This window comes from Blautia sp. BCRC 81119, assembly GCF_003184505.1.
Lineage (GTDB): Bacteria > Bacillota > Clostridia > Lachnospirales > Lachnospiraceae > Blautia_A > Blautia_A fusiformis.
The window spans coordinates 1-54632 of sequence record NZ_QJHD01000025.1 but is presented as its reverse complement, the minus strand read 5'-3'; the positions used below and the strand labels follow the sequence as shown (position 1 = coordinate 54632).

The 54632-nt window shown below is 46.6% G+C and carries 70 protein-coding genes and 1 tRNA gene; 55 read left to right on the top strand and 16 right to left on the bottom strand.

What is annotated here, in order from left to right; translation table 11 throughout:
* Nucleotides 1–453: 453 nt before the first annotated feature.
* From DMI82_RS14670 to DMI82_RS14650, 5 genes are all read left to right on the top strand, one after another.
* Nucleotides 454–1143, top strand: coding sequence for a C40 family peptidase (locus DMI82_RS14670; protein ID WP_110103708.1), 690 nt, complete (start codon nt 454–456; stop codon nt 1141–1143).
* 206 nt (nt 1144–1349) lie between these two features.
* The gene (locus DMI82_RS14665; protein WP_110103707.1) at nt 1350–2663 is read left to right on the top strand and encodes a M28 family metallopeptidase; all 1314 of its coding nucleotides are present in this window, start codon (nt 1350–1352) and stop codon (nt 2661–2663) included.
* Between the two features lie 420 nt (nt 2664–3083).
* A complete protein-coding gene (locus DMI82_RS14660; protein ID WP_015525379.1) occupies nt 3084–3845 on the top strand; it encodes a DeoR/GlpR family DNA-binding transcription regulator in 762 nt (253 codons plus the stop codon).
* 28 nt (nt 3846–3873) lie between these two features.
* Entirely contained in the window at nt 3874–4620 is a 747-nt protein-coding gene (locus tag DMI82_RS14655; protein ID WP_015525380.1) for a copper homeostasis protein CutC, read from the top strand.
* Nucleotides 4620–7103, top strand: a complete 2484-nt coding sequence (locus DMI82_RS14650; protein WP_110103706.1) for a transglutaminase domain-containing protein — start codon at nt 4620–4622, stop codon at nt 7101–7103. The genes DMI82_RS14655 and DMI82_RS14650 overlap by 1 nt, the downstream gene beginning before the upstream one ends.
* 185 nt (nt 7104–7288) lie before the next feature.
* Here the strand turns inward: DMI82_RS14650 and DMI82_RS14645 are convergent, their stop codons facing one another.
* Together DMI82_RS14645 and DMI82_RS14640 are read right to left on the bottom strand one after the other, a co-directional pair.
* Nucleotides 7289–8305 (bottom strand): LacI family DNA-binding transcriptional regulator, encoded by a 1017-nt coding sequence (locus DMI82_RS14645; protein ID WP_015525383.1) that lies wholly within the window; start codon nt 8303–8305, stop codon nt 7289–7291.
* Between the two features lie 3 nt (nt 8306–8308).
* Nucleotides 8309–9373 (bottom strand): LacI family DNA-binding transcriptional regulator, encoded by a 1065-nt coding sequence (locus DMI82_RS14640; protein WP_110103705.1) that lies wholly within the window; start codon nt 9371–9373, stop codon nt 8309–8311.
* Nucleotides 9374–9616: 243 nt separating this feature from the next.
* On the opposite strand from DMI82_RS14640, the gene DMI82_RS14635 reads away from it, so the two are divergent.
* From DMI82_RS14635 to nagB, 6 genes are all read left to right on the top strand, one after another.
* A complete protein-coding gene (locus tag DMI82_RS14635; RefSeq protein ID WP_255493919.1) occupies nt 9617–10981 on the top strand; it encodes an alpha-L-fucosidase in 1365 nt (454 codons plus the stop codon).
* Between the two features lie 64 nt (nt 10982–11045).
* The gene (locus DMI82_RS14630) at nt 11046–12401 is read left to right on the top strand and encodes an ABC transporter substrate-binding protein (RefSeq protein WP_059086268.1); all 1356 of its coding nucleotides are present in this window, start codon (nt 11046–11048) and stop codon (nt 12399–12401) included.
* A 90-nt stretch (nt 12402–12491) separates the two neighbouring features.
* Nucleotides 12492–13412: a carbohydrate ABC transporter permease gene (locus DMI82_RS14625; RefSeq protein WP_044962507.1), complete on the top strand. Its 921-nt coding sequence runs from the start codon at nt 12492–12494 to the stop codon at nt 13410–13412.
* A gap of 20 nt (nt 13413–13432) precedes the next feature.
* A complete protein-coding gene (locus DMI82_RS14620; RefSeq protein WP_021653145.1) occupies nt 13433–14278 on the top strand; it encodes a carbohydrate ABC transporter permease in 846 nt (281 codons plus the stop codon).
* A gap of 30 nt (nt 14279–14308) precedes the next feature.
* Entirely contained in the window at nt 14309–15619 is a 1311-nt protein-coding gene (locus DMI82_RS14615; RefSeq protein WP_021653144.1) for an alpha-L-fucosidase, read from the top strand.
* Between the two features lie 103 nt (nt 15620–15722).
* The gene (gene nagB, locus DMI82_RS14610) at nt 15723–16466 is read left to right on the top strand and encodes a glucosamine-6-phosphate deaminase (protein WP_015525385.1); all 744 of its coding nucleotides are present in this window, start codon (nt 15723–15725) and stop codon (nt 16464–16466) included.
* A 237-nt stretch (nt 16467–16703) separates the two neighbouring features.
* On the opposite strand, the gene DMI82_RS14605 is transcribed toward nagB, so the two are convergent.
* The 10 genes from DMI82_RS14605 to DMI82_RS14560 all read right to left on the bottom strand — a co-directional run bounded on the left by DMI82_RS14605 (nt 16704) and on the right by DMI82_RS14560 (nt 27308).
* Entirely contained in the window at nt 16704–18035 is a 1332-nt protein-coding gene (locus tag DMI82_RS14605; protein WP_110103704.1) for an MATE family efflux transporter, read from the bottom strand.
* 725 nt (nt 18036–18760) lie between these two features.
* Nucleotides 18761–19384, bottom strand: a complete 624-nt coding sequence (locus tag DMI82_RS14600; protein ID WP_059086266.1) for a V-type ATP synthase subunit D — start codon at nt 19382–19384, stop codon at nt 18761–18763.
* 12 nt (nt 19385–19396) lie between these two features.
* On the bottom strand, nt 19397–20779 hold the full coding sequence (locus tag DMI82_RS14595) for a V-type ATP synthase subunit B (RefSeq protein ID WP_015525388.1): 1383 nt from the start codon (nt 20777–20779) through the stop codon (nt 19397–19399).
* Between the two features lie 15 nt (nt 20780–20794).
* Nucleotides 20795–22564 carry a V-type ATP synthase subunit A gene (locus tag DMI82_RS14590; RefSeq protein ID WP_110103703.1) on the bottom strand — a complete coding sequence of 590 codons (1770 nt, stop codon included), beginning with the start codon at nt 22562–22564 and terminating at the stop codon, nt 20795–20797.
* Nucleotides 22557–23144, bottom strand: a complete 588-nt coding sequence (locus tag DMI82_RS14585; RefSeq protein WP_110103702.1) for a V-type ATP synthase subunit E — start codon at nt 23142–23144, stop codon at nt 22557–22559. The genes DMI82_RS14590 and DMI82_RS14585 overlap by 8 nt, the downstream gene beginning before the upstream one ends.
* A 12-nt stretch (nt 23145–23156) precedes the next feature.
* On the bottom strand, nt 23157–23465 hold the full coding sequence (locus tag DMI82_RS14580) for a V-type ATP synthase subunit F (RefSeq protein WP_021653137.1): 309 nt from the start codon (nt 23463–23465) through the stop codon (nt 23157–23159).
* 1 nt (nt 23466) lies between these two features.
* Nucleotides 23467–23898, bottom strand: a complete 432-nt coding sequence (locus DMI82_RS14575; RefSeq protein WP_015525392.1) for an ATP synthase subunit C — start codon at nt 23896–23898, stop codon at nt 23467–23469.
* Nucleotides 23899–23965: 67 nt separating this feature from the next.
* The gene (locus DMI82_RS14570) at nt 23966–25906 is read right to left on the bottom strand and encodes a V-type ATP synthase subunit I (protein WP_110103701.1); all 1941 of its coding nucleotides are present in this window, start codon (nt 25904–25906) and stop codon (nt 23966–23968) included.
* An 18-nt stretch (nt 25907–25924) separates the two neighbouring features.
* The gene (locus tag DMI82_RS14565; RefSeq protein WP_110103700.1) at nt 25925–26968 is read right to left on the bottom strand and encodes a V0D/AC39 family V-type ATPase subunit; all 1044 of its coding nucleotides are present in this window, start codon (nt 26966–26968) and stop codon (nt 25925–25927) included.
* Nucleotides 26969–26987: 19 nt separating this feature from the next.
* Complete coding sequence (locus DMI82_RS14560; RefSeq protein ID WP_110103699.1) at nt 26988–27308, bottom strand: hypothetical protein; 321 nt, start codon at nt 27306–27308, stop codon at nt 26988–26990.
* 613 nt (nt 27309–27921) lie between these two features.
* On the opposite strand from DMI82_RS14560, the gene trmB reads away from it, so the two are divergent.
* The 6 genes from trmB to guaA all read left to right on the top strand — a co-directional run bounded on the left by trmB (nt 27922) and on the right by guaA (nt 34327).
* On the top strand, nt 27922–28578 hold the full coding sequence (gene trmB / locus DMI82_RS14555) for a tRNA (guanosine(46)-N7)-methyltransferase TrmB (RefSeq protein WP_110103698.1): 657 nt from the start codon (nt 27922–27924) through the stop codon (nt 28576–28578).
* A 10-nt stretch (nt 28579–28588) separates the two neighbouring features.
* Nucleotides 28589–29917 (top strand): MATE family efflux transporter, encoded by a 1329-nt coding sequence (locus tag DMI82_RS14550; RefSeq protein WP_110103697.1) that lies wholly within the window; start codon nt 28589–28591, stop codon nt 29915–29917.
* Nucleotides 29918–30031: 114 nt separating this feature from the next.
* Nucleotides 30032–30205, top strand: coding sequence for a hypothetical protein (locus tag DMI82_RS19855; protein ID WP_158526479.1), 174 nt, complete (start codon nt 30032–30034; stop codon nt 30203–30205).
* A gap of 94 nt (nt 30206–30299) precedes the next feature.
* Nucleotides 30300–30372, top strand: a tRNA-Lys gene (locus tag DMI82_RS14545).
* Nucleotides 30373–31086: 714 nt separating this feature from the next.
* Nucleotides 31087–32649: an alanine/glycine:cation symporter family protein gene (locus DMI82_RS14540; RefSeq protein ID WP_110103696.1), complete on the top strand. Its 1563-nt coding sequence runs from the start codon at nt 31087–31089 to the stop codon at nt 32647–32649.
* Nucleotides 32650–32749: 100 nt separating this feature from the next.
* Nucleotides 32750–34327 (top strand): glutamine-hydrolyzing GMP synthase, encoded by a 1578-nt coding sequence (gene guaA, locus DMI82_RS14535; RefSeq protein WP_110103695.1) that lies wholly within the window; start codon nt 32750–32752, stop codon nt 34325–34327.
* A gap of 88 nt (nt 34328–34415) precedes the next feature.
* Here the strand turns inward: guaA and DMI82_RS14530 are convergent, their stop codons facing one another.
* The 4 genes from DMI82_RS14530 to DMI82_RS14515 form a co-directional block, all read right to left on the bottom strand.
* Nucleotides 34416–35531: a site-specific integrase gene (locus DMI82_RS14530; RefSeq protein ID WP_110103694.1), complete on the bottom strand. Its 1116-nt coding sequence runs from the start codon at nt 35529–35531 to the stop codon at nt 34416–34418.
* Nucleotides 35518–35730, bottom strand: a complete 213-nt coding sequence (locus DMI82_RS14525; RefSeq protein WP_110103693.1) for a hypothetical protein — start codon at nt 35728–35730, stop codon at nt 35518–35520. Before DMI82_RS14525 ends, DMI82_RS14530 begins: the two co-directional genes overlap by 14 nt.
* 173 nt (nt 35731–35903) lie before the next feature.
* The gene (locus DMI82_RS14520) at nt 35904–36875 is read right to left on the bottom strand and encodes a hypothetical protein (RefSeq protein WP_110103692.1); all 972 of its coding nucleotides are present in this window, start codon (nt 36873–36875) and stop codon (nt 35904–35906) included.
* Between the two features lie 9 nt (nt 36876–36884).
* Nucleotides 36885–37241, bottom strand: a complete 357-nt coding sequence (locus DMI82_RS14515) for a helix-turn-helix domain-containing protein (protein ID WP_227094074.1) — start codon at nt 37239–37241, stop codon at nt 36885–36887.
* A 171-nt stretch (nt 37242–37412) separates the two neighbouring features.
* On the opposite strand from DMI82_RS14515, the gene DMI82_RS14510 reads away from it, so the two are divergent.
* From DMI82_RS14510 to DMI82_RS14330, 38 genes are all read left to right on the top strand, one after another.
* Entirely contained in the window at nt 37413–37625 is a 213-nt protein-coding gene (locus tag DMI82_RS14510; protein ID WP_015525400.1) for a helix-turn-helix transcriptional regulator, read from the top strand.
* 43 nt (nt 37626–37668) lie between these two features.
* A complete protein-coding gene (locus DMI82_RS14505; RefSeq protein WP_110103690.1) occupies nt 37669–38169 on the top strand; it encodes a hypothetical protein in 501 nt (166 codons plus the stop codon).
* A gap of 18 nt (nt 38170–38187) precedes the next feature.
* Nucleotides 38188–38382: a hypothetical protein gene (locus DMI82_RS14500; protein ID WP_015525402.1), complete on the top strand. Its 195-nt coding sequence runs from the start codon at nt 38188–38190 to the stop codon at nt 38380–38382.
* Nucleotides 38382–38642 carry a hypothetical protein gene (locus DMI82_RS20350; RefSeq protein WP_242981844.1) on the top strand — a complete coding sequence of 87 codons (261 nt, stop codon included), beginning with the start codon at nt 38382–38384 and terminating at the stop codon, nt 38640–38642. Before DMI82_RS14500 ends, DMI82_RS20350 begins: the two co-directional genes overlap by 1 nt.
* A complete protein-coding gene (locus DMI82_RS14490) occupies nt 38620–38898 on the top strand; it encodes a hypothetical protein (protein ID WP_110103688.1) in 279 nt (92 codons plus the stop codon). The genes DMI82_RS20350 and DMI82_RS14490 overlap by 23 nt, the downstream gene beginning before the upstream one ends.
* An 11-nt stretch (nt 38899–38909) precedes the next feature.
* Nucleotides 38910–39242: a hypothetical protein gene (locus DMI82_RS14485; RefSeq protein ID WP_110103687.1), complete on the top strand. Its 333-nt coding sequence runs from the start codon at nt 38910–38912 to the stop codon at nt 39240–39242.
* Nucleotides 39217–39453: a hypothetical protein gene (locus tag DMI82_RS14480; RefSeq protein WP_146207164.1), complete on the top strand. Its 237-nt coding sequence runs from the start codon at nt 39217–39219 to the stop codon at nt 39451–39453. Before DMI82_RS14485 ends, DMI82_RS14480 begins: the two co-directional genes overlap by 26 nt.
* A gap of 60 nt (nt 39454–39513) precedes the next feature.
* On the top strand, nt 39514–39969 hold the full coding sequence (locus DMI82_RS14475) for a hypothetical protein (protein WP_242981843.1): 456 nt from the start codon (nt 39514–39516) through the stop codon (nt 39967–39969).
* On the top strand, nt 39966–41921 hold the full coding sequence (locus DMI82_RS14470) for an AAA family ATPase (RefSeq protein ID WP_110103685.1): 1956 nt from the start codon (nt 39966–39968) through the stop codon (nt 41919–41921). Before DMI82_RS14475 ends, DMI82_RS14470 begins: the two co-directional genes overlap by 4 nt.
* Before the next feature lie 2 nt (nt 41922–41923).
* Nucleotides 41924–42217 (top strand): hypothetical protein, encoded by a 294-nt coding sequence (locus tag DMI82_RS14465; protein WP_110103684.1) that lies wholly within the window; start codon nt 41924–41926, stop codon nt 42215–42217.
* Nucleotides 42217–42408, top strand: a complete 192-nt coding sequence (locus DMI82_RS14460) for a DUF6011 domain-containing protein (protein ID WP_015525409.1) — start codon at nt 42217–42219, stop codon at nt 42406–42408. The genes DMI82_RS14465 and DMI82_RS14460 overlap by 1 nt, the downstream gene beginning before the upstream one ends.
* A gap of 3 nt (nt 42409–42411) precedes the next feature.
* Entirely contained in the window at nt 42412–43452 is a 1041-nt protein-coding gene (locus DMI82_RS14455) for a recombinase RecT (RefSeq protein WP_110103683.1), read from the top strand.
* On the top strand, nt 43442–44143 hold the full coding sequence (locus DMI82_RS14450) for an MBL fold metallo-hydrolase (protein ID WP_110103682.1): 702 nt from the start codon (nt 43442–43444) through the stop codon (nt 44141–44143). Before DMI82_RS14455 ends, DMI82_RS14450 begins: the two co-directional genes overlap by 11 nt.
* A gap of 14 nt (nt 44144–44157) precedes the next feature.
* Nucleotides 44158–45147, top strand: a complete 990-nt coding sequence (locus tag DMI82_RS14445) for a hypothetical protein (RefSeq protein ID WP_110103681.1) — start codon at nt 44158–44160, stop codon at nt 45145–45147.
* Nucleotides 45074–46072, top strand: a complete 999-nt coding sequence (locus tag DMI82_RS14440; RefSeq protein WP_110103680.1) for an ATP-binding protein — start codon at nt 45074–45076, stop codon at nt 46070–46072. The genes DMI82_RS14445 and DMI82_RS14440 overlap by 74 nt, the downstream gene beginning before the upstream one ends.
* Nucleotides 46072–46422, top strand: a complete 351-nt coding sequence (locus tag DMI82_RS14435; RefSeq protein WP_110103679.1) for a hypothetical protein — start codon at nt 46072–46074, stop codon at nt 46420–46422. The genes DMI82_RS14440 and DMI82_RS14435 overlap by 1 nt, the downstream gene beginning before the upstream one ends.
* Before the next feature lie 12 nt (nt 46423–46434).
* Entirely contained in the window at nt 46435–47178 is a 744-nt protein-coding gene (locus DMI82_RS14430; RefSeq protein WP_110103678.1) for a DNA-methyltransferase, read from the top strand.
* Entirely contained in the window at nt 47162–47533 is a 372-nt protein-coding gene (locus DMI82_RS14425) for a hypothetical protein (protein ID WP_118629646.1), read from the top strand. Before DMI82_RS14430 ends, DMI82_RS14425 begins: the two co-directional genes overlap by 17 nt.
* On the top strand, nt 47530–47691 hold the full coding sequence (locus DMI82_RS19850; RefSeq protein WP_158526478.1) for a hypothetical protein: 162 nt from the start codon (nt 47530–47532) through the stop codon (nt 47689–47691). The genes DMI82_RS14425 and DMI82_RS19850 overlap by 4 nt, the downstream gene beginning before the upstream one ends.
* A 127-nt stretch (nt 47692–47818) precedes the next feature.
* On the top strand, nt 47819–48082 hold the full coding sequence (locus tag DMI82_RS14420; RefSeq protein ID WP_110103676.1) for a hypothetical protein: 264 nt from the start codon (nt 47819–47821) through the stop codon (nt 48080–48082).
* Entirely contained in the window at nt 48069–48527 is a 459-nt protein-coding gene (locus DMI82_RS14415; RefSeq protein WP_110103675.1) for a hypothetical protein, read from the top strand. Before DMI82_RS14420 ends, DMI82_RS14415 begins: the two co-directional genes overlap by 14 nt.
* The gene (locus DMI82_RS14410) at nt 48524–48955 is read left to right on the top strand and encodes a ribonuclease H family protein (protein ID WP_110103674.1); all 432 of its coding nucleotides are present in this window, start codon (nt 48524–48526) and stop codon (nt 48953–48955) included. The genes DMI82_RS14415 and DMI82_RS14410 overlap by 4 nt, the downstream gene beginning before the upstream one ends.
* Nucleotides 48945–49400 (top strand): hypothetical protein, encoded by a 456-nt coding sequence (locus DMI82_RS14405; RefSeq protein WP_110103673.1) that lies wholly within the window; start codon nt 48945–48947, stop codon nt 49398–49400. Before DMI82_RS14410 ends, DMI82_RS14405 begins: the two co-directional genes overlap by 11 nt.
* A gap of 104 nt (nt 49401–49504) precedes the next feature.
* The gene (locus tag DMI82_RS19845; RefSeq protein ID WP_158526477.1) at nt 49505–49675 is read left to right on the top strand and encodes a hypothetical protein; all 171 of its coding nucleotides are present in this window, start codon (nt 49505–49507) and stop codon (nt 49673–49675) included.
* Nucleotides 49676–49687: 12 nt separating this feature from the next.
* On the top strand, nt 49688–49888 hold the full coding sequence (locus tag DMI82_RS14395; RefSeq protein ID WP_110103671.1) for a hypothetical protein: 201 nt from the start codon (nt 49688–49690) through the stop codon (nt 49886–49888).
* On the top strand, nt 49885–50433 hold the full coding sequence (locus DMI82_RS14390; protein ID WP_110103670.1) for a hypothetical protein: 549 nt from the start codon (nt 49885–49887) through the stop codon (nt 50431–50433). Before DMI82_RS14395 ends, DMI82_RS14390 begins: the two co-directional genes overlap by 4 nt.
* 13 nt (nt 50434–50446) lie before the next feature.
* Nucleotides 50447–50707 (top strand): hypothetical protein, encoded by a 261-nt coding sequence (locus tag DMI82_RS14385; RefSeq protein ID WP_110103669.1) that lies wholly within the window; start codon nt 50447–50449, stop codon nt 50705–50707.
* A 3-nt stretch (nt 50708–50710) separates the two neighbouring features.
* Nucleotides 50711–50986 carry a hypothetical protein gene (locus tag DMI82_RS14380; protein WP_110103668.1) on the top strand — a complete coding sequence of 92 codons (276 nt, stop codon included), beginning with the start codon at nt 50711–50713 and terminating at the stop codon, nt 50984–50986.
* Nucleotides 50967–51386, top strand: coding sequence for a hypothetical protein (locus tag DMI82_RS14375; RefSeq protein WP_118629643.1), 420 nt, complete (start codon nt 50967–50969; stop codon nt 51384–51386). The genes DMI82_RS14380 and DMI82_RS14375 overlap by 20 nt, the downstream gene beginning before the upstream one ends.
* A 3-nt stretch (nt 51387–51389) precedes the next feature.
* Nucleotides 51390–52040, top strand: a complete 651-nt coding sequence (locus tag DMI82_RS14370) for a Holliday junction resolvase RecU (RefSeq protein WP_110103666.1) — start codon at nt 51390–51392, stop codon at nt 52038–52040.
* Entirely contained in the window at nt 52006–52275 is a 270-nt protein-coding gene (locus DMI82_RS14365) for a hypothetical protein (protein WP_110103665.1), read from the top strand. Before DMI82_RS14370 ends, DMI82_RS14365 begins: the two co-directional genes overlap by 35 nt.
* Before the next feature lie 18 nt (nt 52276–52293).
* A complete protein-coding gene (locus DMI82_RS14360; protein ID WP_110103664.1) occupies nt 52294–52557 on the top strand; it encodes a hypothetical protein in 264 nt (87 codons plus the stop codon).
* A 9-nt stretch (nt 52558–52566) separates the two neighbouring features.
* Nucleotides 52567–52926 carry a hypothetical protein gene (locus tag DMI82_RS14355; protein WP_110103663.1) on the top strand — a complete coding sequence of 120 codons (360 nt, stop codon included), beginning with the start codon at nt 52567–52569 and terminating at the stop codon, nt 52924–52926.
* Nucleotides 52926–53249 (top strand): hypothetical protein, encoded by a 324-nt coding sequence (locus tag DMI82_RS14350; RefSeq protein WP_110103662.1) that lies wholly within the window; start codon nt 52926–52928, stop codon nt 53247–53249. The genes DMI82_RS14355 and DMI82_RS14350 overlap by 1 nt, the downstream gene beginning before the upstream one ends.
* A 13-nt stretch (nt 53250–53262) precedes the next feature.
* Nucleotides 53263–53484 (top strand): hypothetical protein, encoded by a 222-nt coding sequence (locus tag DMI82_RS14345; RefSeq protein WP_110103661.1) that lies wholly within the window; start codon nt 53263–53265, stop codon nt 53482–53484.
* 74 nt (nt 53485–53558) lie between these two features.
* Entirely contained in the window at nt 53559–53753 is a 195-nt protein-coding gene (locus DMI82_RS14340; RefSeq protein ID WP_110103660.1) for a hypothetical protein, read from the top strand.
* Nucleotides 53754–53755: 2 nt separating this feature from the next.
* Nucleotides 53756–54076, top strand: coding sequence for a hypothetical protein (locus DMI82_RS14335; RefSeq protein ID WP_110103659.1), 321 nt, complete (start codon nt 53756–53758; stop codon nt 54074–54076).
* On the top strand, nt 54066–54566 hold the full coding sequence (locus tag DMI82_RS14330) for a hypothetical protein (RefSeq protein ID WP_110103658.1): 501 nt from the start codon (nt 54066–54068) through the stop codon (nt 54564–54566). The genes DMI82_RS14335 and DMI82_RS14330 overlap by 11 nt, the downstream gene beginning before the upstream one ends.
* Nucleotides 54567–54632: the final 66 nt, after the last annotated feature.

The following is a 54632-nucleotide window of genomic DNA, read 5'->3' as shown; positions in this document are numbered from 1 at the left end:
CAGCCAAGAATCAGCTCCCCTCCTGCAGAGTCGTAGCCAACCGGCACCCGTCTCCCCGGCTGTTCGATTCCGGGCAGGAGGTAGTGGTGGCTGTGTGGGGCTTCTGGCGGAAGTGTGGGGTTGATGAGGGATGGAGGATTGAGTGGATTCCCGGGAGTTGGATGAGCCATCAGCGCTGCGCTGGATGGTTGGGAGGAAAGGCTGAGTTTCTTGTGGTCTGAAGGTGAGGGATGTGCCATCGTCGCTGTGCTGGATGGCTGATTGGTGTGTGAAGGTTTTGTGAAAGGGTTTGACAGGTGGGGATTTTTATGGTAGGATACACACTTGCGTAACAAATTTAATAAAATTGTAACAAATTAGTGAGCGAGGAGCGTGGCGAAGTGGATTGTGAATCTCTGTCTGAATGGATGGATTGTGTTGCTGCGTGGTTTTCTGAGAGGAGTTTTATTGTTTATGTTTTATAAGAAATTTGCTGCTGTTGTTCTGAGTGCTGTTCTTGTGGGTGTGGTTCCTTCTGTTGTTTTTGCGGATGTGGATGGTGTCAGTGCTGTGTCTGATGGAGATGTGGAGGAGCTTTCTATTGAGGATGATTTTTCGGATGGTGCGGATTCTATTTCTGCTTTTGCCAGTGCTCTGGCGGATAAGACGGTTTCTGAGGTTCAGGGGTATCAGGAGGCGAAGGCTGAGGCTGAGGTGATCGCGCAGGAGAGGCTTGAGGCTGAAGCGGCTGCTGAGGCTGCGCGTAAGGCGGAAGAGGAGCGTAAGGCTGCTGAGGCTGCGCGTCTGGAGATGCGGCAGGGGATTGTGGATTTTGCGCTGCAGTTTGTGGGGAATCCTTATGTTTATGGTGGTACGAGTCTGACTAACGGGGCGGATTGTTCGGGGTTTGTGATGTCTGTGTTTGCGGAGTTTGGGTATGAGCTTCCTCGGGTTGCTGCAGCTCAGTGTTCGGCTTCTGAGAAGAAGAGTGTTGCGGATATTGAGGCTGGTGATCTGGTTTTTTATGGTGAGGGTTGTATTGATCATGTGGCTCTTTATATTGGTGATGGTAAGATCGTTCACGCCAGTACAGCGGCTACAGGGATCAAGGTTTCTGACTATGATTACCGGGCTCCGGCTGCGGTTGGTTCGTTTGTGGCTTAGGATATGGATATAAATGATTTACTGATATGAAATATAAACTGTCTGCGGAGATTTTTTGGCCGGGTAGGCTGAAAAATAGCTGCAGGCAGTTTTTTTGCTGAAAAATAGTGTATAATTTAACCGAATCAAGTAAGTCTCCTGCGGGTTGCGAAAAGCGATAAGCAGTGGATGGGGACTTGGAAAAAATTCAGAAAGGTTGTGGGGTTATGAATACGAAGGAAATCAGCGGCAGGCGGCAGATGGAGTTTCTGGCCGGGTTTGATTTTGTCAGAGAAGCGGGTACTGCGGGGGAAGTGAAGGCGGCGAAGATGATCCGGGATACTTTGGACAGCTTCGGAGTGAAGAATCGGATGGAGGAGTTTGATTTTTGGGGTTTTCGGATCAACAGAGCGGTGCTTAAGGTTGTGGAGCCTTATCAGAAGGAGTATGTGGTGACCGGGTATGGAAGATGTGGAAATACTGGGGCAGAAGGTCTGAAAGCGGATTTTTTGTATGTGGAGAATGGGGATGCTGTCAGTCTTTCCCGGGCGAAGGGTAAGATCGTTATGGTGAATGGCCGGGTGAGTGGTGATGTGTATCAGAGACTGGTGAGCGCCGGAGCTGTTGGTTTTATCAGTGTGGAGGGTTCTCCGCTGGATGAAGGAGTGGACAGGGTTCCCTGTCAGCGCAGCCTGCCGATGATCTTTCCGGGGGATGCAGCAGAAGAGACAGAAGGATTGTCGGAGTCTGCAGAGGATATTCACAAGATGCAGGAAAAATATAGTGGCAGGATTCCGGGGGCGAATCTTCATTATAAGGATGCAGTGGAGCTGGTGACGGAGGGTGCGTCTGAGGTGTGCTTGGTTGTGGAACAGGATGTGACGGCGTGCAGATCCCGTAATGTAGTGGCGAGGATCGAAGGTACGGATAAGAAAGATGAGATCTTGACGATTACGGCGCATTATGATTCGGTGCCGGAGGGACCGGGAGCCTATGATAATATGGCTGGGGCAGCGATCATCATGGAGCTTTGCAGATATTTTCAGCAGTATAGACCGCGCAGGACTATGGAATTTGTGTGGTTTGGTGCTGAGGAGAAGGGTTTGCTGGGCAGCCGGGATTATATCAGAGTTCATGAGAGTGAGCTTGGAGCGCATCGTTTTAATATGAATGTAGATCTGGCCGGGCAGCTGATCGGAGGAAATGTTCTGGGAGTGACGGGAGAGGCTTCTGTTTGTGATAAGCTTCTTGAGATCGCTGACGGAACAGGGATCGGAGCGTCTGCGAAGAATCAGATCTGGGGAAGTGATTCCAATTCTTTTGCATGGAAGGGAATTCCGGCCATGACTCTGAACCGGGATGGTTTTGGCATGCATACTCGTTATGATACGATTGATCTGCTGTCTGCCTGGTCGCTGGAGAGAAGTGCGATCCTTCTGGGATGTATTGCAGATGAACTGGGGAATGCGGAGGTTTTCCCGTTTGAGAGAAAGATGCCGGAGAAATTTATCGGAGAGCTGGATGAATATATGTGCAGATAGTAAAAATCTGATTTTATCTGCTCATAACTGGATATTTGTTATGGAACTGTGGGGACTTGTCTGTTTCGGGAAGAGTACAGACAAGTCCTCATAATTTATTCAATATTTTCAATGTTTATTGACCTTTATAATTCCGCAAGGGAACATGTGGCTTTGAGTCAGGGGGATATTTGCAGCTTTGTAAGGGATTCCCGGAACAGGGGGCAAGCGGAGGTTCGCAATTGAACCAGTGGAATTACTTGATTTGATTAAAATACGATAAAACAATAAAAAATAATACAAAATAATTGACAGTAAGATATCGAACTGTTATACTGAAATCACAGGCTTTCCAGGGATCAATGCGCCGGATATTGTTTTGCGGAGTATTGATTTCTGGAACTTTTATCACAGAAAAATCAGGAATGAGGAGATAGGACCATGTTTACAGAAGAACGACAGAATGCAATAGAGAAATGTCTCCGCGAAAAAGGAAAAGTCAGGGTCAAAGAATTAAGCGAGATGTTTCAGGTTACGGAGGACTGTATCCGCAAGGATCTCAAGATCCTTGAAAATGCAGGCAGATTAAAGAGGACTTACGGCGGAGCGATCCTGTCACAGGAGTATCCTCTGGAGAGAAATGTAGTAGACAGGCGTATGTACAATCTTGATAAGAAGAAAGTGATCGCTGCGAAAGCCTTCAAGCTGATCAAAAATAACGAAACGATCTTTCTGGATGTTTCCACTACAAATATAGAGCTGGCAAGGCTTATCGCTTCGTCGGGTATGCATGTTGTGGTTGTCAGCAATATGATCGATATCCTGCAGATCCTTGCTGCGAATCCGTCCATTACGGCCATAGGCACAGGGGGAACTATGTACCGTTCGGTGAATGGATTTATGGGAGCTGCGGCCATTGAGGTGATCAAGCAGTACAGCTTTGACCGGGCATTTTTGGGAAGCTGTGGCGTGGATATGACAGATTTTGCAGTTACTACATCCGGAGTGGAGGATGGATTGACCAAGAAGGCGGCAGTGCAGAGTAGCAGACATAAATATGTGGTTATGGAGAGAGAGAAGTTTTATTTTAACGAATCTTATAAATATACACATTTTGATGATATCAGCGGGATCATTACCGATGAATTTCCGGATGATACCATTGTGAACATACTGAGGAATACCGGAGTGAAATTACTCTGAGCAGACAGTAATAAAGGGGGATTTTTACATGAAAGACTATATTCTGGAAACCTGTGTGGATTCTGTGGAATCCGCCATGGCAGCAGCCGAGGGTGGTGCGGACAGATTGGAGCTTTGCAGCAATCTGATCATCGGGGGGACAACTCCCGGTCCATGGCTTTTTGAGGAAATAAGGAAGCGTTCAGATATCCGGATCCATGCGCTGATCCGTCCGCGGTTTGGAGATTTCTGTTATACAGATGCGGAATTTTCTATGATAAGGAATGCCGTAAAGGATTTCCGCAAAATGGGAGCGGAGGGTGTTGTGGTAGGTATCCTGAAACCGGATGGCACCTTGAATATGGAACAGATGAAAGAACTGATGGATGCGGCGGGAGATATGTCTGTTACGCTGCACAGGGCTTTTGATGTGTGCGCAGATCCGATCGAGGCTATGGAACAGGCAATCTCGCTGGGAATCGATACGATCCTTACCTCCGGACAGAAGAATACCTGCCTTCAGGGTGCGGAGCTTTTGAAGGAACTGGAAACCAGGAGTCAGGGACGTATCACCATCCAGGCGGGGAGTGGCGTCGGTGCGGAAGTGATCCGCCAGCTTTATCCCCTTACCGGGATCAAGGCTTATCATATGAGCGGCAAGGTTGTAACGGACAGTGCGATGCAGTTTCGCAAGGAAGGTGTCAATATGGGACTTCCGACATTCAGTGAATATGAGATATGGCGTACAGATATTGAAAATGTTCGTGCTGCAAAGAAAGTTCTGGAGGAATTATAATGGCTGAGGGGAAGATTTTTCTGAAAGAAAACCGTGATCGGATCGAAAAAAAATATCGGGAGCAGATGATGGGGTTACCGCAGGTTTTTGCGGAGATTGATAAAAAGCTTGCGGAATGCACAGACGAAGTGGCTCTGGCGTGCAAATATTTATATGCGTTCATGCCGTACAGTGATATCGGAAATTACGCGTTTGAAGTATTCCTGGATTATGCGGAGAATGGCGTATATTTATGGAAGGAAAACTCCGGGGTGGCAGAGCTGCCGGAGGAAATCTTTTTGAATTATGTGCTGTTTCATAGAGTAAATGAGGAGGAGATCGCACCCTGCCGTACATTTTTCCGCAGGGAGATCGGAGAGAGAACTGAGGGAATGAGTTTCCGGGAAGCTGCCCTGGAGGTGAACTACTGGTGTGCACAGGAGGCTACCTATCATTGTACAGATGATCGTACCCTGTCTGCACTTGCCGTATACCGCAGAGGAAACGGAAGATGCGGAGAGGAATCTGTATTTACCGTTAATGCACTGAGAAGTGTTGGTGTACCTGCCCGTCAGGTATATGCACCAAAGTGGTCTCATTGTGATGACAATCATGCCTGGGTGGAAATCTGGTGCGATGGAAGCTGGTATTTTCTGGGAGCCTGTGAGCCGGAGGAGATCCTGAATAAGGGATGGTTTACCAACGCTTCCTCAAGGGCCATGATGGTCCATTCAAGAGTTTTTGATACCATGATCCCGGAGGGAGAAGTGATCGGCAAAGATGGTATGGTGACTATGCTCAACGAGCTGAAACGATATGCACTGACAAAAGAGATCACTGTGTCCGTAAAGGATTCACATGGAAAACCGGCAGAAGGTGCAGAAGTTTCTTTTGAGGTGCTGAATTATTCGGAATATGCCCCGATCGCAGAACTGAAAACCGACAGTCTGGGAAAAGTCAGCCTGACAACAGGGCTTGGAAGTATCCATATTTCTGCAAGGATGTATGCAGAGGGAGAATGGCTGCATGCAGAAAACAGCCTGGATACAAAAACAGAGGATTGTTGTGAGATCTGTCTGATGCCCGTAGGAAAGGAAAAGGGTATTTTTTATGAGGAGTGGACGGAGATCGATATGATCGCACCTCATGATGCACCTGTAAATAAAGATATGCCAACACCGGAGCAGAAGGAAAGAGGTAGCAGACGTCTGGCAGAGGCAAACGCTTACAGGGAACAGAAGGTAAGAAACCTGAGCAATCTGGAGTGTCGGAAATTCCTGGAAAAAGAAACCGGAGATTCTTCAATGAGAAAAAAACTCCTTGAAGTCCTCACAGAGAAAGACAGAACAGACTGTATCAGCCAGGTTCTGGAGGAGCACCTGAAATTTGCATTACCGTATGAAAAAAACATGGATGCAGATATTTTTGTACCATATGTACTGAACCCGAGAGTTGACGATGAAGTTTTGCAGAAATACAGAAAAGCGATCCTTGAGCAGCTGTCGGAAGAAGAGAAAAATATGCTGCAAAAGGAGCCGGCGAAGATCTGGAAGTGGATTGAGGATAAGATCGTTTCCAGCCCGGAGAAAGAACGCAGCAGTGTGATCACCACGCCGTCCGGATGTCTGAAAACGGGAACAGGAAGTCTTCTGTCAAAGAAGATCCTTTTTGTGGCAATGGCGAGAACACTGGGGATTCCGGCACGCCTGAACCCTCATGACCGTTCCATGGAGTATATGAAAAACGGAAAATTCATCCCGGTATCTGCGGAAACGGAGAAAAAGGCATCGATCCTTCTGAAGGCAAGTGCGGATACACATTGGAAATATTTCCAGAACTGGAGCATCGCAAAACTGGAAGCCGGAAAATATATCACACGGAAGCTGGAAGCCGAAAATTTCAGAGATCAGGTGATGAAGCTGCCGCTGGAAGCGGGAAATTATAGGATCCTTACCTCAAACAGACTGCCAAATGGAAATATATTTGCAGCGGAGTATTATTTTGAGGTTCAGATCGGAGAAATGAAGAGGGTGGAGCTGGCATTTCGGAATGCAAACCTGGAAGACATGCTGGAGAATATCTCCATACCGGAATTTACTCTCAGAAAAGAAGATGGAAGCACCGTGAAGGCGTCAGAACTGACGGCAGATGGGAAGCATATCCTGGCGTTTCTGGAAGAGGAGAAAGAACCGACGGAGCATATCTTAAATGAGATGATGGAGCAGGAAGAAGCTTTTTCCCGATATGCGAAGAGGATCATTTTTGTAGTAAAAAGCAAAAAAGCGCTGGAGACCCCTACCCTTTCAAGAGCACTGGGCAAGCTTGGAAATATTCAGATCTTATATGATGATTTTTCAGAGCTCATCAATACACTGGGAAGAAGAATGTACGTAGATCCGGATAAGCTTCCGCTGATCATTGTGACAAACGGAAGCCTGAATGGGATCTATGCAACCAGCGGATACAATGTGGGAACCGGAGATATGCTGCTGAGACTGCTGTGACAGATATAACGGATATATACAGAAGGAACACAGACCGTATCATCGACTGTGTCGGTGACGGTCTGTGCCCTTTGTAAAAGCTGTGAAATTATTGCAGTGGTTCAGATGCTCAGAATATGCGGGTAGATCGGAATGAAAATGCCTGTTGTGCTTCCCGAAATTGCCGTAATAAAAGTTGCTTTGCATTACTTAGCGTCAGAAAAGAGATCACGCACGGAATCCCGGTAGATACATTCTGGCTTCAGGCGTATCGTCCTTGGAAAATCACTGTAGTCTCCGTTCATTCTGCGAAGCAGCAGATCACAGGCCTGCTCTGCCAGACCGGTCAGCGGCTGACGGACAGCGGTCAGCTGAGGAGAAAGCAGCATGGACAGTTCAAAATCATCAAAGGAGACAACAGACAGGTCTTCCGGGATCCGGATGCCAAGGCTGTAGATCGCTTCATAAATACCGAGGCATAGTGTATAGTTCGCAGAAAATACGGCAGTCGGACGTTCCGGAAGATTCCATAATTTCTGCATTGCCTGATATCCAAAGTCGTTTGTGTAATTTTCAGCGATGATATAATCGGGGTTAACCGGAATATCGTAGTCTTCCAGTGCCCGGAGATAGCCTTTTTTTCGTTCACATGCAGTATAGGATGCAGGAGAACCGGTGACAAGGGCGATCTTCTGATGCCCCATTTTTATCAGATGCTCCACGATCTCGTAGGCTCCGGAGGTACAGCTGGTCTGTACACAGTCTGTACGGTGGAAATGGCTGTGTTCTTCCAGCTCCACAACAGGAATTTTGGCGTGTTCCACAGCAGAACAGATGTCCTGGTTCAGACTGAAAGAGGTAATGATAAGGCCGTCGATCCCGGAGCGGAGCATGTGAGGGACGAATTTATTGACATGATCCTTATACTTGTCGCCGCTCATAAATGTGAGAGAATAACCGTGAGCGCGCATGGTGTTTTCTATTTTGCTCAGAAGAAAAGCATTATGCGGAGTATTGGGAGGACCGGATACCAGACCGATACGGTAAGTCTTGGAGGAACGAAGTCCCCGGGCCGTGTTTCGTGGAACGTAATTCAGTTTCCGGATCGCTTCGTCGATCTGCTTTTTGTTTTGCGGCCGTACAGTTCCGCCGTTGATATATTTTGAAATGGTGGCCAATGCCAGACCGGTTTCTCTGGCAATGTCCTTGATGGTTGCACTCATAAATCAATCCTTTCCGGATGCTGTACTGTTGTGTTCGGACAGGTCTTTTACGGAGCGCCGCGGGTGGAATACAACATCCAGCATGTCTATTTTGGGAAAATCCGTATAGTCTCCATGGATCCTTTTTAAAAGTAATTCCACAGCATGTTTCCCCATGCTTGTCAGATCCTGTGAGACGCAGGTCATAGTCGCGCTCATGGTCTTGAAAAGCGGATCATCATCAAAGCACACAAAGGAAATATCCTGAGGAACGGAAATCCGTGCCTGGCTGGCAGCGCTTAAACCGCCCATTGCGGAGAGATAGCAGTCAAAAAAAACAGCAGTAGGGGGATCGAAAGAATCAATAAGCTTCTGGAAATGCAGGTTGCTCTGGATGATCGTTTCTGCAGTGGAACCAAAAGAAACAGGGGGAAAAGAATCCGGCTGTTTCAGAAGGCCAATGCCATTTTTCTGATATACATCCACAAAGCCCTGGATCCGCTGCTCGATGGTGTAGGCGTCCAGATACTGTTCCATGATCCAGACCTTTGTGTGGCCTTTTTCCAAAAGGTGCTCTGCCAGCAGTGCACCGCCTTTGTAATTATCAGAAATAACACAGTCTACAGGAAAATGTCTCATGGAAGCAGGAATCTGATCGAGCATTACAACCGGTATGCCGGCATTCTGTAAAAGCTGGTACAGGTCATCATGCCAGCAGGATGGGAGCATGATAACTCCGTCAAAGTGCTGGGAGATAATATCCTGTATCGTATCGATCTCCTTCTGATGTTCAAAAAAGAAGGAACAGACAATAACTGTATAGCCATGATCTGTGAAATGCTTGATAATGGAGTTAACAAGCTCGCCCCAGAAATAATTACCAAGATCTGAGATCAGGATACCGATGGTATGTGTGTTTTTGGCACGGAGAAGCTGGGCATTCCGGTTTGGGGTATATCCAAGCTCCTGAATTGCCTTTTCTATAAGGATACGATTTTCTTCCCGTATTTTTTTGTGGTTTATATATTTGGAGATCGTTGCGGTGGACAGGCCTGTCGCACGGGCGATATCATTGATCGTAACGTTCATGTAAAACCTCCGGTTCTGATACATTTACAGATAATAGAGTATTTTCATATTATATCATGAAAAAGAAAATGCCTCAATACACATGGCATTTTTTACACATAAAGTATCAGAAAAAACGAGCGTATTGTACAGAAAATTGATAAAAATGAAACGTTTAACAAAACCTGATACGAAAAAGTACACAAAAACAAGACGAAATAATTGTAAAAAATAGGAAAAATGATTTTTGCCCTATGATTTTACTTGAAAAGCTGCTTCGGATGCGGTAAGATAGTCTTAACAAAAAACGAAACGTTTTATGCAACAAGAAAATCAGCTATACGAAACAAGGAGAAGGTTATGGCAGACACAAAGCAGCAGTGGTATAAAGATGCCAAATACGGATTATTCATCCATTGGGGACTTTATTCCATCCTTGCAGGAGAATGGAAAGATCCGAAGACCGGCGAGGTCACCAAGACAGACCGTATCGCAGAGTGGATCGAGAACAATCTCAACATTGACAAGGAAGATTACAGAAAGCTGAAAGATGAGTTCCATCCGGACAAATTTGACGCGGACATGTTTGTGAAAAGAGCGAAAGAGCAGTGGGGTGTTAAATATATCGTTCTTACTTCCAAGCATCACGAGGGATTCGCAATGTACGATTCCAAGGTCAGTGATTTTAATGTAGTGAAGGCTGCAGGAAGAGATATCTTAAGAGAGCTTTCCGATGCTTGTAAGAAATATGACATGACAATGGGTATCTATTATTCACAGGCTCAGGACTGGGATGATGACAATGCCTATAAGAAGGATTACGAAGACAAGAACGAATGGAAGCCGGAATTCCGTACATACTTCGATGAGAAATGCAAACCGCAGTTAAAAGAGCTTCTTGAGAATTACGATAATATTTCCCTGATCTGGTTTGATACTCCGATGGGAATGACCGCAGACGAAGCTCAGGAATTAAGAGACTGGGTTAAGGGTATTAAGCCTGACTGCATCATCAGCGGACGTATCGGACACCAGAAGGGCGATTACATGACCACCGGTGATAACTTTATTCCACGTCTTCCATACGACGGTGACTGGGAAGTACCGGCAACTGTAAATGATACATGGGGTTATAATAAATACGATACAAACTGGAAGAATCCGGATGATATCCTGAACCTTCTTCTCAAGATCGTCGGCAGAGGCGGAAATTACCTGCTGAACGTAGGACCAATGGCAGACGGAACTGTTCCGGAAGCTTGTGTTGAGGTTATGAATGAGGTTGGTAAATACGTGACTGAGAATGCGGAAGCAATTTACGGAACCAAGAATGTTGGTATCTATCCGTATGAGATCCCGAGCATTGAATTTACAAAGAGACCACATAAGCTTTACGTACACGTCCTTGCACCGAGATATCGAGTTGAACTGCTGAACATCGGTAATCAGTTAAAGGGTGCATATGTGGTAAGCACAGGAGAAAAGCTTCCGTGCCGCGCATTAAAGTGCTGCGAAGGAAACTCGATGATAGAGGTAGAGCTTCCGGAGAAGCTTCAGGGGGCAAAGAACTACTGTGTATGCCTGGAGCTTGAGGAAGAAGAGCCGATCTTTGAGGCGATCATCGATTGATCAATTTATGAACATCAATGGGAAAACTATATAATAAAAAATCATATTAAGGGAGGATTTATTCATGAAGAAACGAATGAAAAAAGTTGCAACACTGTGTCTCGCCGGTGTAACAGCAATGTCAACAGTAGGCGTAACAGGAAGCGCCGTATTTGCAAAGGGTGACACAAACTACGATGTAGACAATATGGATTTTGAAAACGTTGAGCTTCGTGTAGCATTCAGATTTAACAACGGATCTGATACAGACGGACAGGCTAAATGGTATTACAAAGCACTTGAAGAGTTCAATAAAGAGAACGAAGGAAAGATCCATGTAACAGATGAGAGTATTTCTACAGAGTCTGATTACGAAGAGAAGCTTACAACAGATTTCGCTTCCGGTAATGTACCGAACGCATTCCTTCAGTATGGCGGAAGCCGTACAAGAGAGTATGTAGATGCAGGATATATACTGGATCTGACACCATACTTTGAACAGTATCCGGAATGGAAAGAGGGAGTTCAGGATTTTGCATGGGAGACAACACAGTTTGACGGCATTGAAGGAACCTATGGTATTCCGTGGTCCGCTTATCAGCTCTGTCTCTACTACAACAAAGATTACCTTGATCAGGTTGGCGTAGATGTTCCGGAGTCCTGGGATGATCTTGTTGATGCCTGCGCAAAATTAAAAGATGCAGGAATCCAGCCATTCAACTACTCTGACAAAGATAACTATCACTTCGAGCATCTGATGAGTGCTCTTGCTCTGAAAGCTTACGGAACAAGCATCGCAGATGATCTTGCAAGCGACAAAGAGGCTTACAACGGCGAGAAGATGGTTGCAATCTATCAGAAGATGAAAGATATGATTGATGCAGGATACTGGGGAGACGGAATCCTCAGCACAGACTTCAACACAGAGAGAAATATGTTCGAGGCAGGAAAAGCTGCATTCACAGTTGACGGAACATGGAACTGCGGTAACTTCCAGAATGACTCCGATACAACTCTCTTCGATGCTCAGAAGATCGGTGTTACAAGAATTCCTTATATCGACGAAGCAAACAAGACTGTAGAGATGGGCGGCGGTTCTGATACATACTACATCACTACATTAAACAAGAGCGATGAGGAAATCGCAGCAACTGTTAAATTCATCAAATACCTTACAAGTGTAGATTCCATCAACGAAATGTGCAAATCCAGCCCGACAACATATGCTGAGAAGGTTACGATTGATACAGGTAACTATCTGCTTGACGATGTAAATGCGATCATGGCTGAGAATACAGAGTCTAAACTTGAGATTCCTACATATGACAGCAACACAGCAGCTATGGATACAATCCGTAATTCTCTTCAGGCATTAGCGACAGGCGCAAGTGCACAGGAAGTTGGAGACGATATCGTTGACAAAATGTCTGCTTACGAATAAAGAGAATTTTGACTGAACGCATGATGTGTGGATAAGAGAAACAGGGGGAAGCATCATCTGCTTCCCCTTGTTTATTACGGAGGTATACATATGGCAGGTAAATCTGTACCAAAGGTAAAACAGAAGCTGGATAAAAAAGATCTTACGCTTTCTTTAGCGTTCCTTCTTCCGGCAATTTTAATAACTGTTATTTTTGTCATCTACCCTGTTTTTGATACCGTAGGCTTATCATTCCGTAAATGGAACGGTATGTTTGGTGCGGCAAAGCAATGGGTAGGACTTGAGAACTATCAGAAGATTTTTTCAGATAAGCTGTTCTGGAATGCAATGCTCAACAGTGTGTACTTTATGATCGGTGGTTTCGTTATCCTGATGCCGCTTTCATTTGGTCTCGCAATGCTGGTAACTGCAAAGATCAAGGGAACCGGATTCTTCAGAACCTGCTACTTCCTTCCGAATATGTTAGGAACAACAGCAGTAGCCCTGATGTGGACATTTATGTTAAATCCGAACTTTGGTATCTTTAATACCATTGAAAATATTTTCGGCCTTCATGGTACGATCCCTGATGTGCTGACGATAAAGACTGTAAACGTCTGGATCGTTGTTCTGGTAAACGAATGGATGTATGCCGGATATAACATGCTGATCTTTGCAGCTGGTCTGGTGGCGATCCCTGATGAGTTAAATGAGGCTGCAGCGCTGGATGGTGCTACAGGATGGCAGAGGATCCGCTATATCATCCTTCCTCTGATGAAAAACTCCTTCAAGGTATTCTCTATTTTGTGTATTACAGGATGTCTGAAAGTATTCGATATCATCTGGGCAATGACAAGAGGAGGCCCGAACGATATCAGCTCCACACCTTCAATCATGCTTTATACACAGGGATTCTCCTATAAGCTGTTCGGACGAAGCAGTGCATACGGCGTTATTCTGTTAGTGCTGGGTGTTGTGCTGAGTCTTGTGACCAATCATTTGTTCCGTGAAGATAAAGATCTTGCAATGTAGGCGGAAGGAGAAGAGACGATATGGAAAAAACAGCTAATAAACAGAAAATGCATGGAGGAAAGATAGCGCTGTACATTATCGCGATCCTGTGGACAGTTGTTACACTGTTTCCGGTAGTAGTGACCGTAATGGCTTCCTTCAAAACAAACTCAGAGATTTACCTGAACCTGTTAAGCTTCCCTAAGAAGATTATGTTCCAGAACTATATCAGCGCAAACAAAACAGCGGATGCATTGAATACCATCAAGAACTCCCTGGTTGTAGCGACTCTGACAACTGTATTTAATACTGTAGTCGGAATGATGGCAGCATACATCTTATCAAGAAAAGATTACAAATTCCTGAAATGGGTATATGTATTCTTCATGATCGGAGTAATGGTTCCGGTTCACTGTACACTGATCCCGATCAACAACATTGCAACAGCATTAAATGCAAAGAACAACCTGTTCTTCCTGATCCTGATCTATGTTGCGTTTGGTATGTCCCAGGCGATATTCCTTTATACAGGATTCATGGATGGAATCTCCAGGAACCTGGATGAGGCGGCGATCATTGATGGATGTAACAACTGGCAGCTGCTGTGGAAGATCCTTTTCCCTGTTTGCAAGCCGATCATCGCAACAGAGGCGATCTTCGTATTCATCTATGGATACAGTGAACTTGTATTCTCCATGATCCTGATGACAGATACCAAATATTTCACAGTTTCACGTGCGATGCTGAACTTCTCTTCTGCACATACACAGGAGATCGGAAGTCAGTTTGCATATGTAGTAATGTCCGTAATTCCGATGCTTATCATTTACATCGTGTTCCATAAACAGATTGAAAAAGGTATGCTTTCCGGAGCTATCAAAGGCTGATGCTTTTAATCTAAACAGGAGGAAAAAATCATGTATCAGTTTGACAGAAAAGAATATGAAAAACGTATGGAGTGGTACCAGGATGCCCGTTTTGGAATGTTTATCCACTGGGGATTATATTCTATCCCTGCAAGAGGCGAGTGGGTACGAAGCGTAGAGGAAATACCTGAGGAAGAATATCTTCCGTTTATGAAAGAATTTGATGCAAGAGACTACAACCCGAAGCAGTGGGCAAAAGAGGCCAAGGCTGCAGGTATGAAATATGTAGTCCTGACAGCAAAACATCACGACGGATTCTGCCTCTTTGACAGCAAATACACAGACTACAAGGTAACAAACACACCGGCAGGAAGAGACCTGATCAAGGAGTATGTAGAGGCACTTCGTGAGGAAGGCCTTAAGGTTGGAATCTATTTCACACTGCTTGACTGGCATCATCCGGATTATCCGCATTACGGAGACCGTATCCATCCGATGAGAAACCACAAAGAGTGCGGAAATGAGAACCGTGATTTCTCACGTTATACAGAATATCTGTATAATCAGGTAGAAGAGATCTGTACAAACTACGGACAGATCGATATCATCTGGTTTGATTTCTCCTACGACGATATGAGAGGGGAAAAATGGGGCGCAACAAAGCTGATCAACATGGTGCGCAGCTTACAGCCGCAGGTTATCATCGATAACCGTCTGGAAGCCAGCGGAGAGGGAAGAGGATCCCTGTATGAGTGTGATCCGACACCGTACCATGGCGATTTTGTAAGCCCTGAGCAGATCATCCCGCCGGAAGGAATCTGCGATAAGGAAGGCAACCCGATGGTCTGGGAAGCATGCTTCACCATGAACAACAACTGGGGATACTGTGCAAACGACCATTATTACAAACCGGCTTCCATGCTGATCAAGAAGCTGGTAGAGTGTGTTTCCAAGGGTGGAAATATGATCTTGAACGTAGGACCGGATGCCAAAGGTAAATTCCCGAAGGAATCTTCTGCGATCCTGGCTGAGATCGGCCGCTGGATGGATAAGAATCATGACAGTATCTACGGCTGTGTACCGGCTGAAAACATTCCGAAGCCGGATTACGGACGTATCACCAGAAACGGAAACAAATACTATGTGCATATTTATGAGAATACACTGGGACCACTTCCGCTTCTGGGATTTGATAAGGATAAGATCGTGAAGGTGCGTGCGCTGGATGACGGACATGAGGTGCCGATCTCCAACGCATGGATGCACAGCGATTACCCGGATATCGCATTCGTTGATCTGGGACCTGACCCGGTACTTCCTGACCCGGTAGACTATGTTCTCGAAGTAGAGATGGCTGAGTAAAAAAACGAATCAATAATAAAAAAGAACAACAGGAAAATCAGGAGATATGTGAATCTCAGTTATCCGGTTGTTCTTTTTTACCATAAGGAGAAGGAAAAAGATTATGATCATTTATACAGGAAAAGATTACTATGACGTAAGCAGAAAAGCGGCAAACATCATGTCTGCACAGATCATCATGAAGCCAAATGCTGTTCTTGGACTTGCTACAGGCTCCACACCGGTGGGAATGTACAAGCAGCTGATCGAGTGGTACAAAAAAGGAGATCTGGACTTTTCGCAGATCACATCCGTAAATCTTGATGAATACAAAGGACTTTCCGGAGATAACGATCAGAGCTATCGTTATTTTATGAACACAAATCTGTTTGACCATGTAAATATCGATAAGGCAAGAACCTATGTGCCAAACGGACTGGAAGAGGACAGTGAGAAAGCCTGTGCGGATTACAATGAGATCATCCGCAGCGTGGGTGGTATCGATATGCAGCTGCTTGGAATCGGCGGAAATGGCCACATCGGCTTCAACGAGCCGGGTGCAGCATTTGAGAAGGAGACTCACTGCGTAGACCTTACGGAGAGCACCATCAAGGCAAATGCAAGATTCTTTGAGACTATGGATGATGTGCCGAAGCAGGCATATACCATGGGTATCAAAAACATCATGACTGCAAAGAAAATCCTTCTGGTCGCTACCGGAGAGGCAAAGGCAGATGCTCTTTACAAATCTCTCTACGGACCGATCACGCCCAACGTGCCGGCATCTATCCTGCAGCTTCACCCGGATGTGACGGTAGTGGCCGATGAAGGCGCTTTAAAGCTGATCCGTGAGAAGGGACTGCTGTAAGAGATACAGAGGAAATTTCCACGAATTAAATGAATGCAGATTACGGATATCCGTTTGAGTCAAGAGGATATCAGCGATCACTCATGGGATTTTCCTGATTTGGTTAATAAAGAAAGCTTCGATCTAACTCTCATCGATGAGCGATGTGCTCAGAGAGTGGATCGAAGCTTTTTGTGCTTTCGGGACGTAAACCTGCAGGTGGCTGCAAACAGGCCGGTGGGCCGGACATTTGCATTCTTAGGCTTTTTTCAACGTTTTGTGATAAATCATGACAGAAACGATGGCTGTAAACACCTCTGTGATCCAGAATGCGTTCCACACACCATCAGGACCCATAAAATGGGACAGAAGATATGCGGTGGGCATGATAACGACCACATAGCGGAAAAGGGAAATTACAAGGGACTGCGTGCCTTTTCCAAGGCCTTCCATGGCACCGGAAGTGGTAACGGATACAGCAGAAACAAGAAAGCCGGCGCTGATGATCTTCAGTGCTCTGGAGCCAGCGGCAATGGTTTCCGGGGTAGTTGTGAAAAGTCCCATAAGCTGTCCGGAAGCCAGGAGGCAGATAACGGTTCCAAAGAGCATGATCACACAGCTGGATTCCAGGGTGAGCCGGAAGATTTTTTTCACACGCTTCATCTCACGGGCACCGAAGTTATAACCGATCAGCGGGCGCATTCCCTGGATGATTCCGTTGGCCGGGAGATACAGGAAGGTCTGCAGTTTGTAATAAATGCCAAGGATCACCACATAGCTGTCCGAGTAAGCGGCCAGCACGGAGTTCAGAAAAGAGATCAGAAATGATGGCAGTGCCAGGTTCAGGATCGCGGGAACACCGATGGCATACAGGCTCAGATCCGTTACTTTGCTTGTTTTCAGGGTTTTGGGCGTTACACGTACAGGAATAGGCTTCAGGATATAAAAGACCATATAGACCGCAATGGTGAGCACCTGGCCGATGCCAGTAGCCAGAGCTGCGCCCCGGATACCCAGCTTCGGGAAAAAGCCGATTCCCCAGATCAGGAACGGGTCCAGGATGATGTTGCTGATACATCCCACAAGCAGGGCGAGCATGGATACTTTCATCCGTCCTACAGCCTGGAAAAGTTTTTCGAAGAAAAGGCTGATGGCAATTACTGTGGAAAACAGGAAAACGATGGTAGAATACTCCAGCCCCATCCGGATCACGGTTTCATCCTGGGTGAACATCTGAAGGAATACGGGCATAACAGCGATGCTGATCACGGTCATCAGGATCCCGTGGATCACAGACAGAAAAAATCCGTGGGTTGCGGCAGTGTCTGCCATTTTTTTGTCCCCTGCGCCAAGGTGATAGGAAACTCTGGCGTTGATTCCGATCCCGAAGCCGATGGCAACGGCGTTGATCATGTTCTGGACCGGATAGACAAGGGACAGGGCGGTCATGGCCTGCTCGCTGATCTGTGCCACGAAGAAGCTGTCCACAATGTTGTATAGTGAGTTTACAAGCATGGAAAAGACCATAGGCAGCGCCATGGACGCCAGCAGCGGGCCGACAGGCTTCTCCTTCATAAATGTGTCGTTCATGAAAAATCCTCCTTTATATCAGAATTCACAATGTAGATCATGGGAAAAAAGGTGTGCTTTTTGTGCATAATAAAAGCCACACAATCTGTCTTACTGGTGAAGGCAGATTGTGTGGCGAAAAAAGTCGGAACTGAAAAATCCACACGTTGTTTTAGCGTTTTCACCTTAACAAAAAACAGTGCTGATGTCAAGACTGCACGCAGGAAAATACCATTCTGGCAATATGCACAAAACCTGTCGAACTATGGTGGATAAGTGAAAAACTTTGCAAAAAGTTTTCCACATGACAAAAATCCGCAAATCCGCTAATAATCAAGTTATGCACAAATTTATCCACATTATCCACAAGGATAACCATGTGGATGAGCTGATTTACATAAATAAATTTAAACATATGTTTTGTGTAAAATGATAAAATTGTAAAAAGTGGGAAAAAAGTTCTTAAAACTATTGACATTTTTAAATTCTAAATATCATAAAATTTATTGCAAAAAAGACATAATATAAAAGAATAAAAACAAATAATCAGATAATAGTGAGTAAATTCTTGAAAAACTAATCTATTTAAAAGTGGGATTATCGGATGTATGGAAATGAGGATAAAAAAGAACAGTGCCCAGTTAAAACGGTCACTGCAAGGTGTTGAAAAGTTATTTTCAGATGTGGATAAGTGTGGATAACCCAAAAATCCTCCGCAGAACCGGAAAGATCTGCGGAGGATTTTTTTAACTGTTTTGTTTCATACGTTTGATCACCTTCAGACGTGTAAACTCTTCGCGCTCTTTTTCCTCCAGAGCATTAGTGATATCTCTGGTGAGGGTTTCATATCTGGGGATGGTGATGTTTTTCAGCGCATTGGCACGCTTCTGGGTTTTCTTGATGTTGGTAGCAAGACGGATGGCGGCGTTTTCGATCATGGAGAGCTGGATGGACAGCTCCTTTACACGCTCGAAGGCTGCCTTGGCCTCGTCCAGGGACAGCTTGGTGCTGTAGTAGGCGTAGGTCGGCGTGTTGCCTGCTTTTTTGTCATATTCCACAAGAGGGATCTCGGTTCCCATGACACTCCTGGTTTTGATCCGGATGGAATCTTCCACAGGAACGGTATGAGAGATCTGGTCTACGAAAGCGATTCCAATTTCCATATTTGCCTTTTGAAGAGCCGCGTAAGCGGTACGGAAGGTCTCATCGATCTGGGACTGGATATCCTTTGCCTGATCGATCAGCTCCATCATTTCACGGATCAGGATATTACGCTTTTTGTCCATAAGCTCATAGCCCTGTTTGGAAAGAGCCAGAGAGTTTTTTGCAAGTATGAGATTTCCCTTGGTGGGAAAGGTATTCGGATCCATAAAATCACCTCACTAACGGACGGTTTCTCTGTAATACTGATCCAGAACTTTGGTATCGATACGGTCGAGCTCTTCTCTTGGAAGAAGGCCAAGAAGCTCCCAGCCCTTATCCAGAGTTTCGATGATGCTTCGATTCTCTGTTTCTGACTGTCCTACAAACTCTGCCTCGAAGGCTTTTCCGAATACAAGGTACTGCTTATCCAGCGGAGAAAGCTCATCCTCACCGATAACGGATGCCAGAGCTCTTGCATCGCCTACCTTTGCGTAGCAGGAGAAGAGCTGGTTGGCAACATCCTGATGATCAGCACGTGTGAAGCCTTCACCGATACCGTCCTTCATCAGACGGGACAGAGATGGCAGAACATTGATCGGCGGATAGATCGCCTGACCGTGAAGCTGGCGGTCCAGTACGATCTGGCCTTCTGTGATATATCCGGTAAGGTCTGGGATCGGGTGTGTGATGTCGTCGTTTGGCATGGTCAGGATCGGGATCTGGGTTACAGAACCGGTGCCGCCACGGACGATTCCCGCACGCTCGTAAAGAGTTGCAAGCTCACTGTACAGATATCCGGGATAACCTTTTCGGGAAGGAATTTCACCTTTGGAGGAGGAAACCTCTCGCATGGCCTCGCAGAAGGAGGTGATATCTGTAAGGATTACCAGGATGTGCATGCCTTTTTCAAAAGCAAGATACTCAGCGGCAGTGAGGGCGATCTTCGGTGTCAGAAGACGCTCTACAACCGGATCGTTTGCAAGGTTCAAAAACATCACAACGTGATCGGAGGCACCGCTTTCCTCAAAGGTTCTGCGGAAGAATTCGGCTACGTCATATTTGACGCCCATTGCCGCAAAAACAATGGCGAATTTTTCATCGGAATCTGCTCCCAGGGAAGCCTGCTGAACGATCTGTGCAGCCAGCTTATCATGTGGAAGACCGTTACCGGAAAAGATCGGCAGCTTCTGGCCGCGGATCAGTGTGGTCAGTCCGTCGATAGCGGAGATACCGGTGTTGATATAGTTTCGTGGATATTCACGGGTTACCGGATTCAGCGGAAGCCCGTTAATGTTCAGGCTGACTTCCGGTGTGATCTCGCCAAGCCCGTCAATGGGCTGGCCGATACCGTTAAAGGTACGTCCCAGGATCTCAGGGGAAAGCCCGATCTCCATAGGATGTCCGGTAAGACGTGTGTGTGTATTGCCGAGGGACATATTGTCAGTTCCCTCAAAAACCTGGATAACGGCCTTGTCCTCATAGATTTCCACGATACGGCCGATCTTCTGAGTGCCGTCCTCCATGTGGAATTCCACGATCTCCTCGTAAGATGCATTTTTTACACCCTCAAGGACAACAAGAGGGCCGTTTATTTCACTCAGGCCAAGATATTCGATTGCCATAAACTGATCCCTCCTTTAACCGTTTCTTTCCAGTACATTGTCGTAGAAGCGGTCGATATCTTTATGATATTCATCAAAACGCTCCGGCTCTTTATTTGGAACCTCGTATTTGATGGCGATGATACGTTCAAAGATCTTATCCTCCTTCAGCACGGAAACCGGCATGCCACGGTTTACAAGGGCACGGCATTTTTCGTAGAGATAGAGGATGGTTTCCATCATCAGGAACTGCTTTTCCATAGGAACACTGGTGTCCTCCTGGTGAAAAGCGTTCTGCTGCAGGAAGCCCAGACGGATAACCCTGGCGATCTCCAGCGTCAGCTTCTGATCATCCGGAAGAACATCGCTTCCGATCAGCTTGACGATCTCCATAAGAGAGCTTTCCTGGTTGAGGATAGCCATGATCTGGTTTCTGTCATAAACGAATTTCGGGGAGACATGCTCTCTGTACCAGGGAGTCAGGTCCTCCAGATATTCGCTGTAGCTGGTCAGCCATTGGATGGCAGGAAAGTGACGGGCATAGGCAAGAGCCTTGTCCAGTCCCCAGAAACAGCGGACAAAACGTTTGGTATTCTGTGTGACCGGCTCGGAGAAATCACCGCCCTGAGGGGAAACTGCACCGATAATGGATACGGAACCTTCTGTTCCGTTCAGGTTCTGCATCATTCCCGCGCGCTCATAGAAGGCGGAAAGCTTACTTGCCAGATACGCAGGGAAGCCTTCCTCTGCAGGCATCTCCTCCAGACGTCCGGAAAGCTCACGGAGAGCCTCGGCCCATCGGGATGTGGAGTCTGCCATGATTGCTACGTCATAACCCATATCACGGTAATATTCCGCAAGTGTAACACCTGTGTAGATGGAAGCCTCACGGGCTGCAACCGGCATGTTGGAAGTGTTGGCGATCAGTGTGGTACGGTCCATCATCAGGTTTCCGGATTTCGGGTCGATCAGCTTGCTGAAGTCCTCAAGAACCTGTGTCATTTCGTTTCCGCGCTCGCCACAGCCGATGTAGATGATGATATCTGCGTCAGACCACTTGGCGATCTGGTGCTGTGTCATGGTTTTTCCTGTTCCGAATCCGCCTGGAACTGCAGCAGTGCCTCCCTTGGCAATAGGGAAAAGAGTATCCAGGATTCGCTGTCCAGTAAGGAGCGGAACGCTGGCCGGGAAACGCTTGTAGGTCGGACGTGGAACACGGATCGGCCATTTCTGGGCAAGTGCCAGTTCTTTTTCGGTTCCGTCATCAAGACGGACGGTAACGATGGGCTCCAGAACGTTATAAGCACCGTCAGGAACCGCATGGATAACGGTTCCGTGTGTGATCGTGGGCGGAACCATGGATTTGTGAAGGATGGAGGCGGTTTCCTGTGTTTCAGCGATAACCGTGCCTGCACCGATGACGTCACCTTCCTTTACGGTAATGTGGGTTTCCCATTTTTTTTCTGTGTCAAGAGAGTCAACGCTGACACCACGGGAAATATATTTTCCAGAGGCCTGGGCAATCTCTGCCAGAGGTCTCTGGATACCATCAAAAATATTGTGGATGATTCCCGGACCAAGGAGAACGGAAATGGCGTCTCCTGTTCCGATAACAGTTTCTCCGGGTTTCAGTCCTGTAGTTTCCTCAAAAACCTGTATGGTCGTCATATGTTTCTTGAGACCGATAACTTCTCCAACCAGTTTTTCGGGGCCTACATAGACCATCTCGGAGATCTTGAAGCCGGTGTCGCCCTTGAGGTAGATAACAGGACCGTTAACACCGTAGATAATACCTGTTTTACTCATGTGCTGGACCTCCGTCAAATTTGAATTCTCTGTAAGCTGCCTGATAGCCTTCCTCAAAGGAATTGTCGATGAGGATATTTTTTTCAGGGATTATCGCCTTGATTCCGCCGATAAAGGATTCATCGGAAAGCTTCAGCGGGAAACCGGTCTTTACAGTGAGAGACTTCAGACGGGGTTCATCTTCTTTTGAAAGATAGATCTGGATCTCATCGTGTTCCGCGAAGCAGACAGCTTCCTCGATCTTTGTACAAAGATATTCTTCATAGCGGGGAGATTCCATGAATTTTAGGATCTGTACCCGAACATCTGCAAAAAGTTTTTCTTTTAAGCGGCTCTGCCTGGCAGTCCAGTTTCGCCGGATGTGAAGCTGCTCTGCGGAAAGTGCCTTGTTGATCTCGCGCTTTGCGTTTGCAATCTCGGCTTTGCGGGAACTGGCAGCATTTCCCAGAGACATTTTTTTATGTTCCTCCAGTGCGGCATCCAGGGCTTCCTTGTGTTCCCGGACATCTTTTTCCGCCTGACGGCGGGCTTCTTCCACGGAGGTGTCATAGAAGTGTGTAAGCTTCTCTTCGATTGTCATAATATCACCTGCCTATAATTTTAATCCGATGGCCTCATTTACATAAGAAGTAATGAAATCAGGCCTGCGGCCGGTACCATGTCTGTCAGGAATTTCAATGATGAGAGGTGTTTTGTGATGAAGCTTGACATCATCAATGATCTCAGGAAACTCCCGGCCGAATTTTTCGGTCAGGAGTATGATTCCGATCTCTTTGTCTGCGATGGTGCGCTCTAGAGCTTCCTTCAGCTCGTCGTGCTCATGAACGATCACACCCTCTACACCGGCCAGTCTCATTCCTGTCAGAGTATCAATATTGTCACTGATCAGATACATTTTCATATCAAAGTTTACCCAGGATCATGAAAGAGATGATCAGTCCATAAAGAGCAACACCTTCGGCAAGACCTACGAAGATAAGAGATTTACCAAGGATGCTCTGATCTTCACTGATCGCTCCAAGTGCTGCGCTTGCCGCACTGGCAACGGCAATACCACCACCGATACAGGAAAGTCCGGTAACAAGTGCTGCTGCGATGTAACCCATACCTGTTGCAAGGCCTGCGTCAGCGCCTGTAGCAGCCTGTACGGAAGCTCCGCCTGCAAATGTTACTGCAATGGCAACAAGCATGATCCCGAAGAAGAAAAAGGCGTTGACACCAAGAGCTGTTTTGTAGCGGCCGCGGCTTTTTTCGCCGAGAAGATAATAACCAAATGGAAGAATGATGCTGAGTACAAGTGCAACTGCGATTGTGATCTGTGTAATGACTGTCATGATGATGACCTCCTTAATATTCGTTAAATTGAATGCCCGGATCAGAATGCGTTCCGACTCTGGCATTTTATTTGTTTTTTGAGCAGAACGGCTCGAATTTACGTCCGCTGCCTTTGTAGAAACGGCTGAACATTTCGTAATATTCCAGACGGAGTACCTGGATACCTACGATCAGGCCCTCCATAGCGCATACGAAAAGGTTTCCGAGGATAATGACGATCCAGTTCGGACTGCCGTTCTCTGCGCCTGCAAGCATAAGCACAACCTCCATCATAGCTGCGTGGCTGACTGCAAAAGCACCGATACGCACGAAGGAGAGTGTATTGGAAAAGTAGCTCAGGATAACCTCGAACAGTTCAAAGATACCCTGTACGATAAACATGCCTTTTTCTTTTGGCATAACCTCGGCTTTTTTTTCTACCAGGTTTGTAAGAGGCTCCTTGAAGAAAATAAGAAGCAGCGGTAAACCAAACATAATGGCGAGGACTGCACCACCCGGAACAGCATGCCCGGATACAAAAAGTCCGATGCAGAGAACTGCGGAGCCATAAAATACAAGTCCTGCCACAGCGTTGGTGTCAAACCAGGTTTTTTCAACGTCATGCATCTTAAAGGAATTGATGATGTTGAAAACCATACACAGGAGGATGATTCCCATGCCGAAGCCGATGGCAACGATAAATACGGTATTCAGTTTTCCGATAAAAGGTATGGTCGTCATACTGTTCACAGGCCGCAGCCACAGAGCAGGTATGACATCCTCAAATCCAAAGATACTTCCGAACATCAGACCGAAAAATGTGGAAAAGACTCCGGCGCAGCTGATGATTCCGGCAAGATCGATATGCTTTAGTTTGTACAGGAGCAATCCTCCGATAAAAAGCAGGAGTCCCTGTCCTGCATCACCGAACATGGCTCCGAAAATAAAGGAGTAGGTGATGGCGACAAACCAGGTGGGGTCCATCTCGCCATAGGCGGGAAGTCCGTACATTTTTACATACATTTCAAAGGGCTTGAAAAGCTTCGGGTTTTTCAGTTTGGTCGGTGGCTGATGGTTCTGGTCGTGCTCCGGCGTATTGGTATCTTCTCCGTCTACCAGGCAGAAGATTTTTTCGTCGGATGAGATTTCGGCTTGAAAGGCTCTGGTGTCGGCTTCTGTCATCCAGCCGCAGAGAATATAGAAATTTTCATGCTTTCCGGTGCAGGCAGCCGCTTTACGGACATCGAAATTTCTGGAAAACTGAAGAAGGGTGTTTCTGGCGGTAACGATGGTTTCTGCCTGATCCGCAAGAAATCTCTGGTATTTCTGTTTCTGTGCTTCCAGATGCTTCAGAGCATCCTCGTATTGTTTGCTTACGCTTGAAAATGCCTGCTGGGCAGTTCCGGTATAATTATCCGGCACAAAGATCTTCTCAAAGTGCATAGAAGAGTAGGCGGCATCGATTTTGTGCGCTTCATGCTTCGGTACGAAGTAAACGCCCCAGACGTATTGGTCATCTTCGTCGCATTTAAGGAAGATCGTGTTCAGATTGTCGTAAATATATTTCTTGAATTTCTCATAATACTGTTTCTCGATACGTCCGAAATGAAAATGGATATACTTCAGATGAAGTATGGATGAAATATCATAATCAATATTTCGGAAGGGACGTATGATCCGCAGTGACTCTTCCAGAGAGGAACATTTTTCTTCCAGTTCGGACTGTTCCTTCTGGAGCTGATCCGCCTGGGAGCGGATCTCCTTTACTGTGGAAAGTGCTGTTTCAATACCCGGGCTTCTGTTGGAAGTGGACGGAGGAGTTTTCAGCTCCTCATAAATGGTATTGATGGAATTTAAGGCATCTCTGTAAGGGTTGACATCCAGGAAAGGCGTCAGACTTTCTACTGTGGTCAGCTCTGAGAGAGCGTTTTCCAGATGGATCTCGTACTTGCACAGGTAGGTGTTTACAACCCGGTCGATATCTGCCTTGGGACCGGTGATGCTCAGAAAATTCATTTTTTCAATCACGTTGCTACCTCCTGGTTATTAACCGTTGCGTATATAACGCAGGGATTGTTCTGGGTCCACGCCATAGCGCACGCATTCAAGGGCAATGGTCAGACGGTTGACTTCATGTTCTTTGTGATATAAATAGGAATAGATGACTGCTACGGAATAGGGATCCTTGCGTGCTTCCTGTTCCAGTATGCTACGAAGAATATAGTTATAAAATTCTTCCAGACTGGCGACGGTCAGCTGTTCGTATTTTTTACCATAATAAGTTCCATTGAAGATACGACGGAACTCTTCTGGTGTAGGGGCCTCCACAAGGGTGGTGATCTCCTCTTTGCGGAGCTTGTAGTTCATGGGGACCAGCAGTGCGTAAATAGCAGCCGGTTCCATCTGAAAGCAGCGTTTGGAGCGCTGGATGAACTGCAGGTTTAGCATATCGAATTTTTCACCGTAAGCCCTGGTGATCTGTTTCAGATCGTTACCTTTGAAAAGCTTCTTCCGCACATTCCAGATCTGTGAAAAATACGAAAGGTCAAGTGCCATGCCGAAGTCAAAAAGCGTGGCATTTCCACGTTCATTGACCTGAGACAGCGGAATAAAAAAATCATTTCCCTTCAGTGCCGCAATGAATTCATCCATATTGGTGCAGGCGGCAAGCCTGTCAATGTCCAGCTTGGAATGATGTCTGAAAAAATCGCGGTAGGGAGAAATATCCACGGGATCGGTGTCCCGGTGGTCAAAGAGATTCGTCATGATTTCTTTCAGGACGCGGATCTCATAACGCCTCGAGTAAAGCGACAGGAACGTTTGCTGTTCCTGATTTGCAAAGTGGTAAAGCCTTGAAAAATTCAGGAAGATGGATTTCTTCAGGAGTTTTTCTATCTGTCCGCGGTGAAGATCATTTTCATCGAGACCGGACCAGACATTCTGATATTCAGGAGTCCGTTTCAGGTAGGCTGTTACCTGGGGGACATTGGGAAGCTGAACGATTTCTTCCAGCTGCTCATCTGTCACAAGCCTGCTCTGCATGGCGCGGATCTTGGTGGAGAGTCCGCTGTATGAGAGGACAGAGCCCATTGAATCACTTCCTTTCCCTTCAGGTTTCGGTGATGCCTGTTATTTTCTGAAACAGCTCACTGCAAAGACTTTCGTGATGGGCTTCGTAATAGGCGTCCAGCCTGGAAAGCTGGTTTTCGGTTTCTGCACGAAGCTCATTGATCCGGGCGTCTTTCTCACGGGCCAGATCTTCACGGATCTTCTGGATCTCGTCGCTGGTTTCTTTTTCAAGTGAAGCGTCGAATTCCTTCGTCTGTTTTTCTGCTTCTTCCGAGAGAGCCTGTTTCTGTCGCGCAGCGTCCTGCATGATGGCATTGGCTGTAGCTTCGATTTCCGAAAGCTTATTTAGGATTTGTTCCATAGCGCCCTCCTTGTTTGTTTATAGTTTATAATTGATTTTTATATGATACACCTTTTTTATGGTAAAAACAACTAAAAAATTGTTAAATTTTTTGCAATTATTGAATAAATATGTTCAAAAAGAGACGAAAAAAAGAAATTTGTTTATTAGACGATGATTGAGTTTTGGGAAAAAATGAAAACCGCAAAGGGGCCGTAAAGCCACGGCCCCTCTGCACACCCCTCGGGCTTTTTTTAGGAGTTCTTGGTTGTGGCGGTGTGAGGTTGTTGACTTGTGTATGTATGCTGCGGTGTTGGATGTGTGAGGTTGAGCCGATGTATGTGGATGCGGACGGCGAGGCGCGTTGCTGTCGCCTGGTTGAGAGGGTTTGAGTGGATGCGGATGGTGTTGGAAGTGGACGGCGAGGCGCGTTGCTGTCGCCTGGTTGGTTGGGTTTGAGAGGATGCGGTGGTGTTGGGGTGGACGGCGAGGCGTTTTTGTTGTTGCTTGGTTGAGGATTTTTTTTATTTTTTGCTTGCGGCGGGGTGGGGGTTACATGTATAGTTGAGTATTGGAATGTTGTTTGATAAGAATCATTGAGACATTATTATGGAAAGATTATTGGAGGTTATTTATGAGATTACGAAATATTCCGGGTGCTAAGGATGCTATTTTGGATTGTGAGTGGGTAATTGATGAGCCGGAGAGGTTTAAAGGAAAGTGGAATGAGGTTTTTGGAGTGAAGAGACCGCTTTTTCTGGAAGTTGGTATGGGGAAGGGGCGTTTTCTGATGGATATGGCAAGACTTCATCCGGAGAGAAATTTTGTGGGAATTGAGATGTATGACAGTGTGCTTCTTCGGGCGCTGCAGAAGAGAGAGGAACTGGAAGCGGCAGGAGAGGAGTTTTCCAATCTTGTTTTTATCAGGGTGGATGCAAGATTGCTGCCGGAGATTTTTGAGAAGGATGAGGTTGATGGGATCTATCTGAATTTTTCGGATCCGTGGCCGAAGGCGCGTCATGCAAAGAGAAGACTTACGTCCAAGGAATTTCTGGCAAGATATGAGAAGATTTTGAAAAAAGAAGGAACTGTAGAGTTTAAGACAGATAACCGTGGTCTGTTTGAGTTTTCCCTGGAAGAGGTTAGGGATTCCGATTGGAATCTGGAGGTGTGTACCTTTGATCTTCATCATGATGAGGAGCTGGTGAAGGGAAATGTCATGACGGAATATGAGGAGAAGTTTTCTTCTATGGGAAATCCGATCTGTAAAATGGTGATCAGACAGAAATAGAGGGAATAAGATGCAGGAAGAAATTTTTGAAAAGTATCCTATACCAAAGGCATATTTTAAGCTGGCACTTCCGGTTGTGTTCAGTATGGTTATCTCGCTTGTTTATAATATGGTAGATACGTATTTTATCGCAGGAACCGGCAATACGGATCTGGTGGCGGGGGTTGCCCTTGGATCACCGATCTTTACCCTGATGATCGCGTTGGGAGATATTTTCGGACTTGGCGGCAGTTCTTTTATTTCCAGGCTTTTTGGAGAAAAAAGATACGAGGACGCAAAGCGGATCAGCGTATTCAGCTTTTATGGCGCGATCGTCAGCGGTGTTGCAGTTGCGGCTGTACTGATGATCTTCAGAAGTCTGGTATTGGGACTTCTGGGTGCAAGCGAGGCCACCTGGGAGTATGCGTCACAGTATTATACCTGTATTGCACTGGGTGCGCCGTTTATCATTGTTGCGCTGACACCGTCCAATCAGTTACGAACAGAAGGATTTGCGACGGCTTCGATGGTTGGTTCTGTACTTGGCGCAGTTGTAAACATTATTCTGGATCCGATCATGATCTTTGTACTGGGCTGGGGTGCGGCCGGCGCAGCTACAGCGACCGTGATCGGAAATGTTTGTACCGATATTTTCTTTGTATGGTTTCTTATTAAAAAGAGCAAAAATCTTTCTGTGGATCCCAGGGGATTTCACATTTCCAGGTCGGAGATCGGAGCGGTTTTTGCCATTGGTATTCCGGCTTCTGTTACTAATCTGATGCAGAGCATCGGAATTGCGCTGACAAACCGCGCGTTGCTGGGATTTGGTGACGATAAGGTTGCAGCTATGGGAATCGTTATGAAAATTAATATGATCGCTGCGTTGGTCCTGGTTGGTTTTGCCTTTGGTGGACAGCCGCTGACCGGATACAATTACGGCGCGAGAAACCGCACAAGGTTGAAAGCAACTTTGAAGTTTGCATATCTTCTTGAGGGAGGAATGGCGCTTGTACTGATGGCGGTACTTGGATTTTTTGCCCCGCAGATGGTAAAGATCTTTATGAGCGATCTTTCCGTTGTGGAAAATGGCGCGCTGATGCTTCGGCTGCAGCTGGCGGGAATGTTGTGTATGGGAATCGTGCTGATCAGCACCTGTACGTTTCAGTCTGCAGGACAGGCTATGGGAGCTTTTCTGTTATCAGTGAGCAGACAGGGAGTGGTCTTTGCGGTTGTACTGATGATCGCTCTTAAGGTGGCAGGGTATCATGGCGTTCTGGCTTCTCAGGCAATCTCGGATTTCCTTACGGCAGTGCTGGCGGTGGTGCTGGTATGGCGCTGGTGGAAAAAAGTGGATTTCTAAGAGTCCGCTTTAAATACTTTGCGCAAATATCAGGAAACAGATCAGGATATTTTCATATAATAAAATATCCGTGATGTTGGAAAGGTATTTGTGCAAAGCAGGAGGCCATAAGTTTTGAAAAAAAGAAAATTCAGATCCATGCAGCAGAATCTCCATACGGTAAGCCGCAGCATTAACAGCCAGGCTGCCCATATCAGAAATTCGTTGTCGGAAATGGAAAAAATGCTGGATAAAATTGCATCAAATGAAGATATAAAAAATAAAAAAGAAAAAAATAAAAAAAATTAAAAAAAGGTGTTGACTTTCCTCAAATCATAACGTATAATACAACATGTCTTGAGGAACGAACGAAACAAAAAACGAAAGACAAACAATTAAATAAGCGTCTTTAGCTCAGTTGGTAGAGCACCTGACTCTTAATCAGGGTGTCCAGGGTTCGAACCCCTGAAGACGCACTAAAGGCACTGTTTTTGCAGATATGGAGCTGCGGGGACGGTGTTTTTTCGTTGCGTTTATGTGGGGGTTAAGGTGGGATATCCGGGTGTTTGATTCAGATATTATAGATCAGATGTTTTTTTAGGAAAAGTACCTCAGATAAAAAGGAGGGCCGGGTCTTGGAAGGGACCCGGCAGAGTATGAAAAGAAAAATAAGTAATGATCTATAAGATGAAAAAGCTTTGTGCTTTATTTGATTAATAATATACCGTCAAAATGTGATGGAACTGTGAGAAGCGTTTTAAAAATTTGTGAGGAAAGTCTAAATATCTTATAAAGTCTGATAAACTGCGAAGAAGTTATTCGGTGTAGAGCCGCGTAGCGAAGCGGATTGCGAATATCCGCTTGACTCGAATCAAGTAAGTCCCCTGCGGGGGGCGAAAAGCAATAGCAGTCGGTGGGGCTTGTAAGAATAGAAAATTCTGAAATTTGTACAAAAATAGTGAAAATAAATAAGACTTTTTTAAGCCGATACGGTATAATAAACCATAGCATAAAAATCCGGAGGGGAAATGAACGAGTATGGATGTGGTACACATGTTATATGAACAGGTGCGGAAATTTTTCTGAGGGGTATAAATGAATATATCTATATTTTATATTCAGCGGAAAATGTAATATCCGGAAAAATGGTTCAATTCTGAGGTATTCAGATGAAAAGGGAGGAGATGGCTATGGAGAGAGTATTTGAGGCGATCAATGGAGTGTTCAGCTTTATCGGTCCACTGTCTGATTTTCTGTGGGAGTTCCCCACGAATTTTGACTGGTACAGCAGTATTCCGATTCTGGGAAATATATCCTTTGCGATCATACTACTTCTTGGGTCCGGGATTTTTTTCAGTTTCAGGATCGGTTTTATGCAAGTGACTTACTTTAAAAAAGGAATCAGGACCATGACGGAGAAACGTGTTGTGGAAACAGGAATTTCGCCGCTTGCATCGTTTTTTCTGAGTTCAGCTATGCGTGTAGGCCCGGGAAATATCCTGGGCGTAACAGGTGCTATTGCAGTGGGTGGCCCGGGGGCCCTGTTCTGGATGTGGATATCTGCGTTTTTCGGGATGGCAGTTGCATACATGGAAGGTGTCCTTGCTCAGATTTTCAAGGAGAAGAAGGACGATGAGTTTGTAGGAGGTCTTCCTTTTTATGGGAGAAAGCTTCTTGGAAATAAGGTATGGATCGGTGTTTTTCTTTCGGTATTGTATATTTTGTATGCGCTTTGCTGTCTGCCGGCACAGGGCTTTAACGTTGTTTCATCAGTAGGACGCATGGCAGAGATCGTAACCGGAAAAACCATCCCAAGCGGATCAGCCTTCTATTATATAGTAGGTACGCTGATCGTAATTCTCACAGCAGCTATCGCATTTGGCGGAATCAAAAAAGTATCCAGATGGACAGATATGATGGTGCCGGTGATGGCAGTGCTCTATATGGTAGTAGTGTTACTTCTTATCATATTGAATTTTACCCGTATTCCGTATTTCTTCGGAAGCGTGTTTGCAGGAGCCTTTAAGCCGAATGCATTTTTTGGAGGTGTTTTTGGAACAGTTCTTGCACAGGGCGTAAAACGAGGTTTGATGTCCAATGAAGCTGGTCAGGGAACGATCACCATGTCAGCGGCAGCAGCTGACGCAAAGCATCCATGCGAGCAGGGCGTGATCGCTTCTCTGGGAGTTTTTCTTGATACCATCGTGATCTGTACACTTACCGGATTTGTGGTAGTTATGGCACATTGCTGGACGGGAGCAGATGCGGAAAGCTGGCAGGCTCTTGACAAACTTCCCAAATATACGGAGTCCATTGCTGTGCTGACTCCGGGAACTGCAATGAACGGGATCGTTACATTTCTTGTAACCTTATGTTTCTGCCTGTTTGCATTTACCTGTCTGCTTGGAATGATCAGCTTTTCGGAAATCGCAGCCAACCGTATCCGCAAGGATAAGATCTGTATTAATTTTGTACGCTGTATCGGTCTTTTTGTTGCCGCATTTGGTATTCTCTGTAATATCGCAGGACTGGAGCTTGGAAATCTCTGGGCATTTTCTGATCTTGGAAATATTCTGATCGTATTTTTCAACGTACCGATCGTTTATGTCGGTGCGAAATATGTTTTCCGGGCGACCAGACATTATAAGAAGAATGACGGTACTCCGTTTACATCGGAGATAATTGGAAGAAATGACTGCGCTTACTGGGATGAGCAGGCAAAAAAAGCAGTGAAAAATTTTTCCGGAAAATAAAAAGTCCGTCGGGAGATAAAATTAGCATTGTAAAAGTGCATGTACTCATTTATAATGAGTAACAGATTCTAAAGATGTTATAAATAACAGGAGGAAAGCCTTGAAAAGAGAATTAGTTATTGTCATTGATTTTGGCGGTCAGTACAATCAGCTGGTTGCAAGACGTGTCAGAGAATGTAATGTATATTGCGAAATTTATTCTTACAAGACAGATCTTGAGAAGATTAAAGCGATGAATCCTAAGGGAATCATCCTTACCGGCGGACCAAACAGCTGCTATGAGGCAGATTCACCGACTTACCAGAAGGAATTATTTGAGCTTGGTATTCCGGTACTTGGACTTTGCTATGGAGCACAGCTCATGATGCATGTCCTTGGCGGAAAAGTTGAGAAGGCAGATGTCAGCGAATACGGTAAGACAGAGCTTCTCATCGATAAGAAAGATTCCAGGATCTTCAAAAATGTATCCGACAAAACAATCTGCTGGATGAGCCATACAGACTATATTTCCCAGACTGCACCGGGATTTGAGATCGTTGCACATACTGCAGACTGTCCGGTAGCAACTGCACAGAACGAAGAGAAGAAACTGTATGCGATCCAGTTCCATCCGGAAGTACTGCACACAGTAGAAGGAAAGACAATGTTGTCCAACTTCGTACTTGGTGTCTGCGAATGTGCCGGAGACTGGAAGATGGATGCCTTTGTTGAACACACGATCAAAGAAATCCGCGAGAAAGTCGGTGATGGAAAAGTTCTCCTTGCCCTGTCAGGTGGTGTAGATTCCTCCGTAGCAGCAGGACTTCTTTCCAGAGCGATTGGCAAGCAGCTTACCTGCGTATTTGTAGATCATGGTCTTCTTCGCAAGGATGAAGGTGATGAGGTTGAAGGTGTATTCGGACCGAATGGTCAGTTTGACCTGAACTTTATCCGCGTGAATGCACAGCAGAGATATTACGACAAGCTTGCCGGTGTTACAGAGCCTGAAGCGAAGCGTAAGATCATCGGTGAGGAATTTATCCGTATCTTCGAGGAGGAAGCCAAGAAGATCGGTGCTGTAGATTTCCTTGCACAGGGAACCATTTATCCGGACGTTGTAGAGAGCGGTCTCGGCGGAGAATCCGCAGTGATCAAATCCCACCATAACGTAGGAGGCCTTCCGGATTTCGTTGATTTCAAAGAAATCATTGAGCCGCTTCGTGACCTGTTTAAAGATGAGGTCCGTAAAGCCGGCCTTGAGCTTGGAATTCCGGAAAGACTGGTATTCCGTCAGCCATTCCCGGGCCCGGGACTTGGAATCCGTATCATCGGTGAAGTCACCGAAGAAAAAGTACGCATCGTACAGGATGCAGACTACATCTACCGTGAAGAAGTCGACAATGCAGCCGCCGACTACAAAAAAGAACACGGAGAAGATCCGTCCTGGATGCCGAACCAGTACTTTGCAGCCCTTACAAATATGCGAAGCGTAGGTGTAATGGGAGACTTCAGAACATACGATTATGCAGTGGCGCTCCGCGCCGTTAAGACCATTGACTTCATGACTGCGGAGTCTGCTGAGATTCCTTATGCAGTACTTAATAAGGTGATGAACCGCATTATTAATGAGGTTAAGGGCGTAAACCGCGTATTCTACGATCTTACAAGTAAGCCGCCTGGAACGATTGAGTTTGAATAATTGCAAAAAGCCTGGAAACCCTTGTAAATACTGGGATTCCGGGCTTTTATTTTGTTCAAGTGTACCAGAAGTGTACCACATTCCAAAATTATAGGCTTTTTTGTGCATTTTGCCATGCTGCCGGAGACAGATCAGCGGCAGCACTGTCCTGAAGCTGTTGGGCCACATTGCCATGCACATCCGGGTACAGATGGCCATACAGCTCCAGGGTGGTTTGCACCTTTTCATGGCCAAGACGTTCCGACACGGCCAGGATAGGAAAGCCCATGTGAATGAGCAGACTGGCGTGAGAGTGGCGGAAATCATGCACACGAATTTTCTTGACGCCGGATTTTTTGCAGCCTGCACGCAGCTGAGAGTTTACCCAGCTTTTTGTAAACGGAAACAGCCGATCTGCTGGGTCGTAGTCCAGGAGCCTGTCAGCATAGTCCTGAACAATAGCACAGAGGAAATCCGGCAGAGTAATATCGCGCTTGCTTTTTGGCGTTTTTGGCTCGTAAATGACTTCCTGGCCATTGGCCACTGCAAAGTTTTTGGTAATATGCAGCACCTTGTTTGAGAAGTCAAAATCCGACAGGCTGAGCGCCAACAATTCCCCTTCCCGGATTCCGGTATAAAACAGGACATTAAAAGCACAGTATGGCGTTGGCTTGTCTATGGCCTGAATGAAAGTTTTGAACTCGTCCTCGGTCCAGAACAGCATTGTATCCGCTTTTGATTTTCCCATGCTGCCAGCAACCGCCGCCGGGCTGCCTGGGAGGCCGTAGTATTTGACGGCATAGTTAAGAATGGCAGCAACCTGGTTGTTGATAGTTTTGAGGTATGTCTTTGAGTACGGTTTACCATTTGGCTGTCGTAGCTCCATGAGCGCGCTTTGCCAGTTGCGGATCATGAGCGGCGTGATCTGGTTTATTGGCGTGCTGCCGAAATAGGGCAGCAGTTTTTTTGTAATGAGGTGCTGCTTATTTTCCCAGGTTGTGGCACGCAGCCTGGCTTTACAATCCGCCATATACAGCTCTACCAGGGACGCGAACGACATATCGCAGGAGGCAGCAGCCTTTGTGAGAAATTCGCGCTCCCATTCCTGGGCCTCCCGTTTTGTTGGGAAGCCTGTTTTTTTCTTTTGTACCCTTTTACCGGTCCAGTTGGTGTACCTGAATTTGCTGTACCACTTGCCGGTTTTGGGATCTTTAGCCACTGACATTTTCGGACTCCTCCGGGATGCGGTTGGCTATGACCGTTTCAAATTCCCGTAAATATTTAATATAGGCACCATAATAAGCATAGCCGGAAGCTGAGGCCGGTACAGCGCCGCTTTTAATGAGCTTTGCGACGGCCAGATCATGCGCCAGCTGATCCGGAGCAACCGGAAAGGTGCCCGTAAGCATTTCTAAATTTTCCATACAAACCTCCCATGAATGAAATTAAAACACAGTGCAAGCACTGTGCAAGTACAAGAAAAGCCCGGCTGAATCCTGAATCCTGATTCCATATTCCTGATTCTAAAACATATATGGTCGTTGCTGAGCAACAGACCGGTGGCCGTAAGCAATTCCGTTTTTTGATTTGTACCCCGTTATTTTGAAGATGATTTAAGCCCGCCGTAAAAAGATGGGCTACCGCAGCTATTTTTTGTAGTTTGCCAAGAAGTACCAGATTTTTCTGAGCACCAGTCCCATAAAGTGGTAGAACTTTGAGAATCCAGGTATTGAACAGAAACTTTTTCGTATGGCATAGCCAAAGGATCGTTATTGCATAGCTGATTAAAAACGTCCAATGCTGAGTTTAATTCCTGAACAGCAGAAGCCCCACATTTTTGCGTATCTTGCGTAGGAACTTGCACAGATATTGCGCTGTCGTTCACGGTGTAACCAGTGCCATACGGAAAACAACCTATAGTCCACAAGTAACCGGCACGGTATTCAGTAGGCAGTGTGTAGCCGGGTGTACCATATTCCTGAGCCATTTCGTACAGCTTTTTTTCTTGCACTATTGATAAATCACGAGCACCAAGGATATCCGTATAAAACTGTTCGAATAATTTAGAAAGCTCCTGATCCTGAATAACATTTATATGGGTGGCGTTAAATGAGGTTAAGCCAGAAAATCCAGAGATGCCAATGTTTGCAAGATTGTCGCCAGACATAAAAGTAAATGACATGCTTGAATATGAATCCCATATGTCAGAAATTTGAACTACATGCAGCAAGTCCCAGAAAAAGCGACGAATATCGGCATTGCTTTCGCTGGAAGCTATATCCCGTGTGACATATAAGCAGCTATCAGATTCCTGCAAGGTAAGATCCTGATCCAGTGATGTGACAGAGTCATAAACAGAACCAGAGGAAATAGATACTAGATTTTGCTCTGTTGCAGATAGATCTTCTTGTGAACCGGCGGAGGAATGAGGAACTTCTGTTTGCTGTTGCGCTTCTGATGCTAAACTAGATTGCACGCCAGAGCAGCTAGAACATGAGAGAACAAGGACACCAGACAGAAAAAGTGCTGTTATTTTATGGGGGGGGGTAAACAAATGTTTGCTTTTCATAAAAACCTCCTATTTTTTATTTTTGTCTGCCGCTTCTGCTTTTTGCAGAATTTTGGCATAGTCCGCAATACGAGCTTGATTTTCCGGAGAGAGTTCCGCCCAGTTGGATATCATTTCCATATCCCCGCGACTGAGCAGATCGATTATTTTTGGAACCTCAAAGGAAGTGCCCTCGTAAGTGCGGTATTTTGTGCGACCTAAGATGTAGTCAGTAGAAACCCCAAAGATATCCGCCAGCTGAACAAGTAGATCGCCGGATAGCTGCAAGGAGCCGTTTTCATATTTGGAAATTGCTGAATCTTTTACTTTAAGGCGCTGACCTAATTCAGCCTGAGTCCAACCGCGCTCTTGTCGTAATACTTTGATGTTATTGATAGTAGACCCCTCCTTTCTGGTTGGATTATATCACTTTCCACCGTGGAAAGTAACCACATTAATATTTTTTTCTAAAATAGAAAATTATCTATTGACATTTTCTAAAACAGAAGATATATTATAACCATAAAGTTTCCAAAATGGAAGAAAGGAGTGAAACAGATGTACGAAGATTTACGCAAGATACGAACCGAACGCGGTATCCGTTTAAAGGAATGTGCCGACGTTATAGGCGTTCAGGAGGCTTGCTACTGTAAAAAGGAACTCGGCGACCTTAAATTTTCCTTAGAGGAAGCAAAGGCGCTGGCAGATTTTTTTAAACTGCCGGTCGAAGTGCTTTTTTTTAAAGAAAAATCTTCCAAAATGGAAAGATAGGTTATTTTACAATTATATTTTGCCACATGGAGGAAAAAAATAAATGCAAAGCCGAGTAACAAAAGCGGCGGGCAACAGGTACTGCCAGGCACGACTGAAAGCGGCCAAGTACAACGAAAAGCTCTTGACGAGAGCCGGAGCTGTTGACTACTTGCCAGGGGTTACAGAGGACAGCCTGAAAAAGTACGAGCTGGACATAACAAAAACCCCAAACACGGTTGTGGCACTTATGGCTGACGCATACGCGGAGCCGGAATTGAGAGCCTGGTATTGTGCTAATGAGTGCCCGTTAGGAAAAGACAGAATCGCAGAGATCAGCGACATGCCGCCAGAAAGATGCGTGCTCCGAATGAGGAGACACATGGACGACATGCAAGACGCCCTCACAGAATTTGCAGAGATCGTTGAGGACGGGGTAATAACACCGGAGGAGCTTGAAATGGTACCGGAAATAAAAAGACGGTTTACAGAAGCCCGGCAAAAGGTTGATGAAATGCTGGCCGCCATAGAAAAGATTGAAGCCCGCAAAGGGTATCCGGATTGAGAAAAGAGGTGCAGGAGCATGGGAAGAACGGCAGCAGCTACAAAAGAACCACCTAAGTTTTTGAGAGTGGCAGACGTGGCAGCCATGCTGGATATATCAGAAAGCCACGCATACAAGATTATGCGACAGCTAAATAAAGAGCTGGAAGCAAAAGGCAAGATTGTAACAGCCGGCCGAGTATCCAGGAGATACCTGGAAGAAAGGATGTATTGATGGCAGATAACACATGGAAGTTTTTAGAGCACCAGGAAAGCAACCCGGAAGCATTGAAGCAGGCAGTTGATACCCTGATCGGGTACACAAAGAAAAAGGGATTTGCAGGAGCTGAAAACGCACAGCTGGACAGCCTGGAACTTGTAAAACATGTCATTATATGCGAGGCCGCGGCGCTGGTATTAAGCGACGACTGGCAGGCATTTATGAAATACAGAAAAGCAGGAGGCAAGGAAGATGGAGAAAACAAACGTAATTAAGCTCAAATATTTAAGAGCCGGACAGCCATCCGGAAGAGAGTACACATTTTACACACCGGCACCGGTTGAGGTTGGCGACATTGTGGATATTGCAGTGGTAAGCCCGGACAACACAAGCCAGGGAATGGTCACAGCGGTAAACGTACCATTGGAAGAGATTGAGGCATTTAAGGACAGAGCCAAGACGATCATCGGAAAGGCAGCACAGAGAACAGAAGCCGAGGAACCGGAGCAGAAAACGCTGCTGGACGTATAAGGAGGAACAACATGACAAGAAAGACAGTAATGCACAGAGAAACAGAGGTCTTTGTAGTTGAGGAAAAGCTGGCACCGAGAAAGGAAGCCATCAAGCGCCGCGTAAAGCTGGAAAGATGTATTGCGGCAGGCATTAACCTGGGAGCAATGATCCTGACCGGGGGCGCGCTGGTAAAGATCGGGCTTATGGTGTTTGCAGTGATGGACAGCAGAACCGGAGGCCTGGGCGGCGAGGTTTTAGTATTTCCAGCACTGGCAATGATGTTTTTATGGGGCCGTGAAATTGGCCTGAGAGAAGCAAGACAGGAGGCAGAAGCTATTGAGGACAATGGAGGAGAGTATTGAGCAGAAAGCGCAGGAACGCGCAGACAGAAAGTTGCAGTACATAATAGGCAGATACGGGGATGCGAACGGAGAACGCCGCAAACCATATTACAGAGAGCAGCTGATCCAGGAGGCAAAGGCAGCGTTGAGCTGGGAAATTTTTAGCCTTGCTTTTATGGAATTGTGCAAAGAAAATGCCCCGGTGACACCGACCAAAGCGTCCGAGGCATGAAACCCGCAGTTATCAAATAACCGCTTGTGCTTATTATAGCATGAGAGAAAGGAATCGTAAATGAGCAAAATTATTAAGGTTAGCACAGATTTAGAAGTTACTGTACATGATTTTCCACAGGGAAACATGAGAGAACAAAATCGAGCATTGTATGAGCTGATCGGGAACGGGTGCGACATGATCGAGCACGTTATGCCGGTAAGACTGTACAACGAGCTGGGACACAGCAACCACGTAAAAAGAAGCAATAGCAAGTGCGTGAGCATGTTGATCGACGAGGAGGGACTGCTCAAGGACAATGAGGCAAACCTGATCGGCAGCTATTTGTACGGAGTTGACCAGCATGGCCAGCGGATTGTTGGGAACGTGCTTTTTGTTACGGATGTGTACGAGGGCGACGGGATCAGCTTCACAGGCATTGAGCCGGAGACATTTGAAAAGCTGCATGAACAACTGAAAAATATGGCGGTGGCCATGAAAGCGACCGTGCAGAGCATGAAAGGAGCTAAGGCATGAAGATATTGAAAATGAGACTGGAAAACTTCCAGGGCGTGAAAGAACTGGAAATTGACCCGCAGGGCGAAAGCAGCGCGATCTATGGCGACAACGGAACCGGTAAGAGCACCGTATACAACGCTTTTACCTGGCTGATGTACGGCAAGCCGAGCACCACAGAAAAGAACTACACACCAAAAACCACCGGCAGCCATAACCTGCACCATAGCGTGGAAATGACCGTGGAACTGGCAGACGGTTCGGAAATGGTACTGAAAAAAGATTACCACGAAGTTTACAAGACCATTAAAGGAAACCCGCAGCCAGTGTTATCCGGACACACAACAGATTACAGCATGGACGGGGTACCGGTAAGCGAAACCCAGTTTAAAAAGAATCTGCTGGAAATTTACCATGATGAAGAACTGGCAAAGATGCTGACCTCTTACAACTACTTTTTGGAAAACATGAAAGTAGCAGACCGCCGCAAAATCCTGTTACAGGTGTGCGGGGATGCGGATTTTAATGAGGTTATTGAGAGCCAGGGCGATCTGTTGAGAGAACTTCCGGAAATGCTCCGCAAGCCTGGAAAGGCAGAAAATTATTATACCGTGGACGAATACAGAGCCATTGCTGCAAAGGAAAAGAACCTGACAGACAAAGAACTGGACGACATCCCGCAGCGTATTGACGAGGCAGAGAAAGCAAAGCCGGACGTTACGGGCCTGGATGCACAGACCATTGACAACACCATGGCAGAGATTAAAGAGAAGCGCCGGGAACTGGAAAGCCAGAGGGCTGCCAGAGAATCCGGAGCGACAACAACCATCCGACAGCAGATCGCAGAACTGGAAAGCCAGAGAGCTGCCGGAGAGGCCAAACATGCGAGAGCAGAAGCCGAGGCAAACAAAGGAGCCTACGAGCGGATCAGCAACCTCCGCTATATGGCAAGTACCATTGAAACGGATATCATGCACACCGAGCAGGACAGGCGCGAGCATGAAAACGAAATCCAGCGCCTGAACCGCAGAAGAGAGCAGCTCCTGGCGGAGTGGAATGAGGAAAACGAAAAGGAATGGACCGGATCGGAGATTTGCCCGACATGCGGCCAGCAGCTTCCAGCAGAGCAAATTGAGGAAGCAAAGGAAAACTTCAATACAGCCAAGGCACAGAACCTGGAAACAATTAACAAGCGCGGCATGACAGAGTGCAGCAGCGGCATGATTAAGAAAGAGCAGGACGAAATTGAAGCCCTGGACGCTCGCCTGGTGGAACTGAAAGAGAAGAAAGCAGAAACAGCGCAGAACCTGGCAACAGCTGAAAAAGCGGTACTTGCAACAACGGACTATAAGGACACAGCCGAGTACAGACAGTTTACAGAGCAGATTGAGAGCCTGCAGGAGAAACTGAAAGATGCCAGAGCGGCAGCTGCTGAGGCAGACAATGTGCTGAGCGGACAGCTGAAAGAACTGGACGAGAGTCTGGAAGCTGAACAGAGCAAAAAGGCACAGCTGGCAATGGTTAAGAAACAGGACGAGAGAATCACCCAGCTGGAAAAGAAAGAGCAGGAACTGGCAGCGAAATATGAGCAGCTTCAGAAAGGCATTTACCTTTGCGAGCAGTTTGTAAAAGCGAAAACAAAGCTCCTGGACGAGAAAATCAACAGCCGCTTTAAAACCTTGCGTTTCCGGTTGTTTATCGAACAGCAGAACGGCGGCATTGCAGACGATTGTGAGGCCCTGGTACCTTGTAAAACTGGCCTGGTGCCATTTAAGAGCGCGAACAACGCAGCACGTATCAATGCAGGTCTGGAACTGATTGACACGTTGGCCGAGTATTACGGCGTAGAGCTTCCGGTCTTTGTGGACAATGCAGAGTCTGTTACAAAGCTGACACAGACACAGACACAGGTTATCCGCCTGGTGGTATCCGAACCAGACAAGACCCTGAGATTTGAGAGAGGAGACAAGTGAGCATGACAAGAGTACACCCGCAGTTTTTAATGAATGGTTTTAAGAAAGCCGTAGAAAAGCAGGATTTTGGAGAGTTTAACAAGGAATTAACTAACGGCATGAATTACTGGACAAACCTGTTTAATACAGAGGTTGGAGCACTGGATCCGGACGAGGCGCCGCTGATCATTGCCGCACTGGAAGAACTGGCGAGCACCTACAAGAAAACGGTACCTGGCGCAGGAAATATTGCAGATACTTTCCGCAAGAACACGAAAAGCATTGTGTTTATGACGAAAGTACCGAAAGGCAACTAATGGACGGCGAAATTTTTACAATCCGTGCCCGCAGGTGTAAGCGGTGCGGCAGACTCCTGACCAGCGCGGAAGCAGTAGAAAAAGGGTATGGTTGCCAGTGCGCTGCAAAGGCACAAGCTGAGGAAGATGAAAAGAAACCAATACCCGGACAAATGACCTTTGACGATTTATTTAAGAATATGGAGGAGTAGAACATGGCAAACGAAATGACAGTACAGAAAACGGAGAGCCTGAGCAACAGCGAGGCATTTACAAACAAGGTTTTAAAGGAGTTCGGCAGCAATGTGGCCGGAAACATTCAGGTAACTGATTACCAGAGACAGCTGATCCAGGGATATTTTATCGCAACTGACAGAGCATTAAAGATGGCTGAGGAGAAGCGCGTAAGCAAGAATGAAAATAACAAGGATCACAAGTGGGACAATCCGGATCCGATCAACTGGAACACGGTAGACCTGAACGCCCTGGCGCTGGATGTTGTGCACTATGCTCGCATGGGCCTGGACATGATGCAGGACAACCACCTGAGTGCTATCCCGTTTAAAGATAACAATCGCTTATCCAGAACCGGCACAAAGATGTACGTGGTCAACCTGATGCCTGGATATAACGGAATCCAGTATATTGCTGAAAAGTACGCGCTGGAAAAGCCGGTATCCGTTACTGTAGAGCTGGTTTACAGCACAGACACCTTTAAGCCACTGAAAAAGAACCGTGAAAACCGCATTGAAAGCTATGATTTTGAAATTAACAACGCATTTGACCGCGGGCAGATCGTTGGAGGATTTGGCTATATTGAGTATGAGGAACCGACTAAGAACAAGCTGATCATTATGACCCTGAAAGATATTTTAAAACGTAAGCCGGAAAAGGCTTCCGGAGAGTTTTGGGGAGGTAAGAAAACAGCCTGGGAGAAAGGCCAGAAAGTGGAAGTTGAAACAGAGGGCTGGTTTGAAGAAATGTGTCTCAAGACCGTAAAGCGTGAGGTTTACAGTGCCAAGAACATGCCAAGGGACCCGAAAAAGATTGACGACGCCTATGAGTACATGCGTATGCAGGAGATCAGACTGGCACAGATGGAAACCCAGGAAGTGATCGACGCGGAAGCCAACCAGGTTGTTATTGATACGGAAGCCCAGCAAAGCCGCAGGCGCAGCCACAGCCTGCACGTAACACCACGGCAGCGCGTAGCACAGCAACCCGCGCAGCAGGACCGACGTTTTAATGCTGATTAACCCTATTGCATCCGGCAGCAGCGGCAACGCCTATTACATAAGCGACGGGCAAAGCAGTTTGTTGTTGGATGCGGGGATCCCGCTGGCACAGATACAGGCCGGATGTGGTTATAAAGTGTCGCAGTTGAGTGGCTGCCTTGTGACACATGGCCACGGGGATCATGTAAAAGCAGCAAAAGCCCTGGCAAGAATGGGCGTAAACATTTACACCAGCCAGGGAACTGCAGACATGGCAAACCTAACCGGGCACCGAATTTGCACGGTGCGAGCACTGGAAAGCTTCCGTGCAGGTACATTTGAGGTACTTCCCTTTGATGTTGAGCACGACGTACCGGAGCCACTGGGGTTCCTGATCCGGAGCACAGCGACCGGGGAAAAGGTGCTGTATTTTACTGATACGGTTTATATCAAATACACCTTTATAGGCTTGACTCACATAATGATGGAAGCCAATTACGACCCTGAGACAATAGAGCAGAACGTAAAAGAGGGCCGCATACATGCTGCCAGAGCCAAAAGAACAATAGGCTCGCACATGAGTATTGAAACAGTTATAAAAACGCTGGAATCGTTTGATTTAAGTAGGTTGCAGCAGGTTTACCTGTTACACCTAAGCAATGATAACAGCCAGGCCGCAGACTTCAAGCGGCGCGTGCAGGCCCTGACAGGCAAAGAAGTGTACTTGTGCTAAAGGAGGTCTGAACAATGGCAAGAGCAAGGAACATTAAGCCGGGATTTTTCGACAATGAAATCCTGGGAGAACTGCCGGCATTAACCCGCCTATTATTTATTGGCTTGTGGTGCCTGGCAGACCGTGAGGGGCGGCTGCAAGACCGCCCTAAGCGGATAAAAAAGGAGCTGCTGGGCTATGATGATGTGACTGCAGATGATGTTGACACCATGCTGCAGCAGCTGAACGACAACGGATTTATACAGCGATACGAGATCGCAGGAGAGCAATACATACAGGTAACAAACTTCTTGAAACACCAGAATCCACACTGCAAAGAGCAGGCGAGTGTAATACCTGCACCAGATGGCGAGGATATGGGCCTAGGCGTTGTGGCGGAAATCCACGTAAAAGGGCGCACGGGAACAGCTGGAAACAGCCAAGACCTCCGGACTTATCAGACCGAAAAAGAGCAGGAAAACACAAAAACACCATGCAAGCACGGTGCAAGTACAGTGCAAGCACCAGAAAAGCATAGAAGTTGCCCGGCTGATTCTCTGATTCCTGATTCTCTGATTCCTGATTCTAAAAACCATACGGTCGTTGCTGAGCAGCCGACCGCCCCGGAACCAGAGGACATTGACAGCGAGGAAGAGACAAAGCCAGCAAAGAAACAGCAGCAAAGCCCTGACTGGAAAACGGCCAAGACAGCCCTGGAAAAGAGCTTTTGCATGTTTTGGGACGCTTTTCCGGCAGTGCGAAAGAGAGCCAAGCCGGCATGTTGGCGGAAGTGGAAAACAATCAAGCCAGACGAGGCCATGGCCGCACATATACTGCACGCTGTTGAGGTGTGCAAGCAGAGCAGCGACTGGAAACGCGGGTATGTGCCTATGCCGCTGACCTGGTTGAATCAAGGACGCTGGGAGGATATAAGCGAGGAGGTAAGCGTAAATGAGCACAGCAACAATGGCAGCAATGCCGCAGGAAGCCATACAGCAGGGTTCCACACAGCCGGAGACTACTAAGCCGGACAAGTACAGCATAAGCACTACGGAAGCCCTGAGAGAGGGGTACAGCGTGCCGGAGTCGGTACCGGAAACAGCTAGTTGCAAGTATTGTGGCAGAAAGCTGGAATATTACGGCCTGGTTAGCCCGGTAGCGCCGCGACATGTGATCGTGTGGAAGAGCCGCCCGGAGCGCTGTACATGCAGCAAGGCGCAGGACTTCTGGAAAGACTGGGACGCAAAGGAAGAGGCTCGCAAGGCAGCTGAGGCGGAGCAGAAAGCCAGGGAGGAAGAAATGCAACGGTTCCGCAGCATGATGGAACGCAGCGGCATGAAAGCAAGATTCCAGAACAGACGTTTTGAGAATTTTGTACAGGACACCCAGGGGCGCCGCCAGGCATACACACAGGCAAAGAAGTACGCCGACAACTTCCAGCGTATGCGCCCGGTTAAGAACGACCGCAACCACGTAACGCCACCGGAGATCGAGCGCAACGGTCTGTTTATGGCCGGTGGGTACGGTACCGGAAAAACCCACCTGGCAGCGGCTATTGCAAACCAGCTGATCAGCCAGGGAACGGCCTGCATCTGCATGACCATGATCGACCTGCTGGACAGGATCCGGGAAACCTACAAGGCAGCTGGCAGCGACGTAGACGAAGCATACATCCTGAGCCAGTACGAGGACGTACCACTCCTGATCATTGACGACATAGGCAGCGAGCAGCTGACTGAGTGGGGCGTGAGCAAGATATTTGCCATTATAAACGCCAGGTATGAGGGCTATATGCCGACGATTATCACGACAAATTACAGCGGCCCGGAGCTGGTGCAGCGCATGACTCCGGAGAGCGGAGACAGCAGGAACGCAGAGAAAACCCTGGACCGCCTGAAAGAAACATGCGTCGGGATTGATATGACGTGGGAGAGCTGGAGGTCGAAATAATGGGAATCAATTTAAGAGACAAGCCGGTTGCAGAAATGGGTATGTGTGAACTGGCATATAACGATTGTTATGTTAAAGGCAAACAAGCAATGTATAGAAATTACAGCGTGGACATGCCAGCCAGGGAACTAATAAGAGCAGTATACCAGAGTCGTAACGTGGGTATGCCGCGTGAGTTTTGGGGGAATGACGAAGTATTTGACGAAATAATGATGGATAACTTGCAATACGGCTATGACACGTTTGACGGGTTAATGGCAATGCTTTATCAGCAGATATGGTCCAAGGCAGAAATGAGAGAGGTACTGCTGAAAGTACAGAAAGGCCAGAATATAAAAACACTGGTTTAGGAGCCGAGAACAATGAGCAAAGCAACATTATTGCAAGGCGATTGCATGGAACTTATGAGCCGGATCCCGGACGGCAGTATTGACATGGTACTGAGTGATTTACCGTATGGCACAACACGCTGCCGGTGGGACACTCCGATCAACCTGCAGGAGTTATGGAAGCAGTACCGGCGAGTGGTAAAGGAAAACGGCGCCATTGTACTTTTTAGCGCACAACCTTTTACCACGGAGCTGATCAGCAGCAACAAGGCCATGTACCGCTATGAATGGATATGGAAAAAAACACAGCCCAGCGGATTTATGAACGCCAAGAAAATGCCACTGAGGACCCACGAAAACATAGAAATATTTTACCGGAAGCCGCCGACCTATAACCCGCAAATGACGCACGGGCACCAGAGAAAGACAGCGACGGCATACGGAACCAGGGAATCGGACGGCAGCAGCTGTTATGGCCGGGAGGAAAGAAACTATACATACGACTCCACGGACCGGTATCCGGTGGATGTGCTGCAATACAGCACCGGGGACAAGACCAAGCGCCTACACCCGACACAGAAGCCCGTGGACCTGCTGGAATACCTGGTCAAGACCTACACGAACCCAGGAGAGACAGTCCTGGACAACTGCATGGGAGCTGGAAGCACCGGCGTTGCCTGCATGAATACTGGGCGGGAATTTGTAGGGATAGAGCTGGATCCAGAATATTACCAGATTGCAAAAGAAAGGATTGAGCAGCATGAGCCAAGGAAGTAACAGAATAAGCAATTCCATTGAAATGAACGCAGCAGTTGTGGAATTGCTTGAGGATGTAATGAAAGAAAATGACGGCAAAGAGGGAAAAGAAAATGTGATTTTTTCGCAGAAAGCAAAAACGCTGGTAAAGGAAATTGCAGATTTTTCCAGACATACAAGGATTTACCGAGAAGCAGAAGCACGGCGGGAAGAATTCCGAAATGAGACAAAAGACGCAACACCAGCACTGATATATGGTTATTTGCTGGATAGAGTAGTAAATGCCCCTACAATGCTTCATGCAAGTGGCAGTGTTATTTTGCTGATACCGCGGCTTGACGAGCTACTGAACGGAACGGAGGAATCACAGAAATGAAATATAAAGTTGAGTTTGCTGAGTTTCACAAGATCGAGGTGGAAGCGGACAGCAAGAAAGAAGCAGAAGAAAAAGCAGCCGTTATGGATGACGAGGACATACTGAACCATAGCGTTGAGAACACCGGCATGGTCGTGTGGGATGTTAGGGAGGCATAAAAGTGACAGAATACGAGAAAAACAGAAAGAAAATTGAACAGTACAGAAAGCGTAGCAACACCTGGTTGCTGAAAAAGTTGTGTGACCTGATGGAATGGGTCAACGAGAAAATTAAGGAGTGAGAGCCATGGGAGAAGAAAAGAGCCGTGATATTACCGGCATTACAGTGAGATACAGCGACGGCAGCACAAAGGAAATTCAAAGCGGGTGTTGCGTGGACCTGGAAAAGGGCAGCGACGATTTATCAGTTGAAATGCTGAACGTGAAACCGTTTGACCTGGTACGCCTGGCATACGGCCTGGTGGCCGCGGTGCAGCGCCTGGGAATGAGAGACGAGCTCGAACAGTATGCAGACGGAGTCGGAGAGGTGGAGGACAATGAAACGGTATAGATGTACGGAAAAAGTTAATTGTGATCAAGCACTGGAAGCTATGAAAGATGGCGTAAATATTATTGAGTTAAGAGAAAAATATGCCAAACGCGAAGTTTTTGAGGAATTTATTAACTCTATGGAATATGAAAAACCGTATTATTTACAACTTGATAAGAGCGTTTTTACTGATGGTTATTCAAAACATCTGGCGGTTGACTTGAAATACCGAGAAGCCACCCAGCAGGAAAAAGATCTGGAACGGGCGGTCAGATTTTACGAAGCGTTTCAAAGCTATGTTTATCGAAGCAGAAACAAGTATTGCCAAGAGAAACGAGGCAGAGGACTGGCGGGATATATGGTTGACATGAAAATAACAGTCCCCCTGGGGATTGATTTAAACGAAGTTATGGAAAAACTGAGTGAAGAGTGGGAACAAACATTCAGAGAAAAAGGAGAAGAATGAGCGATAAAATAACCGTTTACACCGACGGCTCCGCCCTGAGCAACGGTCGCCCTGGTTCCGGATGCGGTTGGGCCTGCAAGCTGATGTATAAAGGCCAGGCTCGCATGAAGTCCGGCGGAGCGATAGGAGAAACTAACAACCGTATGGAAATGCAGGCGGTTTTGGAAGCTATGAAAAGCATAACTGATAAAACGATACCGGTTGAGGTGTATTCAGATAGCAACTATGTGGTGGAAACCATGAACGGGCGTTTTGCCATGAAGAAAAACCGAGACCTATGGCGGAAACTTATGAGGGAACGTCAGAAATTTGCAAGCATCCGGTTTATATGGGTAAAGGGCCACGACAAGAACAAACACAACAATGATGTAGATCGCCAGGCGGTGGCAGAATCCCGGAAGATATTGGAGGCGCAGAGTGATAGATAGGGAAATAACGGAATACATTCCGAGAATTATTACAAGAACACAAGATAAAAAGCACGCGGAATGCGGGGATGTTGTAACACCGAATGATGAATTTAACCCAATGCTTGTGTTAAACACATATTTAGAACCACGATTTTTAGAAATGTACGAAGAGGGACAAATAAGCAGGGACTATCTCCACAACATTGGGACAGGATATATTGACGCAGTCGGAATGGACGGGGTTGTTATACGACTCCAATATTATGAATACGCAATCCTTGAACAAAACAAAAATGCGGAAAAACTTAAAGATGAAATTACCAAGAAATGGGAGTGCGAGAACATTACATACAAGGTCATGCAAAGACTAGAAGCCAAGAAAATACAAAAGCAAGAAAAGGCAGGAACTAATAGTAACGCATGGGCGGACAGGATTAGGGAAAGATTCATGAGGGTGGTGTGAGTTTGAAAGCAGAGGAATTTGTAAAGACATTTACCAAAGAGGAAATCCTGGACGCGCTTTTTTGCAAGAAATGTCTGAATGAAAGAGCGACAAGAAACTTATGTGTGGCACTGTTTGAAGAGAAAAGCGACAGGCTGCTCAAAAAAATGGAACAAAGCACATCCGGACAAAAACCGAAAAGTTTACGAGAATTTATGCAGCAGCAGGAAAACTTTGAAAAATTAGACAGACAGCAGGAAAAGTTGAGTAAAAACTTTGATTCGCTTGAATGGTAGGAGGTGTGGCAGATGAACAAAATCGAGGCTGTGAGATACCTGAAAGAGCAGGGAAAAGACGCTGAGCTGATTGACGGTGTTGTAATGCTAACCACCACAAAGACCGGCGCAGTAGTAGAAAAAGAGTTTAAAGCAATGAAAAAGGACCTGAGCGCAGCCGGGTACAATGGCAGCGTCGGGATCCGGAGCAGAGGACAGGGGGCAGGAGAATGACCAGAGCAGAAACAACAAAGTTTCTCGGCCAGCTACTGATCGGCCAGTATTTTTCCAAGTTTGGAAACCACTGGGCCAGTGAGGTAAGTGTGGATCCGTGGAGCGCAAAGGGGAAACGGGTTGATTTTATGCAGTTTTCGCCAGGGGACCAGATGTCCATATCCGGAATAGAAAAAGGCATATTTACCTGTTACGAGGTAAAGAGCTGCAAGGAAGATGTTTACAGCGGGAACGGGCTGAACTTCCTGGGAGAGAAAAACTATATTGTAACAACAATGGAGTGCTACAAAGACATTTTGCCAGATTTAAGAGGCAGCAAGTTTCACAAGCATTTGCAAGAGTGTTTCCCAGAATCTTCCAGCTATTTCGGCATAATGGTTGCTATACCGGAATGGCGAAAAGCAACAGAGGAGTTTGAGGATCCGACCCCATTAGATAGCAACACGCAGAACTGGAAACTGGCGGTTATTTTACCGTGCAGGCCAGGACCGCGGCGCAGATCAATGACAGAACTGCTGTTTTGCATGTTGCGGAGCGGACATTGAGGAGGAAGAACTATTGACAACAATAATTTTTATTTTAGAACTGGCCGCCCTGGCTGTTCTGATCATATGCGGGGCGTTGCTACTTTTGGATGCAGGAAGCAAGAAAAAGCGGCCAGAGGATGAACCGGACCGGGCGGAGGAATGGCTAAAACCACCGGAACACATAAATTGCAGGTGCAGCATATATTACCCGCTGGATAAGAAAAGAAAATGCAAGAGGCGGCCAAAAGGCCAGACTGGCCGGAAGCACCCGAAAGGGAAAAGGGAGGTCTGAGTTATGGAATACACAAAGACAGTAACAGTAAAACGTACATACAACGTGGAATTTTTCCCGGACGCGTTTGACTGTACCGTGGGCGAATTTATACAGCAGCGCGAACGCCTGGGGATTCCCACACAGGGGTTTAAAACCTGTTTCATTTGTGGCCGGCATTTGGCCATGAACAGAATACCGATTGTGATCAGCGTATCCGGAAAAGGAAACCGGTTCGCGTGTGATAAATGTTATGAAAAAAGCCAGAGGGAGAAAGAACATGAAAAAACAGAGTTGTAGAATGACACAGCAGGAGCGAGAAACGCACAGGGAAGCCACTAAGCTCCGTAAAATGACAGACCAGCAGCTGGTTGATTATGTGAATAACCAGAAAGAACAGGCGGGGCCAGCTAAAGACCAGGAGGCCGTACATAAGGCAGAAATCGAAGAGTTGGAGGCGGAGGTCGCTAAGTACAAAGCAAAAGCCAACAAAGCGGAAGCAGAGGCCAGAAAAAATGCAGAAAATGCAGTAAAGGCCATTAAGGGCAAAAGCACCGGAGGAAAAGCAGCGGTTGAGCGATTCCTCCAGGAGCTGAAAAAAAAGACCGGATCCGGCAATGGAATCGGCAACGGTACAATTTTTAAATTAAAGAGAATCCTGGACACAATGCCGGACGATTTCGCAGAAAAGGAGGCGTGATCCATGGCATGGGATTCTGGTACATACAGGAGGGACGCCAGCAAGGCGAACCGCGGCAAACCATTTGAGGATTTTATCAATTTTGCAAATGAGAAATACCAGGCCAAAGGTATAGCAGTCATGCACAAGGTCCCCACGGAGTTTATACCGCTCCGCGGGGCGCATGGCCAAGTTGCAAACTGCAAGGTAGATCGCAAGAGTTGTGTGGATTATTTGGGTCGTTTCCGGGACATTCCAGTTGCGGTCGAGGCAAAGCACACCCAGGGAGCTAGAATTGATTTCTCGGCCGTCCAGGACCACCAGGCGGAGTATTTAGACGCATGGATGGAGGGAGAGGGCAGGCAACTTGCTTTTGTGGCCGTAAGTTTTGGCATGAATCGGTTTTTTATGGTGCCGTGGAGCTTCTGGAAAGCAGCTCGCGATTGTTGGGAGAGACACAAGAAAACAAAGCAAAAAGAAATTGCCATTGTGCAGCAGTATGGGTGGACCTGGGAGACACCGGGAACAGCCAGCGCAAAGGCAGAAGATTTGCTTCCAGACTGGGAAGTTGATACAGGCGGTTTTTATGGCCTCCAGTACCTGCAAATAATTGACAAAATAGCAGGAGGAGAAACGAAAAATGAGAACAGAGGACCAGGTAATAACACAATTTAACATGAGATTAATCCGGGCAGTGATGCCACAGGGGGCGCCTATGATAGTCGTGTATGAGGATCCGAAAGACTATCCGGGTCTTTTTGTGGCACGCCTGTTTGATGGCCAGAAAAGTACGCACCTGATAGCCCTGGCGGACACATTAGAGGACATAAGAGAGGCAAAGCCGGAGCGGATGCGGATCGTAAAACGGATAGAACAGGACAGCCTGCAAATTGTGGAAGCCTGGCTCTAACAGAAAGGAGCAGCAAGCATGAGAAAAAAGGCAGCGGGAATATTAAAAGCAGTCTGGACGATTGTGATCAGCGTTGCACTGATCAGCGCAGGCCTGATGTGTCTGAGCCTGCAAAAGCAGGTAGAGGAGCTGAGCAGATTACCAAAAAACGTGCTGGTCTATGATCGGAGCCGCAAAGAAATTGTTGAGTATTACGGCACTCCGGAGAAAATTGGCAACAGCCTGGTATTGCACGACGCAAACATCCTGAATATTGAGGATGTAAGCCACCTGGTAGAGTAGGAGGCAGCTATGGGAAGAAAAGAACGCAGAGCCAAGGAACGACAAGAGAGAAAAGAAAGTATCCGCATGACGCCGGACCGTATTTATGAACTGAAACAGAAAACGGCCAATGAAGCTGTCCGGAGAGTACAGGAGATTGAAAAAGGCAAGGAAAAGCAGCGAGCGGAGACTACTCTGGACATGCTTCTCCTGTTCGGCATGACATACCTGCATGAGCAGAAAGGATGGGGAAAGCAGCGCCTGGAAAATTATTATGATGGCTGCATGAAGCTGTTGAAAGAATTTGAGGCAGGCGAACACATGATCAAGAGTCTCCGGGACAAGCTGGTGGAAGAAACAAAGATAAACCTGGTGGAGGTAAAAGAGTAATGGAAGAAAGTCAAGAATCAAAAGACGTTATAATACCGTTGCTGATGCTTATGAATATGCCGGAAGAGACTATTTGTGAGTTGTTCAGAACGGAAAAAACAAGGCCAGCAATATCCGTAGGGCTAAGACTTTTTATTGTGGAGGATGCTTTTATGGAATATTCAGAAATGCCATTGACGAAACAAAAGGGAACAATAAACCCTTTTTGGGAAATAAAGCACGATACGAAAATAATCCACATTAAGTTACGAGAGATACATACACCCGCAAGTGAAGCGACGTATCAAAATAGTGAAATGACATTAGTATTACGCAGACCGTAGAGAGGGTATAAAAATGGGCGAAAAAGTGAGCAGAAACGCAGAGGGCTATCCAGATCCAACATTCGGAGGAGCCTGGGGGAACATGCGCAGGGAAGAAAAACAGCGAGAAGCTGAACGCATGGCAAAAATAAACGATCTTATACCGGTAATGAAGCAGACAGCTGAGCTTGCTGGTTTTGAGGTTGTAGGCCGGATCACACTGAGAGACAAAGGAACCGGCAAAGAATACAGATAGGGTGCTATTCTAAAATCCAAAATATATCACACAATAAGACACAGGCAGCGCAAGCTGCCTGGGAAAGGAGCCGGATGAAAGAGCCGTTTTATTATACTGAGGGCGCAGAAATTGAAATGTTTATAGATGGGAAATGGACCCGCGGCAAGGTTGTAAACGGGTACCGATTCCGTGATGGGCTTATAACCATGGAAACAGCAGAGGGGCGCCGTGTGTGGTGCGGAGAAGCTTCAGGAGCATGGAGAGAGCCGGAAAGGAGCAGCAGTTGAGCATGGGAGAAATTATTGATCGCATGGCACAGGACACAGAAAGCCATGAACCAAAGGACACAAGACAGAGGTATAAAGGAATTTGCCCGGTGTGTGGGAAAGAAAACTGGATCTGCAAAAGCCTGGCAATGGAGATGGGAATCAATACCGGCGTAGGCAGGTGCCTGGGGTGCGATACATTTTTGCACATTACATACAATCCGGAACGGCAGGAAATGGACCTGGAAAGGTTCGAGGACTACCAGAACAGCAAGAAAGCCCGCGACGATGTGGACAAGATAGCAGGAAACGTGGGATACGGAGGACAGGACAATGCAGAATAGATATTTTTATCAAAGAATGAAACACTTTGTGGAAGAATTGTCTTGCCGTTACTTCGGCCAGCCGTTTAATATCTGGACCACAAGCGCAATGGAGGACGACATCCGCCGTGAAGTAAAAACACAATACCCGCTTTTTTATGAGAACGCGCACATTGCTGGAAGAGAAATCCATATAAGTAGCGAATTTTTCAAGAAATACGCAGTAGCAATGATGTTTTTACCATGTATGTTTACAGTGAAAGAGTGCTATTTTTATGATCTTTACATTGATAACGTACCGGTTGGAATGATTAGCTTTAAGAAGAACCTAGACCCATGCAACTACGGCTACATAGTAACAGTGAATCCGTTTGAAATGTGTGAGTTTGTAAAAAAAGCGTTTGAGCAGGCCATGGAAGAAGTTGCAGAACTTCCGGAAATCCCACCGGCCGAACAAGTAAGGATTGCTATGAATTATGGTGAGGTAAAAAGGCATGAGAAAAAAGATTGAAGAAAAAATCAGTGATTGGAGAATTTGGCGGTGTCAAAGAAAAATATTAAAAAGGCACGCTTATGT

Excerpts from the sequence above, each read along its gene's own strand:
- DMI82_RS14395 (WP_110103671.1), top strand. The coding sequence starts at position 49,688 with ATGAACAAAATCGAGGCTGTGAGATACCTGAAAGAGCAGGGAAAAGAC.
- DMI82_RS14465 (WP_110103684.1), top strand. The coding sequence starts at position 41,924 with ATGACAAGAGTACACCCGCAGTTTTTAATGAATGGTTTTAAGAAAGCC.
- DMI82_RS14475 (WP_242981843.1), top strand. The coding sequence starts at position 39,514 with ATGAGCAAAATTATTAAGGTTAGCACAGATTTAGAAGTTACTGTACAT.
- DMI82_RS14615 (WP_021653144.1), top strand. The coding sequence starts at position 14,309 with ATGTATCAGTTTGACAGAAAAGAATATGAAAAACGTATGGAGTGGTAC.
- DMI82_RS14590 (WP_110103703.1), bottom strand. The coding sequence starts at position 22,564 with ATGAGTAAAACAGGTATTATCTACGGTGTTAACGGTCCTGTTATCTAC.
- DMI82_RS14580 (WP_021653137.1), bottom strand. The coding sequence starts at position 23,465 with ATGAAAATGTATCTGATCAGTGACAATATTGATACTCTGACAGGAATG.
- DMI82_RS14365 (WP_110103665.1), top strand. The coding sequence starts at position 52,006 with ATGAGAACAGAGGACCAGGTAATAACACAATTTAACATGAGATTAATC.
- DMI82_RS14575 (WP_015525392.1), bottom strand. The coding sequence starts at position 23,898 with ATGACAGTCATTACACAGATCACAATCGCAGTTGCACTTGTACTCAGC.
- DMI82_RS14410 (WP_110103674.1), top strand. The coding sequence starts at position 48,524 with ATGAGCGATAAAATAACCGTTTACACCGACGGCTCCGCCCTGAGCAAC.
- DMI82_RS14645 (WP_015525383.1), bottom strand. The coding sequence starts at position 8,305 with ATGAGTGCAACCATCAAGGACATTGCCAGAGAAACCGGTCTGGCATTG.
- DMI82_RS14670 (WP_110103708.1), top strand. The coding sequence starts at position 454 with ATGTTTTATAAGAAATTTGCTGCTGTTGTTCTGAGTGCTGTTCTTGTG.
- DMI82_RS14435 (WP_110103679.1), top strand. The coding sequence starts at position 46,072 with ATGGGAATCAATTTAAGAGACAAGCCGGTTGCAGAAATGGGTATGTGT.
- DMI82_RS14425 (WP_118629646.1), top strand. The coding sequence starts at position 47,162 with ATGAGCCAAGGAAGTAACAGAATAAGCAATTCCATTGAAATGAACGCA.
- DMI82_RS14540 (WP_110103696.1), top strand. The coding sequence starts at position 31,087 with ATGGAGAGAGTATTTGAGGCGATCAATGGAGTGTTCAGCTTTATCGGT.
- DMI82_RS14390 (WP_110103670.1), top strand. The coding sequence starts at position 49,885 with ATGACCAGAGCAGAAACAACAAAGTTTCTCGGCCAGCTACTGATCGGC.
- DMI82_RS14355 (WP_110103663.1), top strand. The coding sequence starts at position 52,567 with ATGGGAAGAAAAGAACGCAGAGCCAAGGAACGACAAGAGAGAAAAGAA.
- DMI82_RS14600 (WP_059086266.1), bottom strand. The coding sequence starts at position 19,384 with ATGGATCCGAATACCTTTCCCACCAAGGGAAATCTCATACTTGCAAAA.
- DMI82_RS14560 (WP_110103699.1), bottom strand. The coding sequence starts at position 27,308 with ATGGAACAAATCCTAAATAAGCTTTCGGAAATCGAAGCTACAGCCAAT.
- DMI82_RS14650 (WP_110103706.1), top strand. The coding sequence starts at position 4,620 with ATGGCTGAGGGGAAGATTTTTCTGAAAGAAAACCGTGATCGGATCGAA.
- DMI82_RS14620 (WP_021653145.1), top strand. The coding sequence starts at position 13,433 with ATGGAAAAAACAGCTAATAAACAGAAAATGCATGGAGGAAAGATAGCG.
- DMI82_RS14360 (WP_110103664.1), top strand. The coding sequence starts at position 52,294 with ATGAGAAAAAAGGCAGCGGGAATATTAAAAGCAGTCTGGACGATTGTG.
- DMI82_RS14350 (WP_110103662.1), top strand. The coding sequence starts at position 52,926 with ATGGAAGAAAGTCAAGAATCAAAAGACGTTATAATACCGTTGCTGATG.
- DMI82_RS14665 (WP_110103707.1), top strand. The coding sequence starts at position 1,350 with ATGAATACGAAGGAAATCAGCGGCAGGCGGCAGATGGAGTTTCTGGCC.
- DMI82_RS14625 (WP_044962507.1), top strand. The coding sequence starts at position 12,492 with ATGGCAGGTAAATCTGTACCAAAGGTAAAACAGAAGCTGGATAAAAAA.
- DMI82_RS14450 (WP_110103682.1), top strand. The coding sequence starts at position 43,442 with ATGCTGATTAACCCTATTGCATCCGGCAGCAGCGGCAACGCCTATTAC.
- DMI82_RS14430 (WP_110103678.1), top strand. The coding sequence starts at position 46,435 with ATGAGCAAAGCAACATTATTGCAAGGCGATTGCATGGAACTTATGAGC.
- nagB (WP_015525385.1), top strand. The coding sequence starts at position 15,723 with ATGATCATTTATACAGGAAAAGATTACTATGACGTAAGCAGAAAAGCG.
- DMI82_RS14485 (WP_110103687.1), top strand. The coding sequence starts at position 38,910 with ATGACAAGAAAGACAGTAATGCACAGAGAAACAGAGGTCTTTGTAGTT.
- DMI82_RS14420 (WP_110103676.1), top strand. The coding sequence starts at position 47,819 with ATGGGAGAAGAAAAGAGCCGTGATATTACCGGCATTACAGTGAGATAC.
- DMI82_RS14640 (WP_110103705.1), bottom strand. The coding sequence starts at position 9,373 with ATGAACGTTACGATCAATGATATCGCCCGTGCGACAGGCCTGTCCACC.
- DMI82_RS14415 (WP_110103675.1), top strand. The coding sequence starts at position 48,069 with ATGAAACGGTATAGATGTACGGAAAAAGTTAATTGTGATCAAGCACTG.
- DMI82_RS14630 (WP_059086268.1), top strand. The coding sequence starts at position 11,046 with ATGAAGAAACGAATGAAAAAAGTTGCAACACTGTGTCTCGCCGGTGTA.
- DMI82_RS14380 (WP_110103668.1), top strand. The coding sequence starts at position 50,711 with ATGGAATACACAAAGACAGTAACAGTAAAACGTACATACAACGTGGAA.
- DMI82_RS14375 (WP_118629643.1), top strand. The coding sequence starts at position 50,967 with ATGAAAAAACAGAGTTGTAGAATGACACAGCAGGAGCGAGAAACGCAC.
- DMI82_RS14655 (WP_015525380.1), top strand. The coding sequence starts at position 3,874 with ATGAAAGACTATATTCTGGAAACCTGTGTGGATTCTGTGGAATCCGCC.
- DMI82_RS14510 (WP_015525400.1), top strand. The coding sequence starts at position 37,413 with ATGTACGAAGATTTACGCAAGATACGAACCGAACGCGGTATCCGTTTA.
- DMI82_RS14605 (WP_110103704.1), bottom strand. The coding sequence starts at position 18,035 with ATGAACGACACATTTATGAAGGAGAAGCCTGTCGGCCCGCTGCTGGCG.
- DMI82_RS20350 (WP_242981844.1), top strand. The coding sequence starts at position 38,382 with ATGGCAGATAACACATGGAAGTTTTTAGAGCACCAGGAAAGCAACCCG.
- DMI82_RS14440 (WP_110103680.1), top strand. The coding sequence starts at position 45,074 with ATGAGCACAGCAACAATGGCAGCAATGCCGCAGGAAGCCATACAGCAG.
- DMI82_RS14500 (WP_015525402.1), top strand. The coding sequence starts at position 38,188 with ATGGGAAGAACGGCAGCAGCTACAAAAGAACCACCTAAGTTTTTGAGA.
- DMI82_RS19850 (WP_158526478.1), top strand. The coding sequence starts at position 47,530 with ATGAAATATAAAGTTGAGTTTGCTGAGTTTCACAAGATCGAGGTGGAA.
- DMI82_RS14370 (WP_110103666.1), top strand. The coding sequence starts at position 51,390 with ATGGCATGGGATTCTGGTACATACAGGAGGGACGCCAGCAAGGCGAAC.
- DMI82_RS14470 (WP_110103685.1), top strand. The coding sequence starts at position 39,966 with ATGAAGATATTGAAAATGAGACTGGAAAACTTCCAGGGCGTGAAAGAA.
- DMI82_RS14530 (WP_110103694.1), bottom strand. The coding sequence starts at position 35,531 with ATGTCAGTGGCTAAAGATCCCAAAACCGGCAAGTGGTACAGCAAATTC.
- DMI82_RS14345 (WP_110103661.1), top strand. The coding sequence starts at position 53,263 with ATGGGCGAAAAAGTGAGCAGAAACGCAGAGGGCTATCCAGATCCAACA.
- DMI82_RS14520 (WP_110103692.1), bottom strand. The coding sequence starts at position 36,875 with ATGAAAAGCAAACATTTGTTTACCCCCCCCCATAAAATAACAGCACTT.
- DMI82_RS14660 (WP_015525379.1), top strand. The coding sequence starts at position 3,084 with ATGTTTACAGAAGAACGACAGAATGCAATAGAGAAATGTCTCCGCGAA.
- trmB (WP_110103698.1), top strand. The coding sequence starts at position 27,922 with ATGAGATTACGAAATATTCCGGGTGCTAAGGATGCTATTTTGGATTGT.
- DMI82_RS14340 (WP_110103660.1), top strand. The coding sequence starts at position 53,559 with ATGAAAGAGCCGTTTTATTATACTGAGGGCGCAGAAATTGAAATGTTT.
- DMI82_RS14565 (WP_110103700.1), bottom strand. The coding sequence starts at position 26,968 with ATGGGCTCTGTCCTCTCATACAGCGGACTCTCCACCAAGATCCGCGCC.
- DMI82_RS14505 (WP_110103690.1), top strand. The coding sequence starts at position 37,669 with ATGCAAAGCCGAGTAACAAAAGCGGCGGGCAACAGGTACTGCCAGGCA.
- DMI82_RS14445 (WP_110103681.1), top strand. The coding sequence starts at position 44,158 with ATGGCAAGAGCAAGGAACATTAAGCCGGGATTTTTCGACAATGAAATC.
- DMI82_RS14335 (WP_110103659.1), top strand. The coding sequence starts at position 53,756 with ATGGGAGAAATTATTGATCGCATGGCACAGGACACAGAAAGCCATGAA.
- DMI82_RS14585 (WP_110103702.1), bottom strand. The coding sequence starts at position 23,144 with ATGACAATCGAAGAGAAGCTTACACACTTCTATGACACCTCCGTGGAA.
- DMI82_RS14490 (WP_110103688.1), top strand. The coding sequence starts at position 38,620 with ATGGAGAAAACAAACGTAATTAAGCTCAAATATTTAAGAGCCGGACAG.
- DMI82_RS14455 (WP_110103683.1), top strand. The coding sequence starts at position 42,412 with ATGGCAAACGAAATGACAGTACAGAAAACGGAGAGCCTGAGCAACAGC.
- DMI82_RS14460 (WP_015525409.1), top strand. The coding sequence starts at position 42,217 with ATGGACGGCGAAATTTTTACAATCCGTGCCCGCAGGTGTAAGCGGTGC.
- DMI82_RS14330 (WP_110103658.1), top strand. The coding sequence starts at position 54,066 with ATGCAGAATAGATATTTTTATCAAAGAATGAAACACTTTGTGGAAGAA.
- DMI82_RS14525 (WP_110103693.1), bottom strand. The coding sequence starts at position 35,730 with ATGGAAAATTTAGAAATGCTTACGGGCACCTTTCCGGTTGCTCCGGAT.
- DMI82_RS14595 (WP_015525388.1), bottom strand. The coding sequence starts at position 20,779 with ATGGCAATCGAATATCTTGGCCTGAGTGAAATAAACGGCCCTCTTGTT.
- DMI82_RS14550 (WP_110103697.1), top strand. The coding sequence starts at position 28,589 with ATGCAGGAAGAAATTTTTGAAAAGTATCCTATACCAAAGGCATATTTT.